This window comes from Clostridium sp. DL1XJH146 (assembly GCF_054819755.1).
Window position 1 is genome coordinate 1 of record NZ_JBTVVN010000023.1, and the last position, 57,671, is coordinate 57,671.

The 57,671-nt window shown below is 29.2% G+C and carries 45 protein-coding genes, 4 tRNA genes and 2 riboswitches (1 of these 51 running past the window's edge); of the genes, 8 read left to right on the top strand and 41 right to left on the bottom strand.

All coding sequences use genetic code 11. The annotated features are described in order from the left end of the window. Nucleotide 1: 1 nt before the first annotated feature. From ACVHXK_RS11750 to ACVHXK_RS11780, 7 genes are all read right to left on the bottom strand, one after another. A tRNA-His gene (locus ACVHXK_RS11750) sits at nucleotides 2-74 on the bottom strand. A gap of 94 nt (nucleotides 75-168) precedes the next feature. After that, nucleotides 169-245 (bottom strand) — tRNA-Arg (locus ACVHXK_RS11755). An 8-nt stretch (nucleotides 246-253) separates the two neighbouring features. Further along, nucleotides 254-327, bottom strand: a tRNA-Gly gene (locus ACVHXK_RS11760). A gap of 6 nt (nucleotides 328-333) precedes the next feature. Continuing rightward, nucleotides 334-409 (bottom strand) — tRNA-Pro (locus tag ACVHXK_RS11765). A 98-nt stretch (nucleotides 410-507) separates the two neighbouring features. Then, nucleotides 508-978 carry a metallophosphoesterase gene (locus ACVHXK_RS11770; RefSeq protein ID WP_461206593.1) on the bottom strand — a complete coding sequence of 157 codons (471 nt, stop codon included), beginning with the start codon at nucleotides 976-978 and terminating at the stop codon, nucleotides 508-510. Nucleotides 979-989: 11 nt separating this feature from the next. Beyond that, nucleotides 990-1,586, bottom strand: coding sequence for an XTP/dITP diphosphatase (locus ACVHXK_RS11775; RefSeq protein ID WP_461206594.1), 597 nt, complete (start codon nucleotides 1,584-1,586; stop codon nucleotides 990-992). A 290-nt stretch (nucleotides 1,587-1,876) separates the two neighbouring features. After that, a complete protein-coding gene (locus tag ACVHXK_RS11780) occupies nucleotides 1,877-2,851 on the bottom strand; it encodes an AIR synthase family protein (protein WP_461206595.1) in 975 nt (324 codons plus the stop codon). A gap of 86 nt (nucleotides 2,852-2,937) precedes the next feature. On the opposite strand from ACVHXK_RS11780, the gene ACVHXK_RS11785 reads away from it, so the two are divergent. Further along, on the top strand, nucleotides 2,938-4,314 hold the full coding sequence (locus tag ACVHXK_RS11785) for a hypothetical protein (protein ID WP_461206596.1): 1,377 nt from the start codon (nucleotides 2,938-2,940) through the stop codon (nucleotides 4,312-4,314). A gap of 190 nt (nucleotides 4,315-4,504) precedes the next feature. Here the strand turns inward: ACVHXK_RS11785 and ACVHXK_RS11790 are convergent, their stop codons facing one another. The 5 genes from ACVHXK_RS11790 to ACVHXK_RS11810 form a co-directional block, all read right to left on the bottom strand. Continuing rightward, a complete protein-coding gene (locus ACVHXK_RS11790; protein ID WP_461206597.1) occupies nucleotides 4,505-6,070 on the bottom strand; it encodes an ABC transporter substrate-binding protein in 1,566 nt (521 codons plus the stop codon). Between the two features lie 173 nt (nucleotides 6,071-6,243). Further along, nucleotides 6,244-8,232 (bottom strand): NAD-dependent DNA ligase LigA, encoded by a 1,989-nt coding sequence (gene ligA, locus ACVHXK_RS11795; protein WP_461206598.1) that lies wholly within the window; start codon nucleotides 8,230-8,232, stop codon nucleotides 6,244-6,246. An 18-nt stretch (nucleotides 8,233-8,250) separates the two neighbouring features. Continuing rightward, on the bottom strand, nucleotides 8,251-10,476 hold the full coding sequence (pcrA, locus tag ACVHXK_RS11800) for a DNA helicase PcrA (protein ID WP_461206599.1): 2,226 nt from the start codon (nucleotides 10,474-10,476) through the stop codon (nucleotides 8,251-8,253). Nucleotides 10,477-10,512: 36 nt separating this feature from the next. Continuing rightward, complete coding sequence (locus ACVHXK_RS11805) at nucleotides 10,513-10,815, bottom strand: YerC/YecD family TrpR-related protein (RefSeq protein ID WP_461206600.1); 303 nt, start codon at nucleotides 10,813-10,815, stop codon at nucleotides 10,513-10,515. Nucleotides 10,816-11,204: 389 nt separating this feature from the next. Next, the gene (locus ACVHXK_RS11810; protein WP_461206601.1) at nucleotides 11,205-12,482 is read right to left on the bottom strand and encodes a triple tyrosine motif-containing protein; all 1,278 of its coding nucleotides are present in this window, start codon (nucleotides 12,480-12,482) and stop codon (nucleotides 11,205-11,207) included. A gap of 155 nt (nucleotides 12,483-12,637) precedes the next feature. On the opposite strand from ACVHXK_RS11810, the gene pulA reads away from it, so the two are divergent. Continuing rightward, nucleotides 12,638-14,791, top strand: coding sequence for a type I pullulanase (gene pulA / locus ACVHXK_RS11815; RefSeq protein ID WP_461206602.1), 2,154 nt, complete (start codon nucleotides 12,638-12,640; stop codon nucleotides 14,789-14,791). A gap of 567 nt (nucleotides 14,792-15,358) precedes the next feature. Here the strand turns inward: pulA and ACVHXK_RS11820 are convergent. The 3 genes from ACVHXK_RS11820 to metF form a co-directional block, all read right to left on the bottom strand. Continuing rightward, complete coding sequence (locus ACVHXK_RS11820; protein ID WP_461206603.1) at nucleotides 15,359-15,799, bottom strand: YaiI/YqxD family protein; 441 nt, start codon at nucleotides 15,797-15,799, stop codon at nucleotides 15,359-15,361. Between the two features lie 266 nt (nucleotides 15,800-16,065). Then, nucleotides 16,066-17,412, bottom strand: coding sequence for a glucose-6-phosphate isomerase (locus ACVHXK_RS11825; protein ID WP_461206640.1), 1,347 nt, complete (start codon nucleotides 17,410-17,412; stop codon nucleotides 16,066-16,068). A 210-nt stretch (nucleotides 17,413-17,622) separates the two neighbouring features. Continuing rightward, the gene (gene metF / locus ACVHXK_RS11830) at nucleotides 17,623-18,504 is read right to left on the bottom strand and encodes a methylenetetrahydrofolate reductase [NAD(P)H] (protein ID WP_461206604.1); all 882 of its coding nucleotides are present in this window, start codon (nucleotides 18,502-18,504) and stop codon (nucleotides 17,623-17,625) included. Between the two features lie 284 nt (nucleotides 18,505-18,788). Then, nucleotides 18,789-18,891, bottom strand: a riboswitch (SAM riboswitch). 376 nt (nucleotides 18,892-19,267) lie between these two features. Between metF and ACVHXK_RS11835 the strand changes: the two genes are divergently transcribed. Both ACVHXK_RS11835 and ACVHXK_RS11840 read left to right on the top strand, forming a co-directional pair. Beyond that, the gene (locus tag ACVHXK_RS11835; RefSeq protein ID WP_461206605.1) at nucleotides 19,268-19,942 is read left to right on the top strand and encodes a vitamin B12 dependent-methionine synthase activation domain-containing protein; all 675 of its coding nucleotides are present in this window, start codon (nucleotides 19,268-19,270) and stop codon (nucleotides 19,940-19,942) included. Further along, on the top strand, nucleotides 19,932-22,310 hold the full coding sequence (locus ACVHXK_RS11840) for a homocysteine S-methyltransferase family protein (protein ID WP_461206606.1): 2,379 nt from the start codon (nucleotides 19,932-19,934) through the stop codon (nucleotides 22,308-22,310). The genes ACVHXK_RS11835 and ACVHXK_RS11840 overlap by 11 nt, the downstream gene beginning before the upstream one ends. Nucleotides 22,311-22,630: 320 nt before the next feature. Here ACVHXK_RS11840 and ACVHXK_RS11845 read toward each other — a convergent pair whose 3' ends face one another. From ACVHXK_RS11845 to ACVHXK_RS11860, 4 genes are all read right to left on the bottom strand, one after another. Next, nucleotides 22,631-23,626: a cysteine peptidase family C39 domain-containing protein gene (locus tag ACVHXK_RS11845; RefSeq protein ID WP_461206607.1), complete on the bottom strand. Its 996-nt coding sequence runs from the start codon at nucleotides 23,624-23,626 to the stop codon at nucleotides 22,631-22,633. A 159-nt stretch (nucleotides 23,627-23,785) separates the two neighbouring features. After that, nucleotides 23,786-24,613, bottom strand: a complete 828-nt coding sequence (locus tag ACVHXK_RS11850; protein WP_461206608.1) for a protein-ADP-ribose hydrolase — start codon at nucleotides 24,611-24,613, stop codon at nucleotides 23,786-23,788. A gap of 77 nt (nucleotides 24,614-24,690) precedes the next feature. Then, nucleotides 24,691-26,007, bottom strand: a complete 1,317-nt coding sequence (locus tag ACVHXK_RS11855; protein ID WP_461206609.1) for a metallophosphoesterase — start codon at nucleotides 26,005-26,007, stop codon at nucleotides 24,691-24,693. Nucleotides 26,008-26,026: 19 nt separating this feature from the next. Next, nucleotides 26,027-26,932 carry an SIR2 family NAD-dependent protein deacylase gene (locus ACVHXK_RS11860; protein ID WP_461206641.1) on the bottom strand — a complete coding sequence of 302 codons (906 nt, stop codon included), beginning with the start codon at nucleotides 26,930-26,932 and terminating at the stop codon, nucleotides 26,027-26,029. Between the two features lie 208 nt (nucleotides 26,933-27,140). Here ACVHXK_RS11860 and ACVHXK_RS11865 point away from each other — a divergent pair, with 208 nt between their 5' ends. After that, on the top strand, nucleotides 27,141-27,470 hold the full coding sequence (locus ACVHXK_RS11865; protein ID WP_461206610.1) for a winged helix-turn-helix transcriptional regulator: 330 nt from the start codon (nucleotides 27,141-27,143) through the stop codon (nucleotides 27,468-27,470). 92 nt (nucleotides 27,471-27,562) lie between these two features. Here ACVHXK_RS11865 and ACVHXK_RS11870 read toward each other — a convergent pair whose 3' ends face one another. The 10 genes from ACVHXK_RS11870 to guaB all read right to left on the bottom strand — a co-directional run bounded on the left by ACVHXK_RS11870 (nucleotide 27,563) and on the right by guaB (nucleotide 38,124). Next, nucleotides 27,563-28,303, bottom strand: a complete 741-nt coding sequence (locus ACVHXK_RS11870) for a 4Fe-4S binding protein (RefSeq protein WP_461206611.1) — start codon at nucleotides 28,301-28,303, stop codon at nucleotides 27,563-27,565. Nucleotides 28,304-28,315: 12 nt separating this feature from the next. Next, complete coding sequence (locus ACVHXK_RS11875; protein WP_461206612.1) at nucleotides 28,316-29,026, bottom strand: amino acid ABC transporter ATP-binding protein; 711 nt, start codon at nucleotides 29,024-29,026, stop codon at nucleotides 28,316-28,318. Next, nucleotides 29,023-29,898, bottom strand: coding sequence for an amino acid ABC transporter permease (locus ACVHXK_RS11880; protein ID WP_461206613.1), 876 nt, complete (start codon nucleotides 29,896-29,898; stop codon nucleotides 29,023-29,025). Before ACVHXK_RS11880 ends, ACVHXK_RS11875 begins: the two co-directional genes overlap by 4 nt. Nucleotides 29,899-30,049: 151 nt before the next feature. Continuing rightward, nucleotides 30,050-30,883 carry an ABC transporter substrate-binding protein gene (locus tag ACVHXK_RS11885; RefSeq protein ID WP_461206614.1) on the bottom strand — a complete coding sequence of 278 codons (834 nt, stop codon included), beginning with the start codon at nucleotides 30,881-30,883 and terminating at the stop codon, nucleotides 30,050-30,052. A 221-nt stretch (nucleotides 30,884-31,104) separates the two neighbouring features. Beyond that, nucleotides 31,105-33,270 carry a PAS domain S-box protein gene (locus ACVHXK_RS11890; protein ID WP_461206615.1) on the bottom strand — a complete coding sequence of 722 codons (2,166 nt, stop codon included), beginning with the start codon at nucleotides 33,268-33,270 and terminating at the stop codon, nucleotides 31,105-31,107. A 213-nt stretch (nucleotides 33,271-33,483) separates the two neighbouring features. Then, the gene (locus tag ACVHXK_RS11895) at nucleotides 33,484-33,693 is read right to left on the bottom strand and encodes an ATP-binding protein (RefSeq protein ID WP_461206616.1); all 210 of its coding nucleotides are present in this window, start codon (nucleotides 33,691-33,693) and stop codon (nucleotides 33,484-33,486) included. A 122-nt stretch (nucleotides 33,694-33,815) separates the two neighbouring features. Then, nucleotides 33,816-34,115, bottom strand: a complete 300-nt coding sequence (locus ACVHXK_RS11900) for a hypothetical protein (RefSeq protein WP_461206617.1) — start codon at nucleotides 34,113-34,115, stop codon at nucleotides 33,816-33,818. 154 nt (nucleotides 34,116-34,269) lie between these two features. Continuing rightward, entirely contained in the window at nucleotides 34,270-34,587 is a 318-nt protein-coding gene (locus ACVHXK_RS11905; RefSeq protein ID WP_461206618.1) for a response regulator transcription factor, read from the bottom strand. Between the two features lie 238 nt (nucleotides 34,588-34,825). Next, nucleotides 34,826-36,358: a glutamine-hydrolyzing GMP synthase gene (gene guaA, locus ACVHXK_RS11910; protein WP_461206619.1), complete on the bottom strand. Its 1,533-nt coding sequence runs from the start codon at nucleotides 36,356-36,358 to the stop codon at nucleotides 34,826-34,828. A 311-nt stretch (nucleotides 36,359-36,669) separates the two neighbouring features. Next, nucleotides 36,670-38,124, bottom strand: a complete 1,455-nt coding sequence (guaB, locus tag ACVHXK_RS11915) for an IMP dehydrogenase (RefSeq protein WP_461206620.1) — start codon at nucleotides 38,122-38,124, stop codon at nucleotides 36,670-36,672. Between the two features lie 104 nt (nucleotides 38,125-38,228). Next, a riboswitch (purine riboswitch) is annotated at nucleotides 38,229-38,324 on the bottom strand. 482 nt (nucleotides 38,325-38,806) lie between these two features. Here guaB and ACVHXK_RS11920 point away from each other — a divergent pair. Further along, nucleotides 38,807-40,552, top strand: coding sequence for an EAL domain-containing protein (locus ACVHXK_RS11920; RefSeq protein ID WP_461206621.1), 1,746 nt, complete (start codon nucleotides 38,807-38,809; stop codon nucleotides 40,550-40,552). 157 nt (nucleotides 40,553-40,709) lie between these two features. Here ACVHXK_RS11920 and groL read toward each other — a convergent pair whose 3' ends face one another. Both groL and groES read right to left on the bottom strand, forming a co-directional pair. After that, entirely contained in the window at nucleotides 40,710-42,335 is a 1,626-nt protein-coding gene (gene groL / locus ACVHXK_RS11925) for a chaperonin GroEL (RefSeq protein ID WP_461206622.1), read from the bottom strand. 29 nt (nucleotides 42,336-42,364) lie between these two features. Continuing rightward, nucleotides 42,365-42,649: a co-chaperone GroES gene (gene groES, locus ACVHXK_RS11930; RefSeq protein ID WP_461206623.1), complete on the bottom strand. Its 285-nt coding sequence runs from the start codon at nucleotides 42,647-42,649 to the stop codon at nucleotides 42,365-42,367. A 285-nt stretch (nucleotides 42,650-42,934) separates the two neighbouring features. Here groES and ACVHXK_RS11935 point away from each other — a divergent pair, with 285 nt between their 5' ends. After that, nucleotides 42,935-43,579 (top strand): TIGR01906 family membrane protein, encoded by a 645-nt coding sequence (locus tag ACVHXK_RS11935; RefSeq protein WP_461206624.1) that lies wholly within the window; start codon nucleotides 42,935-42,937, stop codon nucleotides 43,577-43,579. Nucleotides 43,580-43,602: 23 nt separating this feature from the next. On the opposite strand, the gene ACVHXK_RS11940 is transcribed toward ACVHXK_RS11935, so the two are convergent. The 6 genes from ACVHXK_RS11940 to ACVHXK_RS11965 all read right to left on the bottom strand — a co-directional run bounded on the left by ACVHXK_RS11940 (nucleotide 43,603) and on the right by ACVHXK_RS11965 (nucleotide 49,604). After that, nucleotides 43,603-44,310, bottom strand: coding sequence for a TVP38/TMEM64 family protein (locus ACVHXK_RS11940; RefSeq protein WP_461206625.1), 708 nt, complete (start codon nucleotides 44,308-44,310; stop codon nucleotides 43,603-43,605). A 122-nt stretch (nucleotides 44,311-44,432) separates the two neighbouring features. After that, on the bottom strand, nucleotides 44,433-45,311 hold the full coding sequence (locus ACVHXK_RS11945; protein ID WP_461206626.1) for a DNA-3-methyladenine glycosylase family protein: 879 nt from the start codon (nucleotides 45,309-45,311) through the stop codon (nucleotides 44,433-44,435). Between the two features lie 232 nt (nucleotides 45,312-45,543). Further along, a complete protein-coding gene (locus ACVHXK_RS11950; RefSeq protein ID WP_461206627.1) occupies nucleotides 45,544-46,239 on the bottom strand; it encodes an FTR1 family protein in 696 nt (231 codons plus the stop codon). Nucleotides 46,240-46,521: 282 nt separating this feature from the next. Further along, nucleotides 46,522-47,907 (bottom strand): NADPH-dependent glutamate synthase, encoded by a 1,386-nt coding sequence (gene gltA, locus ACVHXK_RS11955; protein ID WP_461206628.1) that lies wholly within the window; start codon nucleotides 47,905-47,907, stop codon nucleotides 46,522-46,524. Next, a complete protein-coding gene (locus ACVHXK_RS11960) occupies nucleotides 47,907-48,800 on the bottom strand; it encodes a sulfide/dihydroorotate dehydrogenase-like FAD/NAD-binding protein (protein WP_461206629.1) in 894 nt (297 codons plus the stop codon). The genes gltA and ACVHXK_RS11960 overlap by 1 nt, the downstream gene beginning before the upstream one ends. Nucleotides 48,801-48,962: 162 nt before the next feature. Next, the gene (locus ACVHXK_RS11965; RefSeq protein ID WP_461206630.1) at nucleotides 48,963-49,604 is read right to left on the bottom strand and encodes a redox-sensing transcriptional repressor Rex; all 642 of its coding nucleotides are present in this window, start codon (nucleotides 49,602-49,604) and stop codon (nucleotides 48,963-48,965) included. A gap of 220 nt (nucleotides 49,605-49,824) precedes the next feature. Between ACVHXK_RS11965 and ACVHXK_RS11970 the strand changes: the two genes are divergently transcribed. Beyond that, nucleotides 49,825-51,738, top strand: a complete 1,914-nt coding sequence (locus tag ACVHXK_RS11970) for an ABC-F family ATP-binding cassette domain-containing protein (RefSeq protein ID WP_461206631.1) — start codon at nucleotides 49,825-49,827, stop codon at nucleotides 51,736-51,738. Between the two features lie 241 nt (nucleotides 51,739-51,979). Here the strand turns inward: ACVHXK_RS11970 and ACVHXK_RS11975 are convergent, their stop codons facing one another. From ACVHXK_RS11975 to ACVHXK_RS11990, 4 genes are all read right to left on the bottom strand, one after another. Further along, nucleotides 51,980-52,642 carry a TetR/AcrR family transcriptional regulator gene (locus ACVHXK_RS11975; protein ID WP_461206632.1) on the bottom strand — a complete coding sequence of 221 codons (663 nt, stop codon included), beginning with the start codon at nucleotides 52,640-52,642 and terminating at the stop codon, nucleotides 51,980-51,982. 13 nt (nucleotides 52,643-52,655) lie between these two features. Further along, nucleotides 52,656-55,787, bottom strand: a complete 3,132-nt coding sequence (locus ACVHXK_RS11980; RefSeq protein WP_461206633.1) for a glycoside hydrolase family 2 TIM barrel-domain containing protein — start codon at nucleotides 55,785-55,787, stop codon at nucleotides 52,656-52,658. A gap of 233 nt (nucleotides 55,788-56,020) precedes the next feature. Next, a complete protein-coding gene (gene thrC / locus ACVHXK_RS11985; protein ID WP_461206634.1) occupies nucleotides 56,021-57,514 on the bottom strand; it encodes a threonine synthase in 1,494 nt (497 codons plus the stop codon). Between the two features lie 18 nt (nucleotides 57,515-57,532). Next, nucleotides 57,533-57,671, bottom strand: partial view of a homoserine dehydrogenase gene (locus tag ACVHXK_RS11990; protein WP_461206635.1) — the end only. Its footprint extends 1,145 nt past the window's final position; the window shows 139 of its 1,284 coding nt (coding positions 1,146-1,284); the start codon falls outside the window, past its right edge — the gene reads right to left on this strand; its stop codon occupies nucleotides 57,533-57,535.

Below are 57,671 nucleotides of genomic sequence, written 5' to 3' on the forward strand. Positions count from 1 at the left end.
GGGTGAATAAAGGGAATCGAACCCTTGGCATTTAGAACCACAATCTAACGCTCTACCGACTGAGCTATACCCACCACAGTATGGTACGCGAACAGAAATTGAAAATCTAAAATATTCCACAAAGATTAGATGCTTCATTCACTAAGCTATTCACGTTTAAATCATAAATGGTGCGCCTTAAGGGATTCGAACCCCTGGCCCACGCCTTAGAAGGGCGTTGCTCTATCCAACTGAGCTAAAGACGCATTTACAATGGAGCGGGTGAAGGGAATCGAACCCTCGTGGCTAGCTTGGAAGGCTAGAGCTTTACCATTAAGCAACACCCGCAGAAACTGGTCGGGGTAGCAGGACTTGAACCCGCGGCTTCATGGTCCCAAACCACGCGCGCTACCATCTGCGCTATACCCCGTTGCATTTCATTGTTTTGTTTGTCTGTCTCGTTCCTGACGACAAAAACTATTCTACAATAATTTTTGGGTTTCGTCAATACTTTTTTTTAAAAATTTTTTACAAAGACCTAATACTAGGATTCACCTTACCTTCTATTATGTCTATAATAGCATAACTATTGAACCCATCTCTAGACAAAGAAGGACTGCCAGGATTGATATACCATATACCGTTTTCGAATAAAATAGTAGATACATGGGTATGTCCAAATAGCACTATATCAGCTCCTAATTCTTCTGCCCTTAATTTTAATTTCAATAAAGAAAATTTCACGCCATAATTATGCCCGTGTGTTATGAAAAATCTTTTACCTTCAATATCCTCAATAATTTCATTAGGAGTTGTGGTAGAAAAATCACAATTTCCTTTAACAAATATAATTTCTTTTTTATAATAATTTGAAAACTCTCTTACATCCTGAACATTATCTCCCAAATGAATTAACATATCAGTATTTTGTACAGCTTGATAAAGCTTATTAAATATATAGGTATTTCTATGCGTATCACTTATAACTCCTATAACCAAAGTATTCCCTCCTATAAATATTTTTTTAGCTTTTCTTCTAATAATTTAAGTGCATTTGCTCTATGACTAATAGAATTCTTTTCATCTGAAGTCATCTGAGCAAATGTTTTATTCTTATCTGGTATGAAAAACAAAGGATCATAACCAAATCCATTTTGTCCAATTTCCTCATCAATAATAATTCCATGCACATATCCTTCTACTTCAATTGTAATATTTCCATCCATTATTAATGCTATAGCACTAACAAATCTAGCTTTTCTATCTCCTTTCTTAATACTAGATATCTCTTTTAAGAGCTTATTATTGTTTGCTTTGTCATTACCATGTTCACCGCTATATCTTGCTGAATAAACCCCAGGTTCACCATTAAGTGCATCTACCATAAGACCCGAATCATCTGCGAGCACCATAAACTCAGGATAAAGTTCTTTTATAGTCCTCGCTTTTATAAGCGCATTCTCTATAAAAGTAACTCCATTTTCTTCTACATCAATATCAATTTCTGCTTCTTTTAAAGATAAAATTTCCAAATCAAATTTTGAAAGTATTGCCTTAATTTCTTCTATTTTATGCTGGTTATTGCTCGCTACTATAAGTTTATTCATTATTATCTCTCCATTCGTAAAATATTATATGTCTCAATTATTTCACATTATTAATTATTCTTTAATCATTTTTTTATCTATACTTTTATTTTGACTCTTATAATATTTTCGTCTATATTTTTGTGTATTTTGCCTTTCTTTTTATTTACTTTTATTTTATTTTTTTTTGCATTTATTTTTATTTGCATTTATTTCTTTTTATATTTTAATTATATTTATTTATTTCGGATTTTAATTGTGCATCGTGCATTGTGCATTGTGCATTGTGCATTGTGCATTGTGCATTGTAATTATAATTTATATATTTCATCTCTTTCAATTAATTCCACTTCTATTTTTTTACCATTTTTAATTAGAATTTTCCCTTCATTTTTTATTTTTCCAATTTCATAAGCTTCAATACCGTTTTCTTTTAAGAACTTTATTAGTCCTTCGCCTCTATTGCTACAAATTAGCATACTTCCTGATGAAATAAATTTAAGTGGGTCAATTTTGAAATACTTGCATAACTTGATAGTAATATCACTAATTGGCATATTATTATAGCAAACTTCAAACCCAGTTTGTGAAGCTTCTACTACTTCACAAAGAGCTCCAAGTACTCCACCTTCTGTTATATCATGCATCGAATTAACGCCAAATTTTCCAGATAGTACACCTTCTTTTACAACGCTTAATTGTTCTTTATATTGATTAGCTTTTTTAATTTCTTCTTTAGTTAGAACGTCTTGTATTTCATCACAATAATCATTCACTAAAATATAGGTCCCTTCAATACAAAGTTTTTTTGTAACTATAATTGAATCGCCTACTCTTGCTCCTTTTGTTTCCACTGCTTTGCCTTTTTCTGTTTTACCTATAACAGTTGCCGAAACTACAACTTTGTTAACAGCATCAGTTACCTCTGTATGTCCACCAATTACTTCTATATTAAGTTTAATGCACTCTCTGTTAATATCACTCATTACTTTTTCAATTTCTTTTATTTCCACTGTAGGAGGTGCTAAAATTGTAACCATAATTCCTAAAGGTAGGACGCCTGCTGAAGCTAAATCGTTACAATTTATATTTACGAGAATACCACCTATATCTTCTTTCGCTGCTGTTATAGGGTCTGTAGATAAGACCAAATCGTACTCTCCGAAATTAACTACCGAGCAATCTTCACCTATTCCACTTCTAACTACTACATCTTCCTTTTTTACTCCCGTAAAGTTTTTTATTATTCTATCCAATTCTTTCCATTCAAGTTTTCCTGTTATCATTTTTTGTATTTCTTCCTTTCTTTATTCACCTTTTTGCATTTTGTTTCATATTATCTTTATAAGGACTAGTTTTTGGTGGTGTAAAAATGTTAAAATATATTGGCCCATTTCTAAGAATGAACAATTTAACAGAAGATCAGATCAGAAGTCAACTGTTTTATTTCGCAAAAGAATCGGTTAACTTCACTGTTCTTTATTCAAATTTAGGCATTCCTACTAGCGCAAAGAAACTAAACACAAAAAATGTTCCTACAATTGATATTAACATATCAGAAAAAATTTCTCCACTTGTTTGTGTTTATAAAAAAGCTTCTGCTAAGCTTAAAGATAAAAATAACTCGCTTATATGGAATGAAAAAAAATTCAAAAAAGAAATTGATATTTCAAGCAATGTTTTCATGAATTTATGTATTCAAGAATTAATTGATTACTATAGAACTTTCCAAAATATCGACACTGAAAAATATAAATACAGTAAGTTCTATACGAAATTAGCAAAAACTCAACTAGATTTTTTTGCTTCATATTTGCGAAACGACCAAGGTGTTTTTATTAACAAAAAAGATAATACTGACCCTATGACAGAAAAAATTAAACTCAAAGAAAAAGAAGAAGATTATAAATTCTCTAATCAAGCGCTAATAATGCTAGCTTTTTACAAATGTTCAACATACTTGAAAGAAGAAGAAAAAGATGAATACTTAAACTTTTCAGAAGACATTTTAAATATGTTTACAAACTTCAAAGATGAAATTTATAAAATACCTGAGGATGATTTGCTTGATACTTGCTTATATATAAGCTTATTCTATAATTTCACAAAATCTAACAAAGCAAAATTACTTTGCTTAGACCTTTGCGATTATTATATGGGAAACTATAAAAAAGACGTTTCTATAGATAAGTTAGATGTAATAAGTAAAATGTATATTATGAATAAATTACTATATATAAACTCAAATATATATAGTTTCAATGATTACTCAAAAGAATTATTCCAAAAGCTTTTAGATAACTATGATAAAAATAAAGCTTTATTAATTAAATCCCCTATGGAAGAAGAATTCAAAATTTCTTCAAAGGAAATAATACTTTCATATATAATTATGTTTAATGAGAAAACTGGAAATGAAGAAAGTGATTATGATTTAATAGAACTATACCTAAATCAGATAGTTAAATCCGGACTAATAACTTCATGGCCACAAACTCCTTCTCTAGGAGATTCTGAAAGGTATAGAAATTTTGAAGAGAAATCAGACAAACTTCTAGAGGATGAATATTTCAAATCATCAGATTTAGAGACACCTTCCGAATCAAAGCTTACACCATGTTTTCTAAGATATTTAACTTATAATAATTCAAAAGACAAATTTGACCAGAGCAAAGAATTATTCGATAGTAAAAGAAATTTCAATTTGTTCTTTGCAATATTATTTGCCTATAACAATAAATTTATTTAATTTTGTATCTTTATTTTAACCTATGGTTACCCTTTATAAAGTAATTTTGCAGAACTTAGACCGCAATATATAATGTTCCAATCCACATTATATATTGTGGTCCATTTTAGTTATATCAATCAATAGTTTGAAGTGTGAATTCAAAGTTTCTCAAATAATCTATCATTTCACACTTAGCACTATAATGAAATCAATTTTTTAAAAACATATTCTCAAAATGTATATTCCCTCTTTCGTTATACCATATTCCCTCTAGTGAATTATTCATCAAAACATACTCTTCCTTACTCATTATATTGTCGTAAACTAAATCTTCTTCTAATATTTTTTTAGCCTCATTAATAAGATTTACTTTATCAATATAATCTTCTTCGAAAAAATACTTATTTAAAACAAAATCGTAATCGCTATTTGTATATGAAAACGTATTAAAATCTGAAGAACTCATTAGTTTTAATAAATATCCTCTTGTATTATCATCTATTAAAAATAAATTTAGACATATGTCAAAATTTCCAGCATTAATTTCTTTCATAAATTCATCTGAATTCTCTGTATATATTATATTAATAATCATTCCTTGACTTTCTAATTTATTCTTTATTTCCTCGCAATAATTTTCGTTTTTTTCATCTTCAATATTTAATAGTATTGAAATTTCTTTTCCCTTAATTCCATACATATCTATCTTTTCATCTTCTGTTTCATATCCTTCTTTTTCTTGAATATCTACTTCTTCATCCAAATCATTGAATTGTAGAATAACCTCTTTAGAATCATTATTTAAAATTTCTATAATAGCTCTTCTGATTTTAAAATCTCTCATTATTCTATCATTATCTAAATTAAAAAATAAAGATAAATGTTCTTTTGTTGAAATTTTTTCTTCTTTCAAATCATCTTTCTCGGTTAAATCTTTATCATCAGTAATATTATTTTCACATTTACTATATACATTTTCAGCAACATAATTAATATTTACCATAATATCTATCATATTTGTTTCCAAATGAGCCAGTGCATAATATTCCTCTTCTCGTGTATCTATACCTATTTTTTCTGATTCTATAGAATTTGCGTCAAAAAACTCTTCATTTTTTATAAGATAAATATTTTCATCTTGTATGTTTTCAATTTTATAGGCTCCTGAATATAGTATATCTTTATAACTATTTTTCCAATCATTTTCTTTTGATACATTACGTAATACAAAAGCAGGCTGCGATAATATCCTTAAAAAATTTCCATTTGCATATCCTAACTTAAATATAATTGTATCTTCATCTTCCACTTCTATACCTACTCTTTCGTCACTTATTCGTCCTTCTGAATATAGCTCTGCTCCTTTTATACAAAATAATTCATCTTTGTAATTAGTATTTTCTGATTTAAGGAAATTCAAAAAAAACTTCTTAATATCCTCTGCTAAAATCTTATCTCCATTACTCCATTTAATATTATCCTTTAATTGAAAAATATATTCATTTTCTTCACTATTATATTTAAAGCTACCAGCCAAAGCTCCTTTAATTCCACCCTGTTTATCTTCATATACTAATCCACTGAATAATAGCATTATAAAATTTTCTTCCTCTATAGTTAAGTCTTCGCCTACACTTAGTTTTTCTGGAATATATTGATAACTTATTATAGGATAATCTCTAATTACTGTATCATTTTCTTTTTTTACTACACAACCAACAAGAAAAAATATCAAATTTGTAACAATTAGTATTCTTATTATTCTTTTAATCACATTCATCAACCATCCATTTATTTATAATCAATTAGCAATTTGCAATGTTCAATTTGCAATTATTGTTGATTTCCTTCCATTTGGTCAGAAAATCTTTAATTATTAAGATTATTGACAAATATTTATAATTATAAACAACAAAAACCGCCAATCTAATTGACGGTTTTTATCCTTTATTTTATCATTTCTATAAATTCTTCTTCTGAAATAATCTTTACACCCAAATCTACTGCTTTATCATACTTAGATCCGGGCTCTTTTCCTACTATGACATAATCTGTCTTCTTACTAACACTACTGGACACTTTTGACCCTAAAGTCATTAATTTATCTTTTATTTCTTTTCTTGAAAAACTCTGAAGAGACCCTGTTACTACTACCGTTTTTTCATTAAATACATTTTCTATTACAACAGCTTCTTCATAATGAGGGGTTACTCCTAATTCGAGAAGTTCTCTTATAATTATTTTCATTTTTTCTTCGCCAAAGAAGTCAACAATATTTTTTGAAACTATATCGCCCACATCATTTATATCTAATAAATCTTCATACTTTGCTTCCATTAAATTTTCTAATGACTTAAAACTTGCAACTAAATCAATAGCAGTTTTCTTCCCAACATTTGGTATTCCTAGGGAATATACGAAAGAAGGTAAATCTGGATTTTTACTCTTTTCAATAGCTTCTAATAAATTCTCAGCTTTTTTCTCCCCAAAACGTTCTAATTCTAGCAATTCTTCTTTTCTTATTCTATACAAATCAGAAATAGATTTTATTTGCAAACTTTCAAATAGCTGCCCTGCTGTTTTTTCACTAAATCCTGCAATGTTCATTGCTTCTCTACTGCCAAAATGTACTATAGATTTAACAAGTTGCGGTTTACATGATAAAGTATTTTCACAATAAAAATGCACCCCATTTTGAAATATGTGACTTCCACAATCAGGACATCTTTCTGGTGGAATTATATCTTGTTCTTCATCAATCTTAGACACAACTCCCAATATTTCTGGAATTACATCATTAGATCTTCTTACAATTACATTGCTACCTAACTTTACGCCTTTTCTATTAATATCATCCATATTATTCAATGTAGCTCTCTTTACTGTAACACCACCAATATCAACCGCTTCTAAAATAGCAGTAGGTGTAACCCTTCCACTTCTTCCTACATTCCATTCTACATCTAATAATTTTGTAGTAACTTCTTTTGCTTCAAATTTATAAGCTAGTGCCCATTTAGGAAACTTTACCGTATATCCAATTAACTCTCTTGTTCTCATATCATCAATTGCAATTACAATTCCATCTATCTCGTAATTTAGATCATCTCTTACATCATTTATATATTCAATTTCACTCTCTATTTCTGTTATAGTTGAACATATTTTAACGTAATCATCCATAAGAAATCCATTGTCTTTTATAAACTGAAGCATCTCTTGATAAGATTTAAATTGTTCTCCTTCTTTGTATCCAACATCATAAAAAAATGCAGACAGATTCCTTTTTGCTGTTTCTTTTACATTTAAATTTCTAAGAGCACCTGCCGCTCCATTTCTAAGATTTTTTAAAGGTACCTTTGCTTCATTATTATATTTTTCAAAAGCTCCTTTTGTCATAATTGCTTCGCCGTGTATTTCAAATACATCGTTTGTCTTTATTTTTAAAGGAATTGTTTTTATAGTTTTAACTTGTGCCGTAATATCTTCTCCTATTTTTCCATTTCCACGAGTTGCCCCTTTTGTTAACACTCCATTTTCATCATAAGTACAATTCACTGTAAGTCCATCAAATTTTTTAGTAAGCACATACTTCAGAGGTGGAAGTTTTTCTTCATTTATAGCATTAAATTCTCTAATAGCTTTTTCATTTTTATTATGCCAATCTATAACTTCTCCTAATGTCTGTGCCTTTCCTAAACTCCAAAGTCTACTTTTATGTGTGTATTTAGTGAATTCTGATAAAATCCGGTCTCCAACTCTTTGTGTTGGCGAATAGGGAAGTAAAATACCTGTATCCTCTTCAAGGATAACTAATTCGTCATACTTTTGGTCATATTCCTTATCTGACAAAGAAGGGTCATCTAAAGTGTAATATTCGTAAGCAAGTTTATTTAACTCATCTACTAACTGTTCTATTTTAAGTCTCATATCCATAATAATATCACCAAGCCTTTATATTAATTCTAATGGAGCTTTACTTAAAATAAATTGTTTTATTCCCATATTTTCAAATGCTATAGTTACCTTTTTATCATTTCCAGCATTACTTAATGTTACTACTGTTCCTATACCAAAATTAGCATGTTTCACTTTTGTTCCTATTAAAACATCTTCTTTATTTACTTCATTGCTCATATTTATAGCCTTAGGTTTTGATTTCTTAGCTTTTAATGTATGAATACTTGTTTTTTTCATTTCATACTTTTCTGTATCAAAACTTGTTTTCATATTATTATTTTTAGGTTTTTCAATTATTATTTCTTCTTTTAAATCTTCTGAAATTTCACCTAAGAAATCTGATTGAGCATAAAATTGTGTTCTACCAAAGACCATTCTTTTTTCTGCTGATGTCATGTACAACTGCTCTTTTGCTCTAGTTATTCCTACATAGCATAACCTTCTTGCTTCTTCCATTTCATCATCATCATCCATTGTTCTATTTCCTGGGAAAATACCATTCTCCATACCTACCATAAATACTACAGGGAATTCTAGTCCCTTTGCACTATGAATTGTCATTAACACAATAGTATCCGCATCTTCATCGCGATTATCTACATCTGAAACTAAAGTTGCTTGTTCAAGAAATGCTGACAACGTCTTATCTTCAGAATTATTCTCAAATTCTACCGCTGCTGAAATTAACTCTTTAATATTTTCTATCCTAGTTAGGTCTTCTATATCATTAGAATACTTATACATATCCATATACCCAGTTGTATCAATTATCTCCTGAATTAATTTTGATATAGGTATTATACCTTTTCTTCTCATAAAACTGTTCATTAAACCCATAAATTTGTTAATCGAATTAAATGCTTTTTTCGATATATTAGGTATATTATCGATATCAAGTGTTGCACTATACAAACATTCATCCATATAATTGGCATACTCGCTTATTCTTTCTATGGTTGCATTTCCTATACCCCTTTTAGGTAGGTTAATAATTCTTCTAAAACTAACATCATCTAAAGGATTGTTAATCAATTTCAAATATGACATTATATCTTTTATTTCTTTTCTATCGTAGAATTTTAATCCTCCTATAATTCTATAAGGAATATTTTTCTTTATAAACGCTTCTTCTAATACCCTTGATTGTGCATTAGTTCTATAAAGAATTGCAAACTCTTTATAGGATTTGTTTTCATCATTTTTTATAGTTTCTAAAGTTTTTGACACATATTCTGCTTCTGAAAGGTCTGAATACGCTCTATACACCTTAATTTTTTCTCCAACTTCATTTTCAGTTCTTAAAACTTTGTTTTTTCTATATTGATTATTCTTTATTACACTATTAGCAGCACTAAGAATATTTTCTTTTGAACGATAATTCTGTTCTAGTTTTATAACCTTAGTATTCAAATAATCTTTTTCAAACTCAAGTATATTTCTTATATCAGCACCTCTCCACTGATATATACATTGGTCATCATCACCAACTACAAATATATTATTTCTTTCTCCAACTAATAGTCTAACCAATTCATATTGTGCTCTATTAGTATCTTGATACTCATCTACCATAATATATTTAAACTTTCTTCTATAAAACTCTAAAGTTTCTTCGTCTTTTCTTAATAACATTACTGTATTAAAAATCAAATCATCAAAATCCAAAGCATTATTGCTTTTTAATTTTTTTTGATAAAGTTTATATGCTTTAGCAATTTTCTCTAATCTATAATTACCTTCAGCATCTTTTTCAAACTCCCTGCAAGTTATAAGGTCATCCTTTAAGCTACCTATTTTATTAAGTATTTCTCTTTCATTAATGTCTTTATCATTAATATCTAACTCCTTCATACATTCTTTCATAAGAGTCTTTTGGTCGTATGAATCATAAATACCAAAATTCTTGTTATAGCCTATTTTTTCAATTTCTCTTCTTAATATTCTCACGCAAGAAGAGTGAAAAGTAGATATCCACATATTATCTGCTTCATTACCAACTAATTTTCTTACCCTGTCCCTCATCTCACCTGCTGCTTTATTCGTAAAAGTTATAGCTAATATGTTGTATGAAGGAATTTCTTTATCTTGAATCATATGTGCAATTCTATATGTAAGTACTCTAGTTTTACCACTTCCCGCACCAGCTAGTACTAATAGTGGTCCTTCTATAGTCGTTGCTGCCTCATATTGTTCTTTATTTAATAATGCCTTTAAATCCATCAAAACACTCCTCATCACTGAAATTGTATATTTCTTTTATTCTTCCCAGTTAATTTTATTTAATACCAAATTATATCCACCACTACCATAATTTAAACATTTGTTTACTCTACTAATTGTTGCTGTACTAGCCCCTGTAATCTTCGCTATCTCAGTATATGTTTTTTTCTGCTTCAACATTTTAGCGACTTGAAGTCTTTGTTCTGCAGATTTTATTTCATGAATAGTAAAAATATCTTCAAAGAATTTGTAACACTGCTCTATGTTTTCTAACGATAGAATAGCCTCACAAAGAAAATCCATCTCAGGATTTTTCAATTTTGGATTGTAATCTGACATATAATCACCTCACTATAAATATAGATACTATTATTTTACCACAATTCGCTTCATCACTTCACTATTTTAAAGCAAAAAAATAATGCAAGAAATCCTTCTTGCATTTTTAGCTAAAAAAAAATGCTATCCAAACGGTGGATAGCAAAGTTCTATGCATTAGGGTGAAGAATACCCTGGGGCTGGGATTCTTCGTAAAAAGGGGACTATTTTTTTTCAAATAACTTTTTAATTACCCTTGCAACGTAATTATATTAAAATAAAGATTAAATTGCAAGGCATTTACACAAGAAATTTCATTTTTATATAATCATTAATTTTTTTCCTTCAAAAATTAATAATTGTTAAAAATACTACGTTCACTATGTAATTATATTAAATCCAAATGGCCTCTATGAACAATTGCTGTTTTCATCTAAAACATTTATATCCAGTTTATAATGATCATCATATTCATCTTGACTAGTATTACTTCTAGCAACAATAAACAAGTTATATTTCTTTTTTTCTACGGGCATAAATGTAAAAAAGTTTTTCTTACTATATTTTTGTACTTTTTCCCATTTTTCGTTAATTTTCATGTAAAATTCAAATAATATATACTTTCCACCCTCTGCTTCTACACTAATAGTTACAAAATCATTTATATAAACCTCTTTTTTATCTAATACAACCTCTTTTATCTTTACAGGATTAAGAGAATTTACCTTGAATTTCACAATTCCATACATAGGTTTGTTTTCTTCTTCTACAACATTATTCTTACCAATATATATAGTATATACTCCTGAACTCTTTGGTTTGATATGTAATCTACTATTATTAGTAAAATTTGATTCTTCAATTTTAATATCATCAATTTTTATCAAATATTTATAATCATCAATATTTTTGGAAGAGAAATTAAAATCAATAATTATATCGTCACCAATTCTATAATAATCCTTAATATTCATTATTGTGTAATCAATATATTTCCCATTTTTATCATCTATATATACATTTGAGAAAGCTTTATCTTCATATGCCATTTTTTCTTTTCCTTTTTTTATAAATGTTTCTATTTTATAGCTGACAATATCATCAGGTGAAAAACTAATAAAACTTGAATCACTATACCCCATCACATCTTTTTCTTTATTATTGTCAATTATAAATTTATAAAGAAAATCTCCTTCTATATTAGGTATAATTTCTAAATCCAAAAAATTAACTTTTCCATTATCAATCATTTTATTGATATTAATCTTTTCTATTCTAAGGTTATCTTCCATATTGTTAGTTTCATTTTTCTTAATATTTTCAGCTTCAATCTGCACAGAATTTTTTTCTTCTTTTGTTGTCATATTCTTGTCATTAGGCTCCTCTCCGTTTTGTTTGTTTATTTCATCACTTACTTCAAATACTTCTTTTAATATAAAGTCAAATGGCTTTATACTTTTGCAATCTTTAATCTGAACCATAATGATATAATTTCCTATTCTAGTTGGCATCCATTGAATTTCATTATTTCTTTCATAACCTCTAAGTGTCTCCCACTTACCATCATTTCCAACCATAAATTTGTAAAGGTAATCTTCAACGCTTTTGTTATTATTTACTCTTATTAAAACTTGTTCATTTTTAATACTAGGTGATTTAGATCCAATTTCAAATGTGAAATTATTCATATACTTCAGCCCCTATACATTTAATAATACTAATTTTTAAAGTAATACCTTTATTATATTACATTTTATTCTAATACTCTATTTTTTGACTTGTAGAATTTTTCAGTTTATAATTAAAGAACCATAATTTTCAGCTATTTTCAGGAGGATAAAATATGTTCATAAAAACAGCATTACTTATAGATTTTAATAAAGTTAAAATTGAAATATATGACTATTTTAATATAAATGAAAGCACTTTTTCAATAAAAAATGGGAATATTTCTATAAATATATTAAATATAACGAAATTAGATGCAAATTTTATTATATTAGAGCTAGAAAAAGAGATTTTTATCAAATCTGAGACTTTTCTTCTTTGTGAAAATAATAAAACAAAAATATTTTATTTTCCACTCTTTAAAACTGATTCCTTTAATAATAAATATTATACCACTACCAAATTAGGATATTTATACAATAAAGATGAAACAACCTTCAAAGTATGGTCCCCTATAGCTAAAACAATATCTGTACTTATATATACTACTGGTGACATCGAAGAACCTTGCACTGGTGAAGAATTCACAATGCAAGAAATAAACGGTCTTTTTATAACTACAATAAAAAGAAATTTAAAAAATTACTTTTATACTTATAAAGTTAATGTTCATGGCAATATAAATGAAACAATTGACCCCTACACTAAAGCTATTGGTATCAATGGTTATAGGGGTGCTATAATAGATTTTCAACAAACAGACCCTATGAATTGGCATAGTGATAAAGGTCCTACTCTAAAAGATAATACAGAAAGCATTATATATGAGCTAAGCATACGGGATATCTCCACAAACAAAAATAGTAATGTTGAAAAAAACGGTAAATATTTAGGCTTAACAGAAGAAAATTCACAGTCTAAATTAGGTTTACCTACTGCTTATTCTCACATAAGAGATTTAGGTATAACACATGTTCAAATTCTACCTTGTTTTGATTTTAGTCATACGAGTGTAGATGAAAAAAACCCAATTAAATATAATTGGGGTTATGATCCAGTCAATTTCAATGCTCCTGAAGGTTCCTTTTCCTGTGACCCTTATGACCCTTTAGTTAGAATTAGGGAGCTCAAAGAAATGATTCTTCATTTTCACAAAAATAACATTGGCGTAAATATGGATGTAGTATATAATCACTTATTTATAATAGAAGAAAGTAGCTTTGAAAAAATATTTCCGGGATATTATTTTAGATTTGATAATTACAGCGTACCATCTAACGGAACAGGGGTAGGAAATGATACCGCCTCTGAAAATAAAATGATGACTAAATTTATAATTGATTCCCTTCTCTTTTGGGCTGAAGAATATCATATTGACGGTTTTAGATTTGACCTTATGGGTATTTTAGATGTAAATACTATGAATGAAATTCACACTCAACTTAAGCAAATCAACAAAAATATCATGATATACGGCGAAGGTTGGAACTTAAATACCTTACTAGATGCTGATTTAAAAGCAAACATAGATAATTCCTATAAAATGCCTTATATAGGATTTTTCAATGACTTTTTCAGAGATACTGTGAAAGGTAATAATTTTGTAGCCAATGATAAAGGTTACTCTAATGGTAAAGTCAATCAAGAGCATAACCTCAAAAATTGTATAGTTGCTGGAGTTAATTATTTTAATGAACAAACTTCGAGATTTTTAAAATCTAGCCAATCAATTAACTATTTATCTTGCCATGACAATCATACTTTATGGGACAAATTTAATATAAATTCCAGTGAATATTCTGTTGATGATAAAAAAAATATGATGAAATTATCTTTTGCAATTTTATTAACTTCTCAGGGAGTTCCTTTTATCCATTCAGGTATGGAATTTGCAAGAACAAAAAATGGAATTGAAAACAGTTATAATTCACCTGATGAAATAAATTGGATTGACTGGGATAGAAAATCGGAGTTTAATGACCTAAACGAGTATTTAAAAGGTTTAATAGACATAAGAAAAAATCATCCAGCATTTAAACTTAAAACCGAAGAACAAATTAAAAATTCAATCCTATTTTTAGATAACACTCCACCAAATGTTGTAGCCTACAAGATAATTCATTTAGAAAAAGATGAACCTTGGAAAGAAATAATTGTGATTTTCAATCCAAATACTTACGCTGTAGATGTATATTTAGGAGAAAAAATGAGACTAACTCAAGTTGTTAACAAATACAGAGCTAGCAATCAACCATTAACATGCGTAGAATTAGATTCTCTACATCTAGAGAGTATAAGTGCAAGTGTTTTTTATAGAGAAGAGCTTTAGTTCAATGCACAATATTAATTCAATGCACAACATTAATTCAATGCACAACATTAATTCAATGCACAACATTAATTCAATGCACAATGCGCAATTTACAATGCACAATTGAGGATGATTCTCCTCATTCTTCGGAGAATCTTTAATTAATAAAAGAATAAACCAATAAGAGCACAAATAATTAAACAATAAAAGAGTTAATAAGTGAATAATTAAGGCAGTAAAAATATTTTTTATTACATACAAATATTCTTGCTGCCTTTTAACAAATATCTAAAGCAATTTAGAACATCCTAGAAATCGTTAACTACCTTGATATATATTAATATTAAGCTCTATTTTGATATTAAATTTAATTTAAATCCAAACTTTATTTTGCCTTTATTTCTGTTTCGATTAATATTTTAATTGGCTTTTGAATTGGCTTTTAAATTGGCTTTTGAATTGGCTTTTTCTTCAATAAATAAAAAGAAATTTTTTAGCTCCGCTAAAAAATTTCCTCCTTAATTGTGCATTGTGCATCGTGCATTGTGCATTATCTTTAATAAGCATTGTGCATTATCTTTCCATTTATACATTGTCTCTTCTAATTATCCTAATAAGTCCATTATACAATCTATCAACATCTTCACTAGTTCTCTTTCTATGTTTTCCGGCTTTGCCTCCGCCTCGTCTTACCTTAGCTGCCATATGTCTCTCAAATAGAAGTCTTTCAATATTTTCGTCAGTATATTCTTTTCCGTTAGGACTTATTGCATAAGCTTTTTTGCCAAGTACTGCTGCAGCTACACCATAATCACCAGATACAACTATATCTTGCTTTTTAACTTCATTTATTATTTTCATATCCACACTTTGAAATCCACTGTCACAAATTCTAACTTCAGCGTAATCACTTTCGATAAAATGATCTAGATCGCAAAACATTATTACTTCTAACTCAAACTCTTTTCCTACCTTCTCCATTATATCTCTAGAAGGGCAAGAATCCGCATCCACTATTATTCTCAAAATAAAACCCCCAATTTTAAAATAACAAACTCTATTACAAAGAATTGTATGTATTAAAATTATCTCTTATATTATTAGTTTTACTTATAATAATAATGTGCAATGTTCAATTAGCAATTTACAATTAAAGATTTTCAGACCAAAGGGAAGAAAATTATCATTAATTGCACCCTGCACATTTCACATTGCACATTAATCAATATTAATAACTTTTTATAAAAACAATACTATTTCATATCGCAGATTGTTTAATTAATATCCTTAAATTAAAGTCTTTCTAATAATTCTTTTCTTAAATCTTCATACCCAGGTTTTCCAAGTAAAGCAAACATATTTTTTTTGTAAGCTTCAACACCTGGTTGATTGAATGGGTTAACTCCTAATAAATATCCACTTAATCCACAAGCTTTTTCAAAGAAGTAAACCATATATCCAAAATAGTAAGCTGTAAGTTCAGGAATATTTATTACTATATTAGGAACTGAGCCATCTACGTGAGCTAAAACTGTTCCGCTGAAAGCTTGATTATTTACAAAGTCCATATCTTTTCCTTCAAGATAATTAAGTCCATCTAAATCATCTTCATTAGCTTCTAATATAACTGATTTTCTAGGCTTTTCTACATTAAGTTGAGTTTCAAACATCATTCTTAATCCATCTTGCATGTATTGTCCCATTGAATGAAGATCAGTTGAAAAATCACAAGAAGCTGGGAATATTCCCTTTTGGTCTTTTCCTTCACTTTCTCCATATAATTGTTTCCACCATTCACCAACATAATGTAATGAAGGCTCAAAATTAGCCATAACTTCTATTTTCTTTCCTTTATTATATAAAGCATTTCTTGCTGCAGCATATTTGTAAGCTATATTTTTATCTAAATCAGGAACACTATATTCTTCTCTTGCGTCTTTTGCTCCTTGCATCATATCATCAATATTTATTCCTGAAGCTGCAATTGGTAATAATCCAACAGCTGTTAAAACGGAAAATCTTCCACCAACATCATCAGGGATAACAAAGGTTTCGTATCCTTCTGCATTTGCCAAAGTTCTAAGTGCTCCTCTTGCTTTATCAGTTGTAGCAAAAATTCTTTCTTTAGCTCCATCTTTTCCGTATTTCTTTTCTAAAAGGTCTTTGAATATTCTAAAAGCAATAGCTGGTTCAGTAGTAGTACCTGACTTTGAAATTATGTTAACAGAAAAGTCCTTATCTTTAACTAATTCTACTAAATCAGCCATATATGTAGAACTTATATTATTTCCAGCGTATAATATTTTAACACTATCTTTATTTTCTGGCATTAAATTATGAAAAGTACTAGCATTCATTTCTATAGCAGCTCTAGCTCCTAAGTATGAACCACCTATACCAATTACTATAAGGTATTCAGAATTTGTTTTTATCTTTTCTGCAGAAGCTTTAATTCTGTCAAATTCATCTTTATCAAAATCAACCGGCAAATCTACCCATCCTAAAAAATCATTTCCTGGGCCTGTTTTATCATGTATCATTTTATGAGCTACATCAACCATTGGCTGCATTTGAGCCACTTCGTAATCTTGTAAAAAAGGTTTAGCTTTTGATAAATCTAATGTTAATCCCATGTTTATAATACCTCCTAAATTTTTGCTTAAATAATCTTATTTTTAATATTTAATTATGATATTTCCCTCTAATAATGTTACCATAAAATGCTATATGCAACAACACAAGTAACCCTTTTCAGAATTATATTATTTTTATTTTTTTATCCTATTCAATAATTTTTACAATAATTTTTACAATAGTTTCTACAATAGTTTCTACAATAGTTTACACTACTATACTATATTATTAGCTTTAACTACTGAAGAAATATTACTAACTATTTTTTCAGCTACAAATGGGTTATTCATGGTATATATATGAATACCATCAACTCCATTAGAAATAAGATCTACTATTTGCTCTGTAGCATATGCAATTCCAGCATCTCTTAGAGCTTCCTTATTATTTTCATATTTATCCATTATAGTTACAAATTTTCTTGGCAAAGTTGCTCCACACAAATCAACAATTCTTTTTATTTGCTTCTTATTGATTACAGGCATAATCCCCACTTCTATAGGAATCTTTATATTATTTTCTTCCATTTTTAATTTGTAGTCATAGAAAAATTTATTATCAAAAAACAATTGAGTAATTAGAAAATCAACACCTGTATTTATTTTTAGTTTCAAATTATCAATATCTTCATCTAAATTACTTGATTCTATATGTCCTTCTGGATAACATGCCCCTGCTATAGAAAAATCACCTTTCTTTTTAATATAAGAAGATAAATCACTAGCATAATAAAAATCTCTTTTTAAATTCAAATTGAATTTATCAGGTACATCCCCTCTTAAGGCCAAAATATTAGCGATATTATTATCTTTTAGGTCTCTAAGAACCATATCAATTTCAGCTTCAGTTGAATTTATGCAAGTTAAATGAGCGAGAGCCTCTATTTTATGCTGATTTTTAATATATGAAGCTATCTTAACCGTATCATTATTCAATGTACCTCCTGCACCATAGGTAACACTTATATAATCTGGGTTAAGATACGCTAATGCATCAATTGTTTCATAAATAGTACTTATGGAAGCTTCCTTTTTAGGTGGAAAAATCTCAAAGGAAACCACTGATTTTTTCTCTTTAAAAATATCTTTTATAAACAAACGAATAACCCCCTTTTATCTTTATACTAAATAAATTTTATTATTATTTAAAGTTTTATTTAGCTAATTGTTCTTATTTTATAATAATGTGAAGTGTGGAATGTGAAGTGTGAAATTACTGATGATTTTGCTACGCAAAATCTTTTAATTAATTAAAGAATTTTAAGATCAAAACTTTTCTCCGTAAGGAGAAAAGAAACATTCACTTCACACTTCACACTTCACACTATAAAAGAGCTGTTTTCCCTAAGAAAAACAGCTCTTTTATATAGTAAGCGCTATTAATCTTATCTTTCAGAAAAATACTTTCTGCTGGAATTGACACCGGGCATAAATGCTGGTTGTCGGGTTTCAATGGGCCAGTCCCTCCACCACTCTAGATAAGGAATTTATTGAATTTTTATTCATTGATATAAATTTTAATAATAAATAGCCATTATGTCAACTAAAAATTATAATCGAATTGTATAAAAATATTGCTCCTTTATATATACAAAGCACTACTTGAACTTACCGTTTACAAATCTATAATTCATTAAATACTAGTTTTTTTTGTAAAAATAAGTTGATTATTTATATTGTTTATCTTTATTACTTCCTATGATACAATAGATACAATAAATTTGTATATTTATTAATACTAGAAATACTTATATGTACTGTGATTTTTTTATACTTGTTCATGGAAATGTACATATGAATTAGTTTTGTATATTGATAAATAATTATTTTAAACACTAACCTATGAAGAGGTGAATTTTTTATGATTATAGATAGAAGCGAAGTATTGAGATATCTAGGATATAGAAATCAAGAAACAGATACAACAATAGAAAATTTAATAGACCTATGTATAGAAGAAGTAAAAGAATATTCTATCCCTAAGTCTACTTTTAAAACTTTTGATCTAATGAAAATTCAAGATACCCAAAACGTGAAAATTACTGATACAAATTTGACTTTTCATGGTAGAGACATATATAATCATCTAAAAAATTCAACAAAATGTACTATAATGGCTTCAACTTTAGGTGTCCAAATTGAAAAAAAAACTAGGTTATACGAAAAAAGTAATTTAACTAAAGCTCTAATTTTTGATGCTTGTGCTACTACCGCCATAGAGAGTTTTTGTGATGAAATCGAAGAAGAAGTAAAAAAAGAAGCAGAAAAATTAAATTTAGCCATTACCTATAGATATAGCCCTGGCTATGGTGATTTTGACTTAAATATTCAGCACAATATTCTAAATGTACTAGATGCACATAAAAAAATTGGCCTTACAGTTACAGATACAAATATATTACTTCCAAGAAAATCAGTTACTGCTGTTATAGGTTTTCAAGATAAAAATATAGGAAGGCAGCATCCCGGATGTAATACATGCAATAAAAAAAATGATTGTTTATTTAGAAAGGCAGGGGACTACTGTGGAAATTAGAAAAAAATTGGGGAAAGAATTTATATTTTTTGATGGGGCAATGGGAACAATGTTACAAAAAAGAGGCCTTAAAAGAGGTGAAATCCCAGAAACATATAATATTGAACATCCTGAAATAATAAAGGATATTCACCATCAGTATATACAAGCTGGTGCTAATATACTAACTATAAATACTTTTGGTGCTAATGAACTAAAACTTAAAGAAACAGGTTATTCAGTTGAAGAAATAATCTATTCTGCCACTTCTTTAGCAAAAGAAGCAAAAGGTGATGCAGATGCTTCTATAGCTCTTGATTTAGGACCAATAGGACAATTAATGGAGCCTATGGGTACTCTCCCTTTTGAAAGAGCTTACGATATATATAAAAGACAAGTACTAGCTGGTGTTAAAGCTGGATGTGACCTAATAATCATAGAAACGATTTCTGATCTATACGAAGCAAAAGCAGCCATTCTTGCAGCGAAAGAAAATAGCCATCTTCCAGTATTTTGTACTATGACTTTTGATGAAAGCCTTAGAACGCTAAGTGGTAGTAATCCTGTTACTATGGTTAATGTTTTAGAAAGCTTAGGTGTAGATGCTCTTGGAATAAACTGCTCTTTAGGGCCAAAAGAAATGATGCCTGTAGTTGATGAAATATTAAAGTATTCTTCTATTCCAGTGATGGTACAGCCTAACGCAGGTTTACCTAAAATTGTAGATAATGCTACTGTCTATGATGTTACCCCTACTGAATTTTCTTCTTTTATGAAAGAAATAGCAAAAAAAGGCGTGTCTATTCTAGGTGGATGTTGCGGAACTGATGAAACCTTTATAAAGGAATTAGTAAGTCAAATTAGTATTGTACCTTTCGTCAAAAATAGTGTGAAAAAGTACACTACTGTTTCTAGTTCAACAAAAACAGTTTTTATAGGTGATACTATTTGTGTTGTAGGAGAAAGAATAAATCCTACAGGTAAAAAGAAATTTAAAGAAGCACTTAAAAATAACGATATGGATTATATCCTTGGAGAAGCTATATCTCAGATGGAAGCAGGAGCAGATATATTAGATGTCAATGTAGGTCTTCCAGAAATAAATGAAGAAAAAGTTATGGTAAAAGCTATTAAAGAAATTCAATCTATAATAAATCTACCTTTGCAAATAGATAGTTCAAGTGTAAAAGTTATAGAATCTGCCGTAAGAGTATATAATGGTAAACCCCTTATAAATTCCGTAAATGGCAAAGAAAAAATCATGGAAGAAATTTTCCCTATAGTTAAAAAATATGGTGCTTGTGTTATAGGATTAACTTTAGATGAAAAAGGAATCCCTGGTTCTGCCCACGAAAGATTTGCGGTAGCTAAAAAAATAATTGATAAAGCTGCAGAATATGGCATACCAAAAGAAAATGTATTAATAGATTGTCTAGTTCTTACAGCTTCTGCTCAGCAAAAAGAAGTGCTTGAAACAGTTAAAGCTGTGGAAATGGTTAAAGAACAGCTAGGAGTAAAAACTCTTTTAGGTGTAAGTAATGTATCTTTCGGCCTTCCAAACAGAGATTTATTAAACACAACTTTCTTATCTATGGCCTTAGCAAATGGACTAGATGTACCGATATTAAACCCATTATCTAAAGGTATGATGGACACAATAATGGCCTACAAAGTCCTTGCCAATGAGGATAAAGACTCTAAAAATTTTATTAGTTTTTCATCTAACAAAGAATATAAAAGTGAAATAAAGGCACAATCTTCAGATATAGATTTGAAAGAAATTGTAATCAAAGGATTAAAAGAAAAGGCAATTCAGGCTACAAAAGAACTTTTAGAAAAAGCACCGCCACTGGAAATTGTAGATAAATACTTAATATCAGCCTTAGATATAGTAGGTGATAAATATGAAAAAGGGGAAATATTTTTACCACAGCTCATACAATCTGCTGAAACTGTTAAAAATTCCTTCTCAGTAATAAAAGATAAACTTATAGAAAATAATGAAACTAAAATATCCAAAGGTAAAATCATTCTAGCTACAGTTCAAGGAGACATTCATGATATTGGTAAAAATATAGTTAAAATCCTATTAGAAAACTATGGCTATGATGTAATAGATTTAGGTAAAGATGTTCCTATAGACAATGTAGTTAATTACGCAAAAACTCATGATATAAAATTCGTTGGCTTAAGTGCCCTTATGACTACAACTGTAGTTAGTATGCAACAAACTATCAAAGCTTTAAGAGACAATGGTTTAGAATGCAAAGTAGTGGTAGGTGGTGCCGTTTTAAACGAAGAATACGCTGATATGATTGGTGCTGATTACTATGCCAAAGATGCTAGAGAAGCTGTTACTATTGCTAAAGAAATTTTTAAAGAAAATTAGCAATGTTCAATGTGCAATTATTGATGATTTTCTTCCCTTTGGTCAGAAAATCTTTAATTTAATAAACATAAAAACATTTATAAAGAGGAATAGATTTCTTTATTTTTATATAAACCTATTCCTCATTTTATTCTTTTATTCTCTAATTTTTAATTCTTTTAATTCTTTTAATTCTTTTATTAATTCTAAAATTCTCGAGGGCAGCGAGAGAATTATCCTTAATTGCAAATTGCAAATTGCACATTGCACATTGCACATTGCACATTATTATTAAATCCGCCTCATAGATATTCTCAATAGTTTAATATAAAACAAAAACTTTATTCTTTAACCAATAATATACTATCATACCAATCCTTAGATGCCTGTATTACTTCATCAGCTCTGTAATATCTATCTTTTCCGGAAGGGGTACCATCTTCATACGTTTCATAAGCACCATTAGGATCATATATTTCAAAATACAGAACATCATCTGCTACTACATATCCTTTTACCAATATAAAATGGCCTCCATACATTTGATAAACCATATTTACATGGCCACCATATTTTGAATCATTAAAACTAATCTCATCTGATTTTATTCCTATTACCATTATATTACCTTGGTTTAAATTATCTATAACTAAGTCTTCTGTTACATCTCCAATTATTTCTGTTTCTATATTAAATCTATCTAAATAATTCTGAATATTTTCTGTAAACCAGCCACCATCATCACCATAATCTAAACTTCTAGCTTCCTCCGCAGAACCCCCAAAGTTCTCATCTTTCCATTTACCAATCATTTCTGCACAAGTTGGCCCACAATTTGTATATGAATATTCCCCTGTTGTTCCCTGGTCTACATACCATTCATAATCTCTATCATTACTAATTTTTTGAGTCATATATTGACCTAACCCTAACGACTCATCTATAAAAATTTTATCTATTGTAAAAGAGACTGTATACCTTTCTCTTATGTCGCCAAACCATCTTCCTTGTATACTATCAATTACAATTGCATAGTCTTCACCTAGCGCATATTCATTGTCTGAAGGTTTAATTGTTAAATTTTTACTGCTATCTTCAAGTTGCAAAGTTAAATCCATTTTCTTTCCATTAGAATCTAAAATATTAATACCATCTAATGTTTTCTTATTAATTATTATGTCCTGATTAAAATTGACCTTTATAGTATTATAATCATCGATATAGCTTAAATCATCAACTTCTACAGGACTAAAAAAATAATTAGATCCTAGAAAAACTATAGATAAAATTACTAATAATACTAACATTATCTTAGCAATTCTATTTTTATTTTTCAAATAAATCACCTCTATTCTAATTCCATATTTTGTAAATTCACTTACTATTATACTATTTTTTCCCAAGAAAAAATATACTATAAAAAAAGAGTTTTGGAATAATCCAAAACTCAAAAATTTCAATCGAAAATATTTCATAAGTAAATTATCAAATTCACTCTATATACTTAATTGTAATAATTGTTTATATAGCTCATAATCAATATCTTTAAAAACATTAAACACTATACGGTCAATACTATCTATATTTTGCTCCATAAATTCATTAATTGATTCAATAGCTATTTTTGCAGCCTCATCATTTGGAAATCTAAATTCCCCTGTAGAAATACAACAAAATGCCAGTGACCTAACACCATTTTCTAAAGCTATTGTTAAACATCCTTTATAGCAATTTTTCAAATCTTGTTTTAAGGAATTATTTAACCTGTTACCTACAATAGGGCCTACAGTATGCAAAACATATTGGCATGGAAGATTAAAACCTTTCGTTAACATTGCTGAGCCAGTTGGTTCCTCATAATTTACAGTATTCTTTCTCTTTTTTTGCATATATTCATTGCACACTTCTCTTAGTTGCACCCCTGATACTGAATGAATTGCATTGTCTATACAACCATGACATGGTACAAAACAACCTAGCATTTGCGAATTTGCTGCATTTACAATTGCATCAACCTCTAGCCTTGTAATATCCCCTTGCCATATTGAAATTTTATTTGCAAATTTATTTTTTGAATTAAATTCTTCATCAATAGTTTTAATTTCATTAAATTTAACTATTCCTTTATTAATAACCTCTTGCCTTAAAAAATCATCTTGTATCTCAAAAAATTCTTTTGAAATTGTTTTTGGTAATCTAACATTCATTAAAGAACGTAATAGCTCTCTTTTATCTCCCACTTTGTTCAAATCAATATTTTGATACTGCTTAGATTCAGAAATCAAAGCACTTAATAAATAATCTAATCTTTCATCTTGCGTCACTTTAGTTATGCCCCCTCTAAATCAGAGTATTTTATTAATTCTGACGGCTCATAATTATTGCATTTGAATCAATTGTTTTACCATTCCAACTCAAAAGTTGTATAGTCTACATATTCTTCATTCTCAATGCTCTTTATATAATAATACATAAATGAATCTCCAGCTTTTTCTTCCCATAACTTTTTAGCCTTTGAAGAATCTATATCTACTTCTTTATCTAACCTTCCTGAAAAATATTCTCTATTTAATCTAACAAAGTATTCTAACATTTCTTCTTTTTCTTCTTCGCTTATGTCATATTCATCTAAACTAGTATAAGCTTTTTTATAGGTTATACTATCAAAGAACTCAGATCCTTGCAAACTAAATTCTATTAGATTTTTATCAGTAATACTATTTTCTTTAACCCAATTTTGCATATCTATTTTTTTAGTATTATAAGACATTTTCCCATCTTCATAACTTATAACACCATATTGATATGGCCATACAGATATGGATGAGGTAATAAATTCTGTTGTATCTTCCTCTGTAATAATGTGCTGTATATGCATATGACCACTAAAATTAATATTAACACCATAATCTTGATATAATTCAGCTAACTTTTCCGCATTACTAATTCTATATCCATTGCTAAAAGCATCATTATGTAAGAAAAAAGTTTGATGTGTAAATGAAATAACCTTAACGCCCTGCTGCTCAGCATCTTTAAGAACTTTTTCTAGCCAATTAAGCGTTTTTCCTAGCACTACATTTTCATTTTTATCTGTATTTGTATCTAGACTAATAAGCCAGACTTTATCTTCTAACTGATACACAAAACTATTTGAAGCATCATCTACACTAATAGCTTCTGATAACCCATAATCATTATATATTTCACCAAATTCTTTGGTATTTACGGTTTCAACTCTCTCATAGCTATCTCCAAAATACTTTGATGCATATATATTATTAGTATCATGATTGCCAGGTAGAACCAATACCCTTATACCTACTTCTGTTAATTCTGTAAGTCTTTCAGATAAATCTTCATGACTTAGTTTTTCACCATTAAAAGTTAAATCCCCAGTCAGTATTACCATATCTGGTTTTGTATCTAATGTCTCATTTATAAAAGCATCTAAAATTTCACTGCTAAATTGAGTTTCCTTTCCATCTGCATTATTTATTACTTCTTGAAATAAACTTCCATTATCATTTAGCCTCTCAGTAAGATAATGTAAATCTGTTGCAACAATTATTTTAAAATCTTCGCCCTGTATTTTCGCTACACTTTCTCTTTCATAATTATTGTATATCCTATACCCTAAGATTATTGAAACTATCAGTAAAATAACTAATATACAAATTAATATTTTACCATTAAACTTTTTTTTCTCTTGTTTCACTCTATTTTCTCCCATCTATTTACTCTAGTATTTTATTTATAGCAATACTAATCTCGGCATCCACACAAATTGATTTAGGCATAATTTCATCTGGAGCATAAGCCATTCCTTTGTTTATACAAACAAAGCTAGCCCCTTCCCATAAATTAGTCATTTGCCAAAATGGATATTTTATTATTACAGGAGTATTCATCCCTACACCTAATTCTATAAATACAACTTTTTCTTTTTTATGATTTGATAAAAACTTCTTATAATTATCCAATGCTTTATCCCAATTTTCATCTTGGACAAAAGAATCATCTGCCCGGACATTAACTGCCATATTTTCACCACAAACAGGACACTTAGGTACCAATTCTGAAGGTATTCTACAATCCTTTTCCTTTTCAATCATTTCATAAACTATATCCTCATTGCTATATAATTTATTATGGCATGCCTTAGAACATTGAAACAAGCCATAATCCCCTTGTGTTGCAAAAATTCTACTCTCATCAAAACCAGCTTTATAAAATAGATGATCCACATTAGTTGTTAAAACAAAATACTCTTTATCTGCAACTAATTCTTTAAATTTTTTATATACACCATTTTCCTTGAACTGATATCTATTCATTAAAATATGTTTGCTCCAATACCCCCATTTTTCTTCTTGAGTATTAAAAGGATAAAATGCTGCTGAATACATATCTGTCATTCCATATTTATCAATGAATTTTTTAAAATTATCAGTAAATCTATCTCCACTATATTCTAACCCTGCAGCAGTTGAAAAACCAGCACCTGCACCAATTACTACAGCATCAGCTTCTTTGATTAAGTTTTTTATTCTTTCGTACTTATCTCCACTGTTACTAATTGTATTTTCAATATTAATATCCTCATCAATTCTTTTATCTTTTTTCTGAAATACATTTTTCATTTCCAATTTAATTAACCTCCAACCCTTTTACAGTTCACAGTTCACAGTTCACTACATCATATACTCTTTTATACAAATTAAACAACCTAAATATCATCATTACCCTAAACATAGCCTAATTCCTTATAGTATATAATAGCCTTTTAGTATATAATAGCCTTATAATTTATTTTCAACTATACAATCAAAATATATAGGAGGTTCATTTATGACTACTGCTAAAAAAATGCCTGATTGTCCTGTAGCGACAACATTATTACTTATAGGCAATAAGTGGAAAGTTTTAATCATAAGGGATTTAATGAATGGAACTATGCGTTTCAATGAATTAATGCGCTCAGTTTCAGGTATAACCCAAAAGGTTCTTACTAGTCAACTTAGAGATATGGAGAAGGATGGATTACTTACAAGAAAAATATACCCTGTCATTCCACCCAAAGTTGAATATTCTTTAACAGATACTGGTCGCAGCTTAAAACCAATACTGGATTCTATGGCTATTTGGGGTGCAGAATTTAAAGAAAAAAATGCACTATAATACTTTTCGAAAGATAATTACCAATGGTCAATTTGCAATTGATGTTGATTTTCATTCGTAATTACTAATTGCAAATTGCTAATTGTTAATTATTATTTTTTATTGCTCATATATTTTCGTATCTTCTTCCCTGTTTCTTTTCTATCTTCTTCTTCCATTGGTGTTTTTGCTATAACAGCATTGACTGGACATACAGTGTAACAAGAGCCACATTCATCGCAACGATTGCTATTTATTGAATACTTTTCTCCAGGTATAATTGCATTAAAAGTACAAACTTTAAAGCAGCTATCACAAGCTATACATTTATCTTTATCAATTATAAATCCAGGGTCTATTTGCTCCATACCCCCAAAAGAAAAACGTTGGCGTTCTAATTTATGGTCACGATTTTTCTTTTCAAAATCATAATCATATAATTCACCTTTATATTTGTACAATACAAAAGTTGTCATAGTTGGGTATCTCTCTATATCATTCATTAATGGTACAAACTTCGAATGCTTTTCTGCTTTTTTTGTCAATTCTTCTAATGATAATTCTCGAACATCACCACTTACCTTAATAAAAAAGCCCTCTGGAAAGTCTGGTAGTCCATTTTCATCATGAACCGCTGCTACGCTATCTGCAACTAGTGAGCATGCCGCAAGTTTATTTGTTTCTTTTAATTGACGATAAAAAGGCTTTACTTTCATAGTTTGAAAATACAATCCTTCATCATCATAAGTCAAAAAGTGAGCTATCCTCGTTTCAGGATATTCCCCATCCAAAGTTGCAAAAGTATATGCACTTAGTTTTTCAAATTTTTCGAATATTTCCTTTGTATTTAACATAATTTTTCTCTCCTATTGTTTAATAAATTTTTTTAATTTTTCAGTTGATGGATTTTTTAAAATATCCATATATCCGTATTCCACAATTTCGCCCTTATCCATAAATATAAAATAATCAGCAAATTTTTTTAAAAACTCCATTTCATGAGTAACAAATATAAATTCACTGCCCTTATCTTTCAGTATTTTTACTGAATCTAAAACTTCTTTTGTAAGAATTGGGTCTAGTGCTGCAGTTGGTTCATCTAAAAATATCAACTCTGGATTTGTAGCAAAGGCTCTTGCTATTGACGCTCTTTGAGCCTGTCCCCCTGATACCTTGTTAGGATTTTGATTTGCTATATCAGTAAGATGAAATTCTTGTAATACTTCATTACATCTTTTTTGAGCCTCTTCTTTATCCATCTTCTTTATCTTTTCTAATATCAATAAAATATTTTCCCTTATTGATAAATGCGGAAACAGATTGTGCTTTTGAAATACATATCCTATTTTTTCATGATATTCTTTTAAGCTTTTTTCTTCTAATATAACATCATTCACTGTGATTTTGCCTTCACTAATCTCTTCTATTCCTGATAGCTGACGCAAAAGTGTTGACTTTCCACAACCTGATTCTCCAATAATTCCTAAAGCAGTTATATTTGAAATATTTATATTCAAGTTTTTTAATATTAACTTTTCATCATATAGTTTATGAACATTTTTAAGTTCTATTTTCATACTGAGTATCTCCTTCCAACATAACTAGCAAGTAATGAAAGTGGTATTGTGACAATTAAATACATAACCCACATTACTAAATAACCTTCAATTGCAGCATAGCTTTTATTTGAAATAACAGTTATTATATAAGATATTTCCGAAACAGATACTATCTTTAGTAGAGCTGATCCTTTAATTATACTAGATAAATTATTTATCACAGATGGAATTAAAGGCTTAATCATTTGCGGAATAATTATATATCTATATTTTTGCCATCCATTAAAATGATACAAATCCATTACCATATATTGATCTTCATCAACTACTGCACTAGCAGTCTCATAAGCATTAGCAATATATGGGGTCATATAAAAAGTTAGAGCCATTATTCCAAGTGATAACTTATCATTTACACCTACTCTTATTCCTAAAACATAAACAACTAAAAATATCATAACTAATAATGGTGTACCCATAACTATTTCTTTCATTAAATTAGTAAATGTTTTTAGAAATACATTCTTACTGTTCATACATATATAAAACATAAAACCCGTTACCATACTAATTATTAACGTTACCATACTTACCCACAAAGTTGTATATAAAGCACTGAGGAGTAAATTTCTTTCTTTTAGTATTAAATCATATCTCAAGTTATCAGTTGCCGAACATAAAATAATTCCAAATCCTATAATTACAATAGCGTAAGCTAATATTTTTTGAATCAAATTACTACCTCTAACTCTATTCTTTTTATTTGTACTTTTAATACTATCCTTATTATGATCTACTAGCTCTGTATTTGAACTTGGATGATTTTGTTCTGAAGAATTCTCCGATTTTATCTTCCCATTTTTATGTATGTCTTTCCTATAAATCTCCATTTAAACCTCCGTTCTCAATTATGTTGAATGCAAGCTTCTTCTGGGGCTGATTTCTCTATATTAGTATCTACTGACTTTATTAATTCATTAACTTTCAAGCAATTAAAACAGCAGAATTTTTTTTCTGCTGTTTTATATTTTTTAAAATCTATTATTCCGGTTTATTAACAATATATTCAAGACCTAGTGATTCATCTTTAAGAAATTCTCCAACTTCATCATCGTATTTATCTGCAAGCTCTTCATATAAGCCGCCGTCTTCATAAAGTGTAGCTATAAATTCATTTGCTTTTTCTAATAATTCTGTATTTCCTTTTTTAACTGCAAATGCTGAAGTAAAATATTCTGGAATTCCAAAATATATTTCTGTTGTTTCTTTGTTTGCAGCATGATCACCAATAACTGTATTAGCTCCTACTAAAACATTGTAATTGCCAGATGTTACTTCCATTATACCGGATGCGATTTCTGTAACTTCAGTTACCTCCACCCCATAGTTTTGTGGAATACTAACTGAGATAGTACCTGATAGACCTATTGCATTCATTCCCTCTAAATTAAAAAAATCATCTGCTGTCATATCATCTGAAATATTATTTTTATCATAAAATTCCTTATTTACTAAAGCTAAAGTTCTTCCATAACGATACCCTTCCGAAAAATCAACTTTTTCTTTTCTTTCCTCATTTACAGTCATGTCACTAATTATTATATCTGTTTCTCCAGTTTCCAACGAAGGAATCAACATTGGAAAGTCTGTATTTACTATTTCCACTTCCTGACCGATATATTCTCCAAGAGCATAAGCTAAATCAGTTTCCAATCCAGCTGGATTTCCATCATCATCAAGATACATAAATGGAGGATACTTTAAGTCTATACCTACCTTTAAGACATTCTCATCACTATTATTATATGCACTGCATCCTGCTAACAAAGAAATCGTTAATAACCCCATTAATACAATTGACGTTAATTTTTTCATACTATTTTTCTCCTGCCTTTATCAATTTTATTTATTCTATAATAGCCCTACTAATTACACTTTCATATTACTATAAGTAGTAATATCAGTGAAGAAGGCACTTAAAAGTGGTATAGTTTCTAATGGATATCTAGTATCTTATTAATACCTTTTACCTGTTAAATACGGAGAAACAAAAAAGCTTTTCAACTAATGTTGAAAAGCCTTCTAATCATATAAAATTACCCTAATTTTTCTATTACTTTTTCTACAAATATATCTACTATATCCGAATCAAATTGTTCTCCTGCGCATTTCTTAAGCTCTAAAATTGCATCCTCTTTATTCATAGCCAAACGATATGGCCTGTCGGAAGACATTGCATCAAATGCATCAGCCACTGCAATAATTCTTGATTGTATTGGTATTTCTTTTCCTTTGAGCCCTTGAGGATACCCTTTCCCATCCCATCTCTCTTGATGAGATAGTACGTACTTAGCTATTTCCGAAAACTCATCTACAGTATTAAGTATTCTAAACCCTACTTCACAATGTTTTTTGATTTCTTCCCATTCATCAGTATTAAGTTTTTCTGTTTTATCCAAAATAGTGTTTCTAATACCTATTTTACCAATATCATGTACAAGTCCTGCAGTTCTAATCTGTTTAATCTCTATTTGATCAAAATTCATATTCATTGCAATTACTTCACATATTGAAGCTACTCTATTCGAGTGAAGCATTTCCCTGTTGTTTTTTTCATATAATGAATTCATCATTAAATCTATTGTCTTGCTTCTACTGCTCAATTTCTCTGTAAGTTTTTGTCTATACATATCATTTTCTGCTTCTTTAAACACGTCATTCATATTATCGGATGGATTTTCTTTTAAAGCATATCCAATTGATAGTGAAGATATAACTTTTAATGACAATGTATTCATAACGACTGTATTAATTCTATCAATTAGACTTTTAGCCTCTATAGCTGTAGTCTTAGGTAGAATGATTACAAATTCATCTCCGCCAATTCTAAAAATCATTTCATCAGAAGGACACTCTCTTTTAAGTATTTCTCCAATTGTTTTAAGTAGAAAATCACCTTCTTGGTGTCCAAAAGCATCATTTGTAAATTTTAAACCATTTACATCTGCCATTATTAAGGCTATTGGCAAATTTTTGTTATCGTTAAGTCTAGCTAATTCCTCTTCGTAAAATCTCCGATTATGCAAACCTGTGAGTTGATCATAATAGCTAAGATGAATTAATTTTTGTTCAGCTTTTTTGCGTTCAGAAATATCTCTTGCTATTCCAAACAATCCTATAAGTTCATTATTTGTATTGAAAACTGGACCTTTTGTACTTAAAAAAGTAATTAACTCACCTTTTTTATTAGTAATTTGTTCTTCAAAAGTAATAGTGCTATAGCTTTCAAGTACTTGTCTGTCAGTTTCCACTATTGCTTTTTCCTCTTTAAATGTGATTATAGATGCGTCATCTTTACCAATAATTTCTGTTGAAGATTTGCCCATTAGTTTTTCACCGGCTTTATTAATAAGCAAATATTTACCTTCTATATCCTTAATATATATCGCATCCGTAGTATTATCCAGCAATGAATTTAATAAATCTCTATTCTGTGCTAACTCATTCTCCAATCTTTTCTCAGTAGTAATGTCTTTTAAGATGCAATGGGTTTGTTTGAAATTATCACTTTCATCTACGCCTATTTTACCGTCAAAAGCGATGAATATTCTTTCTCCATTCTTATGATACATTTCAAATTCACTGTGAATATATCCTTTAGATTTAAATAATGGGAATCTAACTTTAAATTTTTCTTGGTAATTCGGTGACAAAAAATCACTAAACCTCTTGCCGATTACCTCCTCTTTTTTATATCCAAGTATATTACACCATTGTTCATTTACTGTAATAAATTTACCATCACTATTCAGTGATTGATAACCAAGTGGTGCTCTATCAAATAGCTCTCTAAATCTTTTTTCACTTCTAGAAATACTTTCCTCAGCATTTTTTCTTTTTTCACAATTTTTCATCGTACCAAATGCTTCTAAATCACCGTTAGCATTGTACTTGTATTTCTCTAACATCTCAACCCAAATACTATTGCCATCTTTACAAATCAACTTATATACAAAAGTATTGACATTTTTAGATCTATCTTCTTCGAATTCTTTGACTGTAATCATTTTCTTTTTCAAGTAATCACTCATTGAATCATAAGTTAATAACTCTTGAATGTTTTTCTTGATTACTTCATCAATTGTGAATCCTGTTAAATATAAAATTGATGCACTCATATATGTCCATTTATTTTTCTTTATATTATAAATGTATATCACATCTGCTATATTATCTATTATTTCTTTGTAGTTTTCAGCCATGTCAATACCCTCCAATCTTTCTAATATTTTTATTATATTTTCAATTTTATTAAAAGGTCATTATTATCTCATTTTACATTATCTATATATTTTTTATTATATCACACACATTATTCAAATCCAAATAAAAACACACTATATATTGTATTTTTTTATTGTTTTTTAACAAATCTTCTATTTTTTTTGACTTTTTATTGCTTTTTGCCTGCCAACCTAAACCTCAATTTTAAAAACAATCCTCCCACAATCCGGACTATAAGCGTCAATTATCCCATTATGCTGCTCAACAATAGACTTATCAACCTCCAGCCCAATACCAAAGCCACCAGTCTTACTATTTCTAGATTTATCCACTCTGTAAAATCTTTCAAAATACTCACTGTGACTACCTTCATCAATATAGTTTAATGAATTATCCAGCAATATGGACATAAGCTTCTAAATGGCATCATAATCCCCATCAATTCTAATCCCTTCTGCAATATCAGTCTGTAATTCCTTACCATAAGCAACCAATGCCGGTTCAAACCCATAAACAGCATCCTTTACATAGCCATAGCAACATCTTCTTCAACAAAATCCATTACTCTAGTTTCAAAGTTCTCAGAATTACCTTTCTTAGAAATCATAACTGAAAAAGTCCTAATCGAATCCCTATCCATAAATCCCATATTGCCCAAAATCACATCCGAACTTTCTTCAGCAATCGAACTAAGAATAACATCAGCCTTTCTAATATTAACCTGACTGCTAATCATCTGAACTGCTAATACAAGAAAAAACAATACCAAACTTATCACTGATATCGCTACAATTGTAAACCGTCTTTCCATTTTTTTAATCATCAATTAACACCAACCTATACCCAGTATTTCTTTTGGCATTTATCTGAGTATTTGCACCGATTTATCTGAGTATTTGCACCGATTTTTCTAAGCTTTTTCGTAAATCAGAAATATTAACCCTTACAACCGACATATCCACATCATTGTCATATCCCTAAATACGCTCAACCAGCCCATCTGCCGAAACAAAATATTCTTTATTGTTTATAAAAAACTCCATCATCTGGAATTCCTTATTGCCAAGAAACTCACTTCCACCTTCTAAAAAAATCTTACTATTAACTAGGTCAAGTTTAACATTCCCTAATACAATATGCTTCTCCGCTCTTCCGTCACTTTTTCTGCGTGTCATCGTTCTTATTCTAGCAAAAAGCTCATCAACGGCAAAAGACTTCGTCAAACAATCATCCGCCCCTCTATCAAGGCCTTCAACTGGGTCTTTAATTCTTCTTGTTCGCATTCTTATAATCATTAAGCTTTTTGAAATACCCTATGTATTTCTTGCCTTAAATACACAATAGTCTACGAACCTAAAATAAACCTAAAACCAAAACTAATTGTGATTAATAAGGCTTCTTTAGAATCTTCTAATGTAAGACAGCGGTTGCGGCTCTCTTAAATTGCACGCTCAAAATATCGTTTGTAGAAAATAAAATTGAACGTTAAAAAAGGGAACCTATTTTGGAGATTCCCTTACATATATTCCAGCTTTATTCCCACTCAATAGTAGAAGGTGGTTTACTAGTTATATCATAAACTATTCTATTTACACCTTTAACTTCATTTACTATTCTTCTTGATACTTGGTCAAGAACTTCATAAGGGATTCTTGCCCAATCAGAAGTCATTGCATCTGAAGATGTTACAGCTCTTAAAGCCACTGTGTGGCAGTATGTTCTTTCGTCACCCATAACTCCAACTGATTGGATGTTTGGTAGACATGCAAAGTATTGCCAAATAGCTTCGTCTAAACCAGCCAACGCAATTTCATCTCTAAATATTGCATCTGCTTCTCTTACTAATTCTAGTTTCTCATCAGTAATCTCTCCAAGGACTCTTATAGCCAATCCTGGACCTGGGAACGGCTGTCTCCATACTAATTTATGTGGAATGCCAACTTCTTCTCCTACAGCTCTTACTTCATCTTTAAACAATTCTCTCAAAGGCTCAATAAGTTCAAAATCCATATCTTCTGGAAGTCCACCTACATTGTGGTGACTCTTAATTGTAGCTGAAGTTTTTGTTCCACTTTCAACTACATCTGGATAAATTGTACCTTGAACTAGGTAATCAATTTCTCCTAGTTTATTTGCTTCTTCTTCAAATAATCTTATGAACTCTTCACCTATTATTTTTCTTTTCTTCTCTGGGTCACTTACACCTTTAAGTTTTCCTAAAAATCTATCTTGAGCATTTACTCTAATTAAATTCATATCAAATTGTTTTTTAAATATTGTTTCCACTTGATCGCCTTCATCTTTTCTAAGTAAACCATGATCAACGAAAACACAAGTAAGATTTTTACCTATAGCTTTGTGCACCAAAACAGCTGCTACAGATGAATCTACTCCACCTGATAAAGCACAAAGTACTTTTTTATCTCCAACTAATTTTTTAATCTGTTCTATCTTCTCTTCTGCAAAAGACGACATTGACCAATCACCTTTTAATTCACATATTCTAAATAAGAAATTTCCTAACATTTTTTGTCCAAATAAAGTATGTTCAACTTCTGGGTGGAACTGAACACCATAGATTTTCTTATCTTCATTTGCCATAGCTGCTACAGGACATTGGTCAGTTTTAGCTATAATTTTAAAGTTTTCTGGAACCTCTGACACATAATCAGTATGACTCATCCAAGATTGGTCTTTTTCTTTTAAACCTTCAAATAATAATGAATCTACATTTAATTCAACTTCTTTTTTTCCGTACTCTCTTATATCAGGACTCTCTACTTTACCACCTAAAGCATATGCTGCAAATTGATGACCATAGCAAATACCCAAAATAGGAATATCTAATTCAAAAATCTCTTCATCTATTTTAGGCGTTCCTTCACCATAAACAGAACTAGGTCCCCCTGTGAATATTATACCTTTAGGATTCTTTTCTTTAATCCTTTCTATTTCTACATCATAAGGTAGAATTTCACAATAAACATTATGTTCTCTTACCCTTCTTGCTATAAGCTGATTATACTGTCCACCAAAATCTATAACCAAAACTAATTCGTTTTTCATATGTGCCTCCGTATGACAAAATTTTGTTTCCTAATTATTTAATCTTAATTTTCCTAGCAATGAAAAATGGAACTTTACGCTCCATTTTTCATATAATACATCTAACCTACAAATTCTATTATAAATCAATATCCACTAATAACAAACAACAAGTAAATTATTTTTTATCTATTTCTATTAATTTTTATTTGTTCTTCATTTATTTTAATTTGTTTTTATATTTTTATTCGTTTTTATTAATTTACAGATTTTGCGCAAGCAAAATCATCCTTAATTGTGCATTGTGCATTGTGCATCGTGCATTGTATCTTCTACGCATTCACACTATAATTAGGTGCCTCTTTAGTAATTGAAATATCATGAGGATGACTTTCTCTTAGTCCTGATGCTGTTTGAGTAACAAATCTAGCATTTTGGAATAAATCTTCTAAAGTAGGAGCTCCTAAATATCCCATGCCAGATCTAATACCACCCATAAGTTGGAATAAAGTATCTGCAACTTCGCCCTTATATGGAACTCTTCCTTCTACACCTTCAGGAACTAATTTTTTATTATTTTCTTGGAAATATCTATCTTTACTTCCATCAGCCATTGCTGCTAATGAACCCATTCCTCTGTATACTTTATAGCTTCTCCCTTGGTAAATTTCCTTCTCACCAGGAGCTTCTTCACAACCAGCAAGTAATGAACCCATCATAACAACTTTTGCTCCTGCTGCTAAAGCTTTAACTACATCTCCTGAATACTTAACACCGCCATCTGCAATAACTGGTATTCCGTATTTATTAGCTTCCTCTACACAATCCATAACTGCTGTAAGTTGAGGAACCCCTACTCCAGCTACAACTCTAGTTGTACAAATAGATCCAGGTCCGATTCCTACCTTCACGCAATCTGCTCCTGCTTCAATAAGCTCTTTAGTTGCTTCAGCAGTTGCAATATTTCCAGCTATTACTTGAAGTTCCGGATATTTTTCTTTAACTAATCTTACTGCATTTATAACTCCAAATGAATGACCATGTGCAGTATCAATAGTAATCACATCTACTTCAACTTTTACTAGTGCATCTACTCTCTCCATCATATCCCCTGTTACACCTACTGCAGCACCACAAAGCAATCTTCCTCTTGAGTCTTTTGCTGCATTTGGGAATTTTCTAACTTTTTCAATATCTTTTATTGTTATTAATCCTTTTAACATAAAATCTTCATCTACCAAAGGAAGTTTTTCTATTCTATGTTCTTTCAATATGTTTTTAGCTTCATCTAAAGTTGTATGTTCAGAAGCCGTAACAAGATTATCTTTAGTCATTACACTATCTATTCTTCTTGAATAATCTGTTTCAAATATTATATCTCTATTTGTAATTATACCTACTAATTTGCCCTCAATACATACAGGAACTCCAGATATTCTAAATCTTTTCATAAGTTGTAGTGCTTCTTTAATGGAATTGTCAGGAGCTAACGAAAAAGGATTTGTAATAACGCCATTTTCTTGTCTTTTAACTCTGTCTACTTCTGCTGCTTGTCTATCTATGCTCATATTTTTATGGATAATACCAATACCACCTTCTCTAGCCATAGCTATTGCCATTCTAGAGCCTGTAACTGTATCCATGCTCGCACTCATAAGTGGTATACTCAATGAGATTTTCTTAGTAAGTTTAGTTTTTAAAGTAACATCATTTGGCAAAACCTCCGATTTGTTAGGTACCAATAATACATCATCAAAGGTATATGCTTGTTTCCATATTATAGCCATAGTTAACCCATCCTTTCGTTTCCTATTATTATAATTCTCTTTACTTTTTTGAATTTTCCTAAATACAACAAAAAAACACCAATCCCAATAAATGAAATTAATGCTATAGCAAAAATTTCACTTATAGTCAGAAATTACGGTTTCTGGTAGATACTCCTTGCCAATTCAAGGTATATACAAGTGATTACTTCGTATTTATATTATTTAATATTCTATTTTAAAACACTAATTTTGTCAATCGATATTTCTGAGATTTGATAAAAATCTTGCATATTTTTTTTAATAATAGCTTTTGCATACACTGCATTTCTATAATTCATAGAGTTTTTTAACTTAATATCTAATTTTTATCTTTGAATAAAGCAATAGTATTATTTTTTTTGAATTATAAAATTCATTTTATAATTCAAAATGCTTTTTTAGTTGCATATATGGTTTTATATGCTTTTCTGGTTTTTTTCATAAATATTAATAACAAATAACCTCTTTCTTTATGAAAATTATATTCCCTGTGCCAATTTACAAATTAACATACACTTAACATATCTAAATATAATTCCTCTTATTTTTTTAGTATACTAAATATATACAGCTAAAAACTTTATTTACCTATGCACAATCTCTTAATCTCTTTACATATAAATAAATAATTATACTATAGTTCAAAAGGAGCCTTCTATTTATGATTAAGGAATTAAATAATATTATAGAAAACAAAAAAATAAATATTGTTTTACAACCAATAGTATCTTTAAAAAACGGAAATACTTTCGGATATGAAGCCTTATCAAGGACATGTTCTGATTCATCTATTCAAAACCCTGAAATTCTCTTTTCTTATGCAAAACAAAATAAAAGGCTATGGGATTTAGAATCACTATGCAGAATAAAAACATTAGAAAAATACAAAGAATTAAACTTATCTGAATTTCTATTTCTAAATGTAGATCCTTTAATTATAAATGATAAATCTTTCATTGAAGGATTTACTAAAGAATATTTAATAAACCATAATATATCCCCTGAATTAATTATATTTGAAATAACTGAAAGGACTGCAATTGATGATTATTGCAGCTTTAATAAAGTAATAATTAATTATAAAAATCAAGGCTACAGAATAGCATTAGACGATGTTGGAGCTGGTTATTCAGGTTTGAAAACTCTATCAAAAACTAAACCTCATTTTGTTAAAATAGATATGGACTTAATCAGAAATATTCATAAAGACTCTATAAAAAGCGCCTTAATAAAATCTCTAGTATCCTTTTGCAATTCAACTAATATGAAAACTATTGCCGAAGGAATAGAAACGAAAGAAGAATTATATCATCTAATAAAATTAGGTGTTGATTATGGTCAAGGTTATTTCATACAAAAACCTAGTCCTAATATTCACTGTATAAAAGAAAATATCCAGCTTTATATAAAAAAATGTAACAACGTTGATGTACTTGACCATAATAAAAGAAAATTATATATCGGAGAACTATCAGAGAATATAAAAGTTTTTGAATCAAAAACGCTATGTAAAGAAATCCAGGAATATCTTGTTATGACTGAAACCAAGGGGGTTACAATAATCGAGAACAAACTTCCTGTTGGTTTAGTTATGAAAAGCACATTAGACAGTAAATTAGCAATGAAATACGGATATTCTGTATTTTCTGAAAGACCAATATCTTTGCTTATGGATAAGAGACCATTAATCGTAGACTTTTATTCTGATATAAATGAAGTAGCACAACTTGCAATGGAAAGAAGTTCTAACCATATCTACGATTGTGTAATAGTAACTAAAGACAATTACTATTGTGGTCTCGTTACTATTAAAAATCTATTACTATACAAAACTGAAGTAGAAAGGTCTATTGCCAAAGAATTAAATCCACTTACAGGATTACCTGGTAATAATCTTATTGAAAATCACTTAAATAAATTAATTCTGTCTAACGTTAAGCATGCTGTTTTGTATATAGATATTGATAATTTCAAATCTTTTAATGACACTTATGGTTTCGAAATTGGTGATGATATCATTATATTCACAGCAACAGCTATTCAAAATAAACTGAATGAGTTATTCATAGACACTCAATTTTCAGGGCACATCGGTGGCGATGATTTCATAGTTATTTTTCCTTATGAAATTGAAAAAGTTAATAATTTTTGTGAATCATTAATTACGTATTTTGATACTAGTATAGTTAATTTCTTTACCAATGAAGATATAGCGAATAAATATTATAAATCTACTAATAGAAATGGTGACTTAATAAAAATGCCTTTAACAACCATATCCATATCGGTACTATGTGGATTTTTTTCAAATTACATCAATGCTCAAGAAATTTCTCAAGAAATGAGCCATATAAAAAAAGAGGTGAAAAAAGTAAAGAAAAGTGCATATATAATAAAAAATATGTGATGAACTATATCTAATGTGAAATTGGAGAAAGTCTGCCATTAATTTTAAAAATTTCGAATAATAATGAAAAATCTTATTTCATCAAAAAGTTAACATATTATAAGTTTCTAATAATAAAAAAGCTCTTGCAATATGCAAAAGCTTTTTTCTATTTCGATTAATACATTCCATCCATTCCCATTCCTGGTCCACCTGGCATTGGTGATTCTTTCTCAGGAATGTCAGCAACAACACATTCAGTTGTTAAGAATGTTGCGGCAACTGAAGCGGCATTTTGAAGAGCTGATCTTGTTACCTTAGTTGGGTCAACAATTCCTCTTTCGATCATATTTACATATTCTTCACGACGAGCGTCAAAACCTATACCTACTTTACTGTTTTTAACTTTTTCTATGATCACTGAACCTTCTAATCCAGCATTATCAGCTATTTGTCTTACTGGTTCTTCTAAAGCTCTCTTAATTATTTCAATACCTACTTTAACATCTGCTTCATCAGAATCTAATTCTTCCACAACAGGAATAGTATTTACATAAGCAGTACCACCACCTGGAACAATTCCTTCTTCTACAGCAGCTTTTGTAGCAGCTAAAGCATCTTCTATTCTTAATTTTCTTTCTTTCATTTCTGTTTCTGTAGCAGCACCCACTTTAATTACTGCAACACCACCAGACAATTTAGCAAGTCTTTCTTGCAATTTTTCTTTGTCAAATTCAGAAGTAGAAGCCTCTATTTGATTTCTTATTTGTCCAACTCTATCAGAAATAGCTCCTTTATTTCCCTTACCATTAACAATAGTAGTTGTCTCTTTTGTTATTTTTATACTATCTGCAGTACCAAGCATATCCATAGTAACGTCTTTTAATTCTAATCCTACTTCTTCTGAGATAACTTCTCCGCCTGTTAATATTGCAATATCCTTTAACATTTCTTTTCTTCTGTCGCCAAAACCAGGGGCTTTAACAGCTACTGATACAAAAGTACCTCTGATTCTATTTACAATAATATTAGCTAAAGCGTCTCCTTCAACATCTTCAGCAATTATTAATAACTTCTTGCCTGATTGAACTATTTGCTCTAATAATGGCAATAAATCTTGGAAATTACTAACCTTCTTGTCTGTAAGCAAAATCACTGCATTATCTAAAGAAGCTTCCATTTTCTCAGTATCAGTTACCATGTATGGACTTATATAACCTCTATCAAATTGCATTCCTTCAACTACGTCTAATTCAGTTATCATAGATTTTGATTCTTCTACAGTAATAACACCTTCATTACCTACTTTTTCCATAGCATCAGCAATTAATTTACCTATAGTTTCGTCAGAAGCTGAAATTGCAGCAACCCTTGCAATATCTTCTTTGCCATTAACTGGTTTAGAAATATTCTTAATTTCTCCAACAGCTTTTTCTACAGCCATCATAATTCCTTGTCTTATAAGCATTGGATTAGCACCAGCTGTAACATTCTTCAAACCTTCTCTTATAATAGCTTGAGCAAGTAATGTTGCAGTTGTAGTACCGTCACCAGCTACATCATTAGTTTTAGTGGCAACTTCTTTAACTAATTGAGCTCCCATATTTTCATATGGATCTTCTAACTCTATTTCTCTTGCAATACTAACACCATCATTAGTAATTAATGGTGCTCCAAATTTTTTGTCTAAAACAACATTTCTACCTTTTGGTCCTAATGTAACTTTTACAGTATTAGCTAGTGTATCAACACCAACTTGCATAGATCTTCTAGCGTCTTCACCAAATTTAATGCTTTTAGCCATTTTCAATTCCTCCTCAATTAAACTATCAATTATTCAACAATAGCTAAAATATCATTTTGTTTAACAATGATATATTCTTCACCATTTACTTTAACTTCTGTTCCAGCGTATTTAGAATACAAAATTCTATCGCCAATTTTCACTTCCATTACAATTTCTTTTCCTTCAACAATTCCACCCGGTCCTACAGCAACAACTTCTGCTTCTTGTGGTTTTTCTTGAGCTGAACTTAAAAGTACGATACCACTCTTTGTAGTTTCTTCCGCTTCTAATTTTTTAATTACTACCCTATCACCTAATGGTCTAATATTCATTATAAACCCTCCTTATGTAATAAATAGGAATGTTTGTTAGCACTCTAGTAAAACGAGTGCTAACAAATATAATATTAATTTATAGTAAATTTAATATCAAATTCCATACATTAACTAATAACTCTAAAAACAGCTAATATTTTAAGTTATCTTTCCTTATCTCGTAAAATCATCTTATTACTTTATTTTACTCTCATTTTAATGAAATCTTAGTAAAACATATATTAAATTCTATGTTATAATTAACTATTCTTTTGTTAAAAATATATTATTAGAGGTGATATAATGGGCAATATAGCTAATTACAAACAAAATTTTTTTACTATCGTAACAGCATTTATCCTTAGTTTTATATTAATAAGTTTCAGTGCTAAATTCACATTAAATTTTAAATCTCTTTATTATTTTGATATATCCTATCTTAATATAAGTGAAAACTCTGGTTATTCAGAAAATGAAATCAAAACGAATTACAACTATATAGTAGATTTTGTAGCTTCTCATAAAAACACTGAATTTAATTTACCTTCACTTAATTATTCTGAGCAAGGAAAAATTCACTTTGAAGATGTAAAAAAGGTATTCAATTTTATGGACAATCTAATGTACATACTCTTAATTCTATTAGTTTTCCTTGTACTATATGCTCTTAAAAAGAAAAATTTTAAATTTCTACGTTATACTACATATTTATTAATAATACTGCCTCTTGCAACTTTAATACCCTTTTTAATTAATTTTGACTATAGTTTTACCATATTTCATGAAATCTTATTCAGCAACGATTACTGGATATTTAATCCTATTTATGATCCTATAATTACAATACTTCCTGAAGAATTCTTTTTCCATTCCCTTGGTGTTATTGTTATATTTCTTATATTGTCTAGTATATTATGTAATGTACTCTATAAAAATATTAATAAATAGCTAAAAATAAATATCTAATTTAGCTATTTATTTTTAGTCGTATCATGAGTCATTGATTTAATTATTCTATCACCTCTTAATAACCCTATTAGAAACAGTAAACTCATCACAACAGCTATTACAATTAGAGAGGTGTGTCTTCCATCTAACAAACTGTCACCAAAGTAAGCTGATATAAAAATCCCAGGAAGCCTACCCATAGTGGAATAGAATATATAATCTTTAAATTTCACTTTGGAAATACCACAAAAATAACCCATTATATCCTTTGGCATTCCAGGTATTACATAGAAAAGGAATATAATATATTTCTTACTCCCTATTTCTAATATTTTTTCAAAATTAGTTAAATGTTTCTCTGAAATAATTTTTTCTACAAATGGTCTTCCAAATTTTCTTGATATACCATAAATAAGTACACTCCCTATGGTTATACCAATCAAAGATAATAAACCTCCGATCACACTTCCATAAATAAAACCACCTGCAATTTGAATTATTTCACCAGGAATAAAAAATACTATTACCTGCGATATTTGTAATGCAAGAAATACTATAAATCCAAGTTTTCCATATCTTAAGACAAAATCATTTATTTTGATAGGATCCTTAAAAAAATATATATACTTTTCATAGTATTCATAACCTGATATTAGTAAAAATAGTGCTAAAGCTATAAGAACAATATATACTTTATATTCAATTATTTTTTCTTTTAGTAATTTAATCATATAATCACCTTAATTTTGTTTTATTATTTGACTATATTTTAAAACATAATTAGCAATGCTTTTTAAAAAATAATTAGCAATTTGCAATTTTGAATAATAAAATCATCCTTGATTGAAAGTTATTATACTTTTATATTGTTTTCTCTTGCGTAGTAAAATAAATATTGCTGAGCAAAACCTGATAGTTTTCCAAATTTTTCTATGCTGAATTGTCTTATTTTAGGTAATGATATTTCTGGAGCTAAATAGAAATATTGCATCGCTCTCTTTACCCATACATCTACAGGAAAAGCAGTCGTTTTATCCAATGAAAAGAACATAATACAATCAGCAACTTTTGGTCCAATCCCATCTAGTTTTTGTAACTCTTTAAAACAATCATTATCCTCTAATGTCAGCATATAATCAATATCTACAACGCTATTTTTTAATTTTAACAAGGTTGACTTTATATATTTTGCTCTAAATCCAGCACTACAGCTTTTAAAATCATCTACAGTACTATCTTTTAGGTCTAAAAGAGAAGGAAATGTATAATAAACGTGCCCTTTATACTCTATAGGTTTACCCCATTTAGTGCTAATATTATTTATCACTTTTTTTATCATAGGAATTCTATTATTAGCAGAAATTATAAAAGATATAATAATTTCAAAAGGCTCTTGATTTAAAATTCTTATGCCATCACCAAATTCAACAGACTTTTTTAATATTTCATCTTTACTTAGTAATTCTTTTATCGTTCCGTAATCTCTGTATAAATCAAAGTATTTAACCCAAATCTCTTCAAAATCTTTTTCATTTGTATTATATATATAAATATCCCCATCTTTTTTCTCAACTTCGATTACTCTATCATATGCTACCCCTATGTAGGTACCTTCATCAGTTTTATCCCATCTAAAACATTGCCCACATTCAAATACATGCTTTAAATTAAAACTTCTTACATCCTTTATAATAATAACATTATCAATATTCTCAATATAATTAAAATCCATATTCTCACACTCTCTCTCGATATTTTATTAGTCTGTGTTTTATAATCTTGTTGATATCAAAACTTTTGTTAAGTAAATTACTTTAGCGTAAATAACAATTGGCAATGTTCACTTCTTTTTTTAGCAGAGCCTCATTTTATATATTCTTCACTATTATGATAAATTATAACATAAAAAAATAAGGATTTTATGAATAAAAAATCCTTATTTTTAATAATATATGATTTATTATTTAATTTTTTTTAACTAGATTTTTCAATTGTTTCTTTATGAAAATTATTAAAAGTGGAATAATATAAATAAGTGATGCTGCCATTTCTACATCCTCACCCTCTACAAATATATCTATTCCCTCTCCAAATAAATGTCCTCCAATTAAAATCAAAAAAACAGTTAATACATTAAAAATTAAATTTATCCTCAATTTTAAAGATGTCTTATAGATTAGATACATAACAATCACAGAAATAACCGCACCTATTGATACCCCTAAAATAATTGATATTGGTCCTAAATTAGCAAGCGGGATTAAAAAAAGTATAATCTCCAAACTCTCCCTGAATACTGTAACAAAAGCTAGTAAAAACAAACTAATTTTCTCTAATTTCACTTCATTATTATCTTCTACACTAAGTGAAACTGTTTTCCCAATCTTTCCTACCCAAGCGATGTTATACAAGACAAGCAAAGCGATGAACACCATGGTTCCACCAAGGAAAATATCTTTCGATAATCCTCTAAGTGAATTTATTCCACTGATAATCAATATTCCAGATATTATACTTACAACTAAACCTGCTGAAGAACCAATTACAATATATTTACTCAATTCTTCTTTTCCTATCTTAGTAACATAAATCATTAAAGGAACAAGAATAATTAACATCTCTAGAGCTTCTCTAAAAGTTATTGTTAATGCTGTTAACATATTTTTACCCTCCAAATAATCTAGTGTGTTTTCATAGAAAAGTGCTATATCACCTACCTATGTATTGAAAAAGGGTATTGTTGGCTATAATACTATATGCTAATACCTAAACTTTTGTTAACTATTCTGTTTTATATACTTGTTACTTATTAGCTATTGTTTGAACAAAGTTAATTAACTTAGCCAAAGTTTTAAATTCAATAATATTCTAGTGTTCTCAATAAATAAAATAACAAAAAGAGAGCCTAAAAGACTCTCTTTTTCGTAAATTTTTATATTAAATTATTGTTGACTAAGTTCCTCATCAATAGCTTTAGCAGCAGCTTTACCAGCTCCCATAGCAAGTATAACAGTAGCAGCACCTGTTACGGCATCTCCACCTGCATATACTTTATCTTTAGTTGTTTTTCCTGTTGTCTCATCAGCCACTAGACATCTCCATTTGTTAGCTTCTAAACCTTTAGTTGTTGAACAAATAAGTGGGTTTGGACTTGTGCCTAATGCCATTATAACAGTATCAACATCCATTACAAATTCTGAACCTTCAATTGGTACTGGTCTTCTTCTGCCACTAGCATCAGCTTCTCCTAATTCCATTTTAATACATTTCATACCTCTAACCCATCCATTTTTGTCAGCTAAGATTTCCACTGGATTTGTTAAAATATCTAAGATTAAACCTTCTTCTTTAGCATGATGTACTTCTTCTAATCTTGCTGGAAGTTCTTGCTCTGATCTCCTATATACTATATGAGATTGAGATCCTAATCTAAGGGCAGTTCTTGCTGCATCCATAGCAACATTTCCACCACCTATAACGGCTACTCTTTTACCTGATTTTACAGGTGTTTGGTAGTCTTCTTTATAAGCTTTCATAAGGTTAACTCTTGTTAGATATTCATTAGCTGAAAAAACTCCATTAAAATTCTCACCAGGAATTCCCATGAATTTAGGAAGACCTGCTCCTGAACCTACAAATACAGATTCAAAATTTTCATCCTCTATCAACTCTTCTATTGTTGTAGTTTTTCCTATAATAACGTTTGTTTCAATTTTAACTCCAAGCTTTTTAATATTTTCTATTTCTGCTTTAACAACTTTTTCTTTTGGTAATCTAAACTCTGGTATACCATATACTAAAACACCACCGGCTTCATGAAGTGCTTCAAATATAGTTACATCGTAGCCTTTTTTAGCAAGATCTCCTGCGCAAGTAAGTCCAGCAGGCCCACTACCAACTACAGCTACTTTTTTACCTTTGCTTTCTTCCTTTTCAGATAAATCAATATTGTTTTCTCTTGCCCAATCAGCTACAAATCTTTCTAACTTTCCTATTGAAACAGGTTCTCCTTTTATTCCAAGGACGCATCTTTCTTCACATTGGCTTTCTTGTGGACAAACCCTTCCACATACAGCTGGCAAAGAACTATACTTGGCAATAACTCTTGCAGCCTCTTCAAATTCATTTTTCTTTACATGTTCAATAAATCCCGGTATATCTATTGAAACTGGACACCCACCTACACACTTAGGATTTTTACAATTCAAACATCTTTGTGCTTCTGCAACAGCTTCTTCCTCATTATATCCATAACATACTTCTTCAAAATTTCTACTTCTAACCTTAGGATCTTGTTCTCTTACTGGTATTTTATGCATTCTATCCATTAGTTGTCACCTCCGCAACCGCAGCCACCCTTGTGATGATGTGTATCTCCTTCTTCTACCTTAAGTTGACTTCTTCCTTCTTCTGTCTTATACATAGTTTGTCTTCTCATAGCTTCTTCAAAATTAACTAAGTGTCCATCAAATTCAGGTCCATCTACACACGCAAATTTAATTTCATTTCCTATACTTACTCTACAAGCTCCACACATGCCTGTACCATCTACCATAATTGGATTAAGACTTACTGTTGTAGGTATGTCGTATTCTTTTGTCATAAGACACACAAATTTCATCATAATCATTGGTCCTATTGCTACTACATGATCATATTTCTTTCCTTTGTTATCTATCAGCTCTTTAAATAAGTTTGTAACAAGACCATGGAATCCATAAGAACCATCATCTGTTGCTACATACAAATCCCCAGCATATTCTTTCATTTCTTCTTCTAAAATCAATGTTGATTTTGATTTTGTACCAATTATTACATCAACATCAATTCCTTGTTCTTTCATCCATTTTACTTGTGGAAATACTGGTGCTGTTCCAACTCCACCCGCAATAAACATAATCTTCTTCTTTTTTAATTCTTCTATATCTTCATGAATAAATTCTGAAGGTTGTCCAAGTGGTCCTACAAAATCGCTAACGTAGTCACCCTCTTGAAGATGGGCCATCTGTACTGTTGATGTACCAAGTTGTTGGAATACAATAGTGACAGAACCTTTTTCCCTATCATAATCACAAATCGTTAAAGGAATCCTTTCTCCCTTTTCGTCTAGCTTGACAATAATAAACTGTCCTGGCTGTGCTGATTTTGCTACTCTAGGTGCATCTATATCCATTAGATATAAATCAGGAGCGAGTTCTCGTCTCTTTAAAATTTTATACATTTACTTTCACCTCTTTAATTATATATATAGCCGAGGAAATCTTAAAATATTTATTGGGTAGACTTAATGACAAGATTTAAAATTACTCTAGTTTATATTATAATTAAAAACTTCACAAAGGTAAAGTGAAGTTCTTAAAAAAACTCTATTTTTAGGAGCTTATTATATTTTTTGCTTTAATAAATATGTTAAAGTTAACAAACTTTCACTCAAATGAACATTTTCTACAGTTACATTTTCCGGTGTTTCAATATCTACCGGTGCAAAATTCCATATCCCACTAACCCCATTTTTTACAACTATCTCACAAACCTTTTGAGCATTTTCTCCTGGAACGCATATAACCGCAATATCAACTTCACAATTACTTAAAAAATCATTAAGACTATCAATATCTTTAACTTCAACATCTCTTATTTTTAATCCAATTAGTTTTGGATTAACATCAAAAATCCCCTTTAACTCAAATCCTAGTCGGTTAAACTCAGTATAATTAGCAATTGCCTGCCCAATATTACCTGCTCCAACTATTACAGTTTTGTATTGAAAATCTAATCCAAGAATTATACTAATTTCTCTATACAAGTCTGAAACATTATATCCATATCCTTGCTGTCCAAAATCTCCGAAACAATTTAAATCTTGTCTTATTTGTGAAGCTGTGAATCCAATTTTTTGACTTAATTCTCTTGAAGAAATCCTATCAATATCATTCTTAATTAATTCTTGCAAATATCTATGATATTTAGGTAATCTTCTTATTACTGCCATAGAAACATTGCTCTTTTTTTCTTTTTTATTCATGCGCGCACTCCCTTTAAGAATTAAAATTAAAATAATAATAACTATTTATAATATAACAAATTTACAATTACAATAAATATGATATATTTATTCTCTATTTTTTTGCATTATTAAATGTTAAACTATATAATATGATTTTATATATTTATGATTAAAAATGCAAGCTATTTGATAATATATATTAATTAAACTAATATGCAAGAGTAAGGTGGGGAATGTAATGGTAGTTTTAAGCTGCAAAAACATAAAAAAAAGCTATGGTGTAGATGAAATTCTAAAAAATACCACTTTTAATATAAATGATAGTGAAAAAGTGGGGTTAGTAGGCCCCAATGGTGCCGGTAAATCTACACTTTTCAAAATTTTAATAAAAAAAATAGAGGCTGATAGTGGTGACATATTTGTTGATAAAAATAAAAAATTAGGTTATCTATCGCAGCATCTAACTTTAGAAAGTACCAATACTATATATGATGAAATGCTAAAGGTTTTTGAAGATTTAACAAATATGGAGAAAAATCTAAAATTATTAGAAATCGAAATGTCAAAACCTTATGACCTTGATAATGAAAAATATCATCAGAAAATTATTAGAAAATATACAGATACAACTGAATTATATCAAAACAAAGGTGGATATACATACAAAGCAGAAATCAACAAAGTTCTAAAAGGTCTTGGATTTACTGAAGATGATTATACTAAAAATATTAATATTTTAAGTGGTGGTCAAAAAACGAGAGCCTCTCTTTGCAAACTTCTTTTAATTAATCCCGATATACTTCTTTTAGATGAACCTACTAACCATTTAGATTTAGAAGCTATTGAATGGCTTGAGGGATATTTAAAAAGCTATAAGGGTACAATTTTAGTAATATCACATGATAGATTTTTCTTAGACTTTATAACCAACAGAACTTTAGAATTAAAAGGTGGAACAATTGAAATATATAAAGGTAACTACACGGAATACCTCACTTTAAAAGAAAAAAGATATGAAGAAAAATTAAAAGCCTTTAAACTTCAAGATGCAGAAATTAAAAGACAAGAGGATATCATAAAAAAGTATAAATCATTTAATCGTGAAAAAAGTATAAAAGCTGCTGAAAGCAGACAAAAACAATTAGATAAAGTAGAAAGAATAGATGCCCCTACAAAGGAAAAAAATTTAAAAAGTTTCACTTTTGTGCCAGAAATAACTAGCGGTAATGACGTTCTTTATTCAGAAAATATTTCAAAATCATATGGTGAAAAAGTTCTATTTACTAATCTCAATTTAGAAATAAAGAAAAACGAAAAAACAGCATTAATAGGCGATAATGGAAGAGGTAAAACTACACTATTCAATATACTAATGAATAAAGTATCACCAGACTCTGGTTTTTTCGAATTAGGCCAGAATGTTATGATAGGTTACTATGACCAAGAGCAATCCAATCTAAATGATGAAAAGAACATATTAGATGAAGTATGGGATACGTTCCCTACAATGACAACAACGAGTGTGCGTAACGCCTTAGCTGCTTTCCTTTTTACTGGTGATGACGTTTTTAAAAAAATATCCAACCTAAGTGGTGGCGAGAAATGTAGAATAAATCTTTTAAAGTTAATGCTTTCACAATCAAATTTCTTACTATTAGATGAACCTACAAATCACCTAGATGTTATGTCAAGAGAAGCTTTAGAAAATGCTTTAATAAATTATGAAGGAACTTTACTTGTGATATCTCACGATAGATACTTTTTAAATAAAGTTGTACATAAAATCCACGAATTGAATATAGATGGTTTGAAAACTTATTTAGGTAACTATAGTTACTATGTAGAAAAGAAAAAAAATCCTCTTAGATTTGAAAACATCGAAGAAATAGAAGGAAAAACAAAAACAGAAATAAAAAATGAGCGAAAAAAGAAAAATGAAGAAAAAAAATTACAACAAATTAAAGGCCAACAAATTAGAGACCTTGAGAAAAAAATTGCAGATACTGAAGAAGCTATTGAAGAATTCCAATCGAAACTTTGTCTAGAAGAAATTTATTCAAATCCAGAAGAAAGTGAAAAAATTACTTTTTCTTTAAAAGAAAGTGAAAGAAAACTAGAAGAATTATATGAAGAATGGGAAAACTTATTATAGAAACAATCATTACTGAAACTGACCCAAATAATTTAAATTCTAATTTCGTAAATCATGAAAAAACAACCATTTCGTATGAAAATTAATTTCTCAAAATATTTATATTTACCATACAAAAGCTGATTTTCTATAATATAGAAAGTCAGCTTTTAATTTTTAAATTCTGTTTTAAAGACTCATTAATTTATAATATATTGTTTGAATCAATAGTTTTTATTTATGAAATTTTAGCAATATACAATTAGCCACTAAGGTATCTTATTATCATATCAATAAAAAGTTCTAATTGCTTCTTTCCTTTAATCTCTTTATCAAAATTTAAAATATTTCCTCTAACTATAAATTTCTGAGAAAGGGCCATCATAGAATTTACAATGGTTACAAACAATATATCTTTATCAATATCAACTCTTATTGACAAATCTTTTTTACCTTCGTCTAAATAACTTAAAAAAATAGGTTTTAAATTTATTACATTTTTTTCATATTCTTTTAGTTTTTCTTTTGAAATATTTTCTTTTACTATATAGTTATCGAAATACTCTATAAATCTCAAATAGTTAGGATAGTTCTCATATATATCAATAAATATTATTAGTAATTGCTTTATTTTTTCTTTACCGTTTATTTCTTTATTATCTATACTTTTAAATTCTTCTAAATATTTCCTATTTATTTCATTTTTCCATATATTTGTAGCCACCTCTATAGCAAGGTCAGTCTTTGTAGAAAAGTATCGATAAACTGAAGCTACACCAACCTGTGCTCTATCTGCAATATCGACCATCTTAGCATTTTCTATCCCCTTTTCCATAAAAACTATTGTAGCAGCTTTTACAACTTCCATTTTTCTTTTTTCTTTCATTTCTTCCCGCTCAAGTTTTCTTTTAGTTTTTATATCCATTTTCTTTCTCCTTTTATAAAGGTTTTATTACAAAGGAATATTTATAAGTTTTATTTTTTACAATCTTAAATTCTTCATGTACTTTGGCAACTCCTGGCAAGTCTCCACCTACACCACATTGCAAATAATCTATATTAAAAGTAACAAAGTCCCTATTCTGTAATTCATGTATATGCTCTGCTTTTTCAAGGTCTTCCATGCTATAAGGCCAAGCACTAGTATTCAATATGTTCTCCCCCATAGCACAAACAACTATGCCCTTACCTGAATCATTGCTTAAAGATACCCATCTTACATCTGTTCTATTACCATTTTCCTGTGGTCTCATATAGTTGTGAATAAGTCCCTCAACTTTACCTTTATAAACGCCAATTTTAGCCCCTGTATTCCTATCCCAATAATTTTCGTGTTCTCCTCTACCAAACCACTGCATATTAGAATATTCCTCATTTAAAGCCATTTGCATTCCAATTCTATACATATCTTTTTTAGGAGTTATTATATTGCTTACATAAATTTCTCCTTTTGAATTAATTTTATAATTTGTTATAACATCATCCTTACAATTAATAACCTTTTGAGTAACTTTTATATTTATATAGTCACTATTTTTTTCAACAGATATCTCTTTAACTTTTCTATTGTCTGTGGCTCTCTTCCATGACCTATCAATCAATATATTCTCTAATTTAGGATTATAATTTGCATATCCTTTATCATTATCTGTTAATACTCTCCAATAGTTAGGTGTCAATGGTGCCTTAATTATTTCACCTAATCCATAATTAATACTTTTTATAGCTCCTAATTTCCTATCAAAAACAATTTTGAAATTTTCACCTTTGACTTCTATAATCTTAGCATTCTCAAAACACTCTACTGTTTTATTATGTTTACATGGCTCTTCAATATTCATTCCAGTACCGAAAGGAATTTTAAATTGGTCCCAAGCAATCTCATAACCTTTCTCTGCAAAAATAGTATCTTTCTTAAACTTAAAAGATATTAAAACATGATATTCTGAACCAATTTTTAACTCTGGTAAATCATAATTAATATTAAATTTCACTTTTTTCTTAGGCATAACATTTAAATCATCTATTTTTTCTTCTTTTATTTTATTGCCATCCTCAGTTATGCTCCAGTTCATTTCAAAATCACTTAAATCGATAAAACTATATTTATTATAAACTTCAAATTCACCTTTCAATAAATTAATTGCTTCAACTTTTATCTCTTGGTAAACCTTTTTAACTTCAAACAAGGAAGGATGTGGTGTTCTATCTCCAAACACTATACCATTTGCACAGAAATACCTAGTAGTCTTTTCTTCTTCAAAATCGCCTCCATAAAGCCACAAATCATTACCTACTTTATCTTTCTTATGAATTACCTGATCTACAAAATCCCATATAAACCCGCCTGCCATATTTTCATATTTCTCGAAAACATCCATATATTTTTGAAAGTTACCAAGGCTATTTTCCATAGCATGTGCATATTCACATAATACTATAGGTTTTCCTTCATATTGTTCTGGCTTTAAAGGTTTATTGTCTGCACTTAACTTATTTAAAATATTATCAAAAATCCCTATTTTTAATTCTTTGTGTCTTCCTAACTTTTCTACCATATCTACTGTGGGATACATTCTTGACAAAACATCACTAACACTAATATCAAAGTCTCCTTCATAATGAAATTGTCTTGTATCATCAAGTTTTAGTGCGGCTTTCTTCATTTCATTAAAATTACTACCATAACCAGCTTCATTTCCAAGTGACCACATAAATATACAAGGATGATTTCTATCTCTTAAAACCATTCTTTCCATTCTATCGACTACAGCTTCTGTCCATACAGGATTATCCCCCGGAACATTTTTTGTTCTTACTCCATGTGTCTCTACATCAGCTTCATCCATAACGTAGAATCCATATTCATTACACAGCTCATAAAAAAATGGGTCATTTGGATAATGACTTGTTCTTATAGCATTAATATTATTCTTTTTCATTATATTAAAATCTTCATAATACCGCTCTTTTGGAACTGCCCAACCATAATCCGAATCAAAATCATGTCTATTAACACCTTTAATCATAATAGGTTTACCATTTATAAGTATTTTCTCATTTTTGATTTCAACAACCTTAAACCCGTATTGTATACTCTTGAGTTCAATAATATTATTTTCTTCATCCTTAAGAGTTAAAATTATCTTATATAAATTTGGTGTTTCAGCTGTCCATTTCCTAGGATTTTTAATATTAGTAGATAGCAATAGCTTCTTTTCTTCTTCAGCTCTAATATTACAGGATGTCATACATATTGACTTGTTTACTTCCTTAGCATCATAATCTAAGAGATGAATTTCAACCTTCACTTTTTTATCTCCCATATCATTATTATTCACAAAAGCATCTATAAATAGCTCCGCATCTTCGTAGTTTTCATCCATTTTACATCTTGCATAAAAATCACTTATATAAGTTTTTGGTTCAGCAAAAATATATACTTCTCTATATATTCCACTAAAAAACCACATATCCTGATCCTCTAAATATGTTCCGTCACAGTATCTATAAACTTCAACGGCAATACTATTTTCTCCTGCTCTTAAATGTTTTGTTATTTCAAACTCAGAAGGAGTCATAGAACCTTGTGAATATCCAACCTTCTCACCGTTAACATACACATAGAAAGCAGATTTAACTGCACCAAAATGTAAAAATGTCTTTCTACCATTAAAGTTTTCAGGAAGTATAAAATTTCTTTTGTACAAACCAATTTCATTGAGCTTATGCTCTATTTTCGGTATGTTTTTCTTCTTCTTATCTATTGCAGGTGGATAATCAAAAGCTAAATAATAAGGTTTCCCATATCCCTTAAGCTGCCAAACTGAAGGAACTTCAATTTCATCAAATTCCTCTAATGAATAGTCTTCTTTATAAAAATCTTGAATATGATTTTCTATACCTAAAATCCACTTAAAATTCCACTTACCATTAAGACTTTTCTTATATGGACTTTCTTCTCCACTTAATACACTTTCATATTTATCAAAAGGATATGCAATAACATGCCCCTCTTGTTTATTTATTTTTATGATAGCTGGATTCTCCCAGTCATAAAGGTTAGCCATAAAATCACCCCCTGTACACAACTTATTTTTAACTATTTCAGACCATTTGATAGTTTAACTATCATCTTGATATTGATTCTATCACAAAATCATTTATATCACAATTTTATATTCATTTTAAAATGAAATAATAGCAAAATATCTTCACTATAGACCCTATCTTTCCCTAGTCAATAAAAAAATCCACGTAAAGGGCATAAACCATTTACGTGGATTTCTCAACTAATATTTAACTAGAAAAGTATTTCTTTAATAACCTTTTCCATCTCATCTTTTTCACATATTTTATCATGTATAATCTTCTTACCTTTCAATTCTAAAACAGCCTTTGGAATTTCAACTCCACTTATTTTTTCTAATTTTGCTGCTAGTGCAAATTCATCTTGCCCTTCATTTAGGTTAATATCATCAAGTGAATCTAAAACTGAACCAACAAATTTATATGGACTTGCTGTTGAAGCAACAATAGCCTTTAGTTCATCTTTTACTTTATTTTTATACTGTTCTAATACGCTTGCTGCAACGGCTGTATGAGTATCCATAACATAATTTTCTTTTTCATACACATTTTTTATAGTACTAGCTGTATTTTCCTCTGTAGTATAACCTGCTGCAAAAGAATTCATATTTTTCTTCATTATTTCATTAATCTTATACTTGCCATCTTTAGCTAATGATTCCATAAGATTTTTTACAAGTGCACTATCTTCACCTGATATACTATAAAGAAGTCTTTCTAAATTACTTGAAATTAATATGTCCATAGATGGTGATTTAGTTGTATAAAAACTTCTATTTTTATCATAAATACCTGTATTAATAAAATCATAAAGAACATTGTTTTTATTTGATGCACAGACTAATTTATTAATTGGAGTTCCCATCATTTTAGCGTAATATGCTGCTAAAATATTTCCAAAATTACCTGTTGGAACAACAGCATTAATTTCTTCTCCCTTTGTAATCTCACCTCTTTTTAAAAGCTGAGAGTAAGTATATACATAATAAACTACCTGTGGAATTAATCTACCTATATTAATTGAATTGGCTGAAGAAAAAACATAGCCATTTTCGTCTAATTTATTCTTAAATTCATCATCTGTAAAAATCCCTTTAACAGCACTTTGTGCATCATCAAAATTACCATTTATACCTACAACAAATGTATTATCACCCTCATGAGTAATCATTTGCAGTTGTTGAACTGGACTTACTCCATCTTTAGGATAGAAAACTATTATTTTAATCTTATCCACATTAGTAAAACCAGCTAAAGCAGCTTTACCTGTATCTCCTGAAGTAGCAGTTAGAATAACTATATCTTTCTCTAATCCTACTTTTTTTGCCGCTGTAGTCATAAGATATGGTAATATTGATAGAGCCATATCCTTAAATGCCAATGTAGGTCCATGGAATAATTCTAAATAAAAATCATCTCCTACTTTTTTGATAGGAACAATTTCCTCAGTATCAAACTTACTATCATAAGCATTATCTATACAATTTTTAATTTCTTCTTCAGTAAAATCATTCAAAAACTTACTTAGAACAACATAAGCCACTTCTTTATAACTCATATCTTTAAGCTTATCAAAGTCAATTCCTAACTTTGGTATATTATTTGGTACAAATAATCCCCCATCTTTTGCAATTCCTTTAACTATTGCATATGATGCATCTACATTCTCTTCTCCGCCACGAGTACTCTTGAATTTTAATTTATCCATTATGTTATATTCCTCCTATTAAAGTTTTTCAACTCTTATAATATTATTAATTTTCTCTACATAAGAAAGTTGTTTTATTTCATCAATAGAAGAATTTAAATCTCCTTCTTTTACCTTATGAGTAATGAAAATTAAGGAAACAAAATCTGATTTTTCT

What these genes read in the sequence shown, in the direction of transcription:
- ACVHXK_RS11775 (WP_461206594.1), bottom strand. Translation starts at nt 1,586, where the DNA reads ATGAATAAACTTATAGTAGCGAGCAATAACCAGCATAAAATAGAAGAA.
- ACVHXK_RS11780 (WP_461206595.1), bottom strand. Translation starts at nt 2,851, where the DNA reads ATGATAACAGGAAAACTTGAATGGAAAGAATTGGATAGAATAATAAAA.
- ACVHXK_RS11785 (WP_461206596.1), top strand. Translation starts at nt 2,938, where the DNA reads ATGTTAAAATATATTGGCCCATTTCTAAGAATGAACAATTTAACAGAA.
- ligA (WP_461206598.1), bottom strand. Translation starts at nt 8,232, where the DNA reads ATGGATATGAGACTTAAAATAGAACAGTTAGTAGATGAGTTAAATAAA.
- pcrA (WP_461206599.1), bottom strand. Translation starts at nt 10,476, where the DNA reads ATGGATTTAAAGGCATTATTAAATAAAGAACAATATGAGGCAGCAACG.
- ACVHXK_RS11805 (WP_461206600.1), bottom strand. Translation starts at nt 10,815, where the DNA reads ATGTCAGATTACAATCCAAAATTGAAAAATCCTGAGATGGATTTTCTT.
- ACVHXK_RS11810 (WP_461206601.1), bottom strand. Translation starts at nt 12,482, where the DNA reads ATGAATAATTTCACATTTGAAATTGGATCTAAATCACCTAGTATTAAA.
- pulA (WP_461206602.1), top strand. Translation starts at nt 12,638, where the DNA reads ATGTTCATAAAAACAGCATTACTTATAGATTTTAATAAAGTTAAAATT.
- ACVHXK_RS11835 (WP_461206605.1), top strand. Translation starts at nt 19,268, where the DNA reads ATGATTATAGATAGAAGCGAAGTATTGAGATATCTAGGATATAGAAAT.
- ACVHXK_RS11860 (WP_461206641.1), bottom strand. Translation starts at nt 26,932, where the DNA reads ATGAAAAATGTATTTCAGAAAAAAGATAAAAGAATTGATGAGGATATT.
- ACVHXK_RS11865 (WP_461206610.1), top strand. Translation starts at nt 27,141, where the DNA reads ATGACTACTGCTAAAAAAATGCCTGATTGTCCTGTAGCGACAACATTA.
- ACVHXK_RS11870 (WP_461206611.1), bottom strand. Translation starts at nt 28,303, where the DNA reads ATGTTAAATACAAAGGAAATATTCGAAAAATTTGAAAAACTAAGTGCA.
- ACVHXK_RS11875 (WP_461206612.1), bottom strand. Translation starts at nt 29,026, where the DNA reads ATGAAAATAGAACTTAAAAATGTTCATAAACTATATGATGAAAAGTTA.
- ACVHXK_RS11880 (WP_461206613.1), bottom strand. Translation starts at nt 29,898, where the DNA reads ATGGAGATTTATAGGAAAGACATACATAAAAATGGGAAGATAAAATCG.
- ACVHXK_RS11885 (WP_461206614.1), bottom strand. Translation starts at nt 30,883, where the DNA reads ATGAAAAAATTAACGTCAATTGTATTAATGGGGTTATTAACGATTTCT.
- ACVHXK_RS11890 (WP_461206615.1), bottom strand. Translation starts at nt 33,270, where the DNA reads ATGGCTGAAAACTACAAAGAAATAATAGATAATATAGCAGATGTGATA.
- ACVHXK_RS11900 (WP_461206617.1), bottom strand. Translation starts at nt 34,115, where the DNA reads ATGATTAAAAAAATGGAAAGACGGTTTACAATTGTAGCGATATCAGTG.
- ACVHXK_RS11905 (WP_461206618.1), bottom strand. Translation starts at nt 34,587, where the DNA reads ATGATTATAAGAATGCGAACAAGAAGAATTAAAGACCCAGTTGAAGGC.
- guaA (WP_461206619.1), bottom strand. Translation starts at nt 36,358, where the DNA reads ATGAAAAACGAATTAGTTTTGGTTATAGATTTTGGTGGACAGTATAAT.
- guaB (WP_461206620.1), bottom strand. Translation starts at nt 38,124, where the DNA reads ATGGCTATAATATGGAAACAAGCATATACCTTTGATGATGTATTATTG.
- ACVHXK_RS11920 (WP_461206621.1), top strand. Translation starts at nt 38,807, where the DNA reads ATGATTAAGGAATTAAATAATATTATAGAAAACAAAAAAATAAATATT.
- groL (WP_461206622.1), bottom strand. Translation starts at nt 42,335, where the DNA reads ATGGCTAAAAGCATTAAATTTGGTGAAGACGCTAGAAGATCTATGCAA.
- groES (WP_461206623.1), bottom strand. Translation starts at nt 42,649, where the DNA reads ATGAATATTAGACCATTAGGTGATAGGGTAGTAATTAAAAAATTAGAA.
- ACVHXK_RS11935 (WP_461206624.1), top strand. Translation starts at nt 42,935, where the DNA reads ATGGGCAATATAGCTAATTACAAACAAAATTTTTTTACTATCGTAACA.
- ACVHXK_RS11940 (WP_461206625.1), bottom strand. Translation starts at nt 44,310, where the DNA reads ATGATTAAATTACTAAAAGAAAAAATAATTGAATATAAAGTATATATT.
- ACVHXK_RS11945 (WP_461206626.1), bottom strand. Translation starts at nt 45,311, where the DNA reads ATGGATTTTAATTATATTGAGAATATTGATAATGTTATTATTATAAAG.
- ACVHXK_RS11950 (WP_461206627.1), bottom strand. Translation starts at nt 46,239, where the DNA reads ATGTTAACAGCATTAACAATAACTTTTAGAGAAGCTCTAGAGATGTTA.
- gltA (WP_461206628.1), bottom strand. Translation starts at nt 47,907, where the DNA reads ATGGATAGAATGCATAAAATACCAGTAAGAGAACAAGATCCTAAGGTT.
- ACVHXK_RS11960 (WP_461206629.1), bottom strand. Translation starts at nt 48,800, where the DNA reads ATGTATAAAATTTTAAAGAGACGAGAACTCGCTCCTGATTTATATCTA.
- ACVHXK_RS11965 (WP_461206630.1), bottom strand. Translation starts at nt 49,604, where the DNA reads ATGAATAAAAAAGAAAAAAAGAGCAATGTTTCTATGGCAGTAATAAGA.
- ACVHXK_RS11970 (WP_461206631.1), top strand. Translation starts at nt 49,825, where the DNA reads ATGGTAGTTTTAAGCTGCAAAAACATAAAAAAAAGCTATGGTGTAGAT.
- ACVHXK_RS11975 (WP_461206632.1), bottom strand. Translation starts at nt 52,642, where the DNA reads ATGGATATAAAAACTAAAAGAAAACTTGAGCGGGAAGAAATGAAAGAA.
- ACVHXK_RS11980 (WP_461206633.1), bottom strand. Translation starts at nt 55,787, where the DNA reads ATGGCTAACCTTTATGACTGGGAGAATCCAGCTATCATAAAAATAAAT.
- thrC (WP_461206634.1), bottom strand. Translation starts at nt 57,514, where the DNA reads ATGGATAAATTAAAATTCAAGAGTACTCGTGGCGGAGAAGAGAATGTA.